Origin of the sequence: Bradyrhizobium sp. Cp5.3, from assembly GCF_000426265.1 — a bacterium.
In the GTDB taxonomy this organism is placed as follows: domain Bacteria; phylum Pseudomonadota; class Alphaproteobacteria; order Rhizobiales; family Xanthobacteraceae; genus Bradyrhizobium; species Bradyrhizobium neotropicale.
The window spans coordinates 625,991-666,645 of sequence record NZ_AUFA01000001.1 but is presented as its reverse complement, the minus strand read 5'-3'; the positions used below and the strand labels follow the sequence as shown (position 1 = coordinate 666,645).

At 65.0% G+C, this 40,655-nt stretch carries 38 protein-coding genes, 1 tRNA gene and 1 pseudogene (1 of these 40 cut by a window edge); 20 read left to right on the top strand and 20 right to left on the bottom strand.

Annotated features, from left to right (window positions below; translation table 11 throughout):
• Positions 1-305: pseudogene (locus K289_RS0103085) on the bottom strand (IS256 family transposase); the annotation flags it as partial.
• 195 nt (positions 306-500) lie between these two features.
• Between K289_RS0103085 and K289_RS0103075 the strand changes: the two are divergent.
• From K289_RS0103075 to K289_RS0103060, 4 genes are all read left to right on the top strand, one after another.
• A complete protein-coding gene (locus K289_RS0103075; RefSeq protein WP_027550129.1) occupies positions 501-1,724 on the top strand; it encodes a helix-turn-helix transcriptional regulator in 1,224 nt (407 codons plus the stop codon).
• 17 nt (positions 1,725-1,741) lie between these two features.
• Entirely contained in the window at positions 1,742-2,752 is a 1,011-nt protein-coding gene (locus K289_RS0103070; RefSeq protein WP_245283834.1) for a M23 family metallopeptidase, read from the top strand.
• Between the two features lie 103 nt (positions 2,753-2,855).
• Positions 2,856-3,671: a 4-hydroxy-tetrahydrodipicolinate reductase gene (dapB, locus tag K289_RS0103065; RefSeq protein WP_027550127.1), complete on the top strand. Its 816-nt coding sequence runs from the start codon at positions 2,856-2,858 to the stop codon at positions 3,669-3,671.
• A gap of 27 nt (positions 3,672-3,698) precedes the next feature.
• Complete coding sequence (locus K289_RS0103060; RefSeq protein ID WP_027550126.1) at positions 3,699-4,322, top strand: 2,3-bisphosphoglycerate-dependent phosphoglycerate mutase; 624 nt, start codon at positions 3,699-3,701, stop codon at positions 4,320-4,322.
• A 116-nt stretch (positions 4,323-4,438) separates the two neighbouring features.
• Here K289_RS0103060 and K289_RS0103055 read toward each other — a convergent pair whose 3' ends face one another.
• Positions 4,439-5,335 carry a bifunctional helix-turn-helix domain-containing protein/methylated-DNA--[protein]-cysteine S-methyltransferase gene (locus tag K289_RS0103055; protein WP_027550125.1) on the bottom strand — a complete coding sequence of 299 codons (897 nt, stop codon included), beginning with the start codon at positions 5,333-5,335 and terminating at the stop codon, positions 4,439-4,441.
• Between the two features lie 56 nt (positions 5,336-5,391).
• Positions 5,392-5,910 (bottom strand): DUF2244 domain-containing protein, encoded by a 519-nt coding sequence (locus K289_RS0103050; RefSeq protein WP_027550124.1) that lies wholly within the window; start codon positions 5,908-5,910, stop codon positions 5,392-5,394.
• Positions 5,911-5,932: 22 nt separating this feature from the next.
• Here K289_RS0103050 and nth point away from each other — a divergent pair, with 22 nt between their 5' ends.
• The 3 genes from nth to K289_RS0103035 all read left to right on the top strand — a co-directional run bounded on the left by nth (position 5,933) and on the right by K289_RS0103035 (position 9,539).
• Positions 5,933-6,697, top strand: a complete 765-nt coding sequence (gene nth, locus K289_RS0103045) for an endonuclease III (protein ID WP_027550123.1) — start codon at positions 5,933-5,935, stop codon at positions 6,695-6,697.
• A 93-nt stretch (positions 6,698-6,790) separates the two neighbouring features.
• Positions 6,791-7,924: an HlyD family secretion protein gene (locus tag K289_RS0103040; RefSeq protein ID WP_027550122.1), complete on the top strand. Its 1,134-nt coding sequence runs from the start codon at positions 6,791-6,793 to the stop codon at positions 7,922-7,924.
• Positions 7,911-9,539: an MFS transporter gene (locus tag K289_RS0103035; protein ID WP_027550121.1), complete on the top strand. Its 1,629-nt coding sequence runs from the start codon at positions 7,911-7,913 to the stop codon at positions 9,537-9,539. Before K289_RS0103040 ends, K289_RS0103035 begins: the two co-directional genes overlap by 14 nt.
• Positions 9,540-9,542: 3 nt before the next feature.
• On the opposite strand, the gene K289_RS0103030 is transcribed toward K289_RS0103035, so the two are convergent.
• From K289_RS0103030 to K289_RS0103020, 3 genes are all read right to left on the bottom strand, one after another.
• On the bottom strand, positions 9,543-10,283 hold the full coding sequence (locus tag K289_RS0103030; protein WP_027550120.1) for a sulfate transporter family protein: 741 nt from the start codon (positions 10,281-10,283) through the stop codon (positions 9,543-9,545).
• Between the two features lie 127 nt (positions 10,284-10,410).
• Positions 10,411-11,829 (bottom strand): MFS transporter, encoded by a 1,419-nt coding sequence (locus K289_RS0103025; protein WP_027550119.1) that lies wholly within the window; start codon positions 11,827-11,829, stop codon positions 10,411-10,413.
• A 152-nt stretch (positions 11,830-11,981) separates the two neighbouring features.
• On the bottom strand, positions 11,982-12,908 hold the full coding sequence (locus K289_RS0103020; RefSeq protein WP_027550118.1) for a LysR family transcriptional regulator: 927 nt from the start codon (positions 12,906-12,908) through the stop codon (positions 11,982-11,984).
• Positions 12,909-13,011: 103 nt separating this feature from the next.
• Here K289_RS0103020 and K289_RS0103015 point away from each other — a divergent pair, with 103 nt between their 5' ends.
• Together K289_RS0103015 and K289_RS0103010 are read left to right on the top strand one after the other, a co-directional pair.
• A complete protein-coding gene (locus tag K289_RS0103015) occupies positions 13,012-14,199 on the top strand; it encodes a CoA transferase (protein ID WP_027550117.1) in 1,188 nt (395 codons plus the stop codon).
• A complete protein-coding gene (locus tag K289_RS0103010) occupies positions 14,196-15,143 on the top strand; it encodes a hydroxymethylglutaryl-CoA lyase (RefSeq protein ID WP_027550116.1) in 948 nt (315 codons plus the stop codon). Before K289_RS0103015 ends, K289_RS0103010 begins: the two co-directional genes overlap by 4 nt.
• A 162-nt stretch (positions 15,144-15,305) precedes the next feature.
• Here the strand turns inward: K289_RS0103010 and nikR are convergent, their stop codons facing one another.
• Both nikR and K289_RS0103000 read right to left on the bottom strand, forming a co-directional pair.
• On the bottom strand, positions 15,306-15,752 hold the full coding sequence (nikR, locus tag K289_RS0103005; protein WP_027550115.1) for a nickel-responsive transcriptional regulator NikR: 447 nt from the start codon (positions 15,750-15,752) through the stop codon (positions 15,306-15,308).
• Between the two features lie 57 nt (positions 15,753-15,809).
• The gene (locus tag K289_RS0103000; protein ID WP_027550114.1) at positions 15,810-18,284 is read right to left on the bottom strand and encodes a heavy metal translocating P-type ATPase; all 2,475 of its coding nucleotides are present in this window, start codon (positions 18,282-18,284) and stop codon (positions 15,810-15,812) included.
• A 50-nt stretch (positions 18,285-18,334) separates the two neighbouring features.
• Between K289_RS0103000 and K289_RS0102995 the strand changes: the two genes are divergently transcribed.
• Entirely contained in the window at positions 18,335-18,610 is a 276-nt protein-coding gene (locus tag K289_RS0102995) for a metal-sensitive transcriptional regulator (RefSeq protein WP_024338640.1), read from the top strand.
• A 163-nt stretch (positions 18,611-18,773) separates the two neighbouring features.
• Here the strand turns inward: K289_RS0102995 and K289_RS0102990 are convergent, their stop codons facing one another.
• Entirely contained in the window at positions 18,774-19,766 is a 993-nt protein-coding gene (locus tag K289_RS0102990) for a YiiX/YebB-like N1pC/P60 family cysteine hydrolase (RefSeq protein ID WP_027550113.1), read from the bottom strand.
• A 192-nt stretch (positions 19,767-19,958) separates the two neighbouring features.
• Between K289_RS0102990 and K289_RS0102985 the strand changes: the two genes are divergently transcribed.
• Entirely contained in the window at positions 19,959-21,341 is a 1,383-nt protein-coding gene (locus K289_RS0102985; RefSeq protein ID WP_027550112.1) for an FAD-dependent oxidoreductase, read from the top strand.
• Between the two features lie 22 nt (positions 21,342-21,363).
• Here K289_RS0102985 and K289_RS0102980 read toward each other — a convergent pair whose 3' ends face one another.
• Genes K289_RS0102980 through pheS form a run of 3 tightly spaced genes read right to left on the bottom strand, consistent with a single transcriptional unit; the run spans position 21,364 to position 25,632 of the window.
• Positions 21,364-22,134 carry a sulfite exporter TauE/SafE family protein gene (locus tag K289_RS0102980; RefSeq protein WP_027550111.1) on the bottom strand — a complete coding sequence of 257 codons (771 nt, stop codon included), beginning with the start codon at positions 22,132-22,134 and terminating at the stop codon, positions 21,364-21,366.
• A gap of 10 nt (positions 22,135-22,144) precedes the next feature.
• Complete coding sequence (gene pheT, locus K289_RS0102975; RefSeq protein WP_027550110.1) at positions 22,145-24,553, bottom strand: phenylalanine--tRNA ligase subunit beta; 2,409 nt, start codon at positions 24,551-24,553, stop codon at positions 22,145-22,147.
• Complete coding sequence (gene pheS, locus K289_RS0102970; protein ID WP_027550109.1) at positions 24,550-25,632, bottom strand: phenylalanine--tRNA ligase subunit alpha; 1,083 nt, start codon at positions 25,630-25,632, stop codon at positions 24,550-24,552. Before pheS ends, pheT begins: the two co-directional genes overlap by 4 nt.
• Before the next feature lie 151 nt (positions 25,633-25,783).
• On the opposite strand from pheS, the gene K289_RS0102965 reads away from it, so the two are divergent.
• Complete coding sequence (locus K289_RS0102965; protein WP_027550108.1) at positions 25,784-26,197, top strand: hypothetical protein; 414 nt, start codon at positions 25,784-25,786, stop codon at positions 26,195-26,197.
• A gap of 14 nt (positions 26,198-26,211) precedes the next feature.
• Here the strand turns inward: K289_RS0102965 and rplT are convergent, their stop codons facing one another.
• Together rplT and rpmI are read right to left on the bottom strand one after the other, a co-directional pair.
• Entirely contained in the window at positions 26,212-26,571 is a 360-nt protein-coding gene (gene rplT, locus K289_RS0102960; RefSeq protein ID WP_027550107.1) for a 50S ribosomal protein L20, read from the bottom strand.
• A 79-nt stretch (positions 26,572-26,650) separates the two neighbouring features.
• Positions 26,651-26,851, bottom strand: coding sequence for a 50S ribosomal protein L35 (gene rpmI / locus K289_RS0102955; protein ID WP_008539890.1), 201 nt, complete (start codon positions 26,849-26,851; stop codon positions 26,651-26,653).
• A gap of 274 nt (positions 26,852-27,125) precedes the next feature.
• Between rpmI and K289_RS0102950 the strand changes: the two genes are divergently transcribed.
• Entirely contained in the window at positions 27,126-27,530 is a 405-nt protein-coding gene (locus K289_RS0102950) for a hypothetical protein (RefSeq protein ID WP_027550106.1), read from the top strand.
• Positions 27,531-27,810: 280 nt separating this feature from the next.
• Here K289_RS0102950 and infC read toward each other — a convergent pair whose 3' ends face one another.
• A complete protein-coding gene (infC, locus tag K289_RS0102945) occupies positions 27,811-28,350 on the bottom strand; it encodes a translation initiation factor IF-3 (RefSeq protein ID WP_084788534.1) in 540 nt (179 codons plus the stop codon).
• 251 nt (positions 28,351-28,601) lie between these two features.
• Here infC and K289_RS0102940 point away from each other — a divergent pair, with 251 nt between their 5' ends.
• Positions 28,602-29,393, top strand: coding sequence for a carboxylesterase (locus K289_RS0102940; protein ID WP_027550104.1), 792 nt, complete (start codon positions 28,602-28,604; stop codon positions 29,391-29,393).
• 153 nt (positions 29,394-29,546) lie between these two features.
• Positions 29,547-30,014, top strand: coding sequence for a nuclear transport factor 2 family protein (locus tag K289_RS0102935; RefSeq protein ID WP_027550103.1), 468 nt, complete (start codon positions 29,547-29,549; stop codon positions 30,012-30,014).
• Between the two features lie 132 nt (positions 30,015-30,146).
• Here K289_RS0102935 and K289_RS0102930 read toward each other — a convergent pair whose 3' ends face one another.
• From K289_RS0102930 to K289_RS0102920, 3 genes are all read right to left on the bottom strand, one after another.
• Positions 30,147-30,944, bottom strand: a complete 798-nt coding sequence (locus tag K289_RS0102930; RefSeq protein ID WP_027550102.1) for an acyl-CoA thioesterase domain-containing protein — start codon at positions 30,942-30,944, stop codon at positions 30,147-30,149.
• A 378-nt stretch (positions 30,945-31,322) separates the two neighbouring features.
• Positions 31,323-32,504: a tRNA epoxyqueuosine(34) reductase QueG gene (queG, locus tag K289_RS0102925; RefSeq protein ID WP_027550101.1), complete on the bottom strand. Its 1,182-nt coding sequence runs from the start codon at positions 32,502-32,504 to the stop codon at positions 31,323-31,325.
• Positions 32,453-33,145, bottom strand: coding sequence for a glutathione S-transferase family protein (locus K289_RS0102920; protein WP_027550100.1), 693 nt, complete (start codon positions 33,143-33,145; stop codon positions 32,453-32,455). Before K289_RS0102920 ends, queG begins: the two co-directional genes overlap by 52 nt.
• A gap of 168 nt (positions 33,146-33,313) precedes the next feature.
• On the opposite strand from K289_RS0102920, the gene K289_RS0102915 reads away from it, so the two are divergent.
• The 3 genes from K289_RS0102915 to K289_RS0102905 all read left to right on the top strand — a co-directional run bounded on the left by K289_RS0102915 (position 33,314) and on the right by K289_RS0102905 (position 36,294).
• Entirely contained in the window at positions 33,314-34,120 is an 807-nt protein-coding gene (locus tag K289_RS0102915) for an undecaprenyl-diphosphate phosphatase (RefSeq protein ID WP_027550099.1), read from the top strand.
• A 99-nt stretch (positions 34,121-34,219) separates the two neighbouring features.
• Positions 34,220-35,557 (top strand): FAD-binding oxidoreductase, encoded by a 1,338-nt coding sequence (locus K289_RS0102910; RefSeq protein WP_027550098.1) that lies wholly within the window; start codon positions 34,220-34,222, stop codon positions 35,555-35,557.
• Complete coding sequence (locus tag K289_RS0102905) at positions 35,554-36,294, top strand: SDR family oxidoreductase (RefSeq protein ID WP_027550097.1); 741 nt, start codon at positions 35,554-35,556, stop codon at positions 36,292-36,294. The genes K289_RS0102910 and K289_RS0102905 overlap by 4 nt, the downstream gene beginning before the upstream one ends.
• Before the next feature lie 183 nt (positions 36,295-36,477).
• Here the strand turns inward: K289_RS0102905 and K289_RS0102900 are convergent, their stop codons facing one another.
• Positions 36,478-37,443, bottom strand: a complete 966-nt coding sequence (locus tag K289_RS0102900; protein ID WP_027550096.1) for a complex I NDUFA9 subunit family protein — start codon at positions 37,441-37,443, stop codon at positions 36,478-36,480.
• A gap of 140 nt (positions 37,444-37,583) precedes the next feature.
• On the opposite strand from K289_RS0102900, the gene K289_RS0102895 reads away from it, so the two are divergent.
• Positions 37,584-37,670, top strand: a tRNA-Leu gene (locus tag K289_RS0102895).
• 119 nt (positions 37,671-37,789) lie between these two features.
• Here K289_RS0102895 and K289_RS0102890 read toward each other — a convergent pair.
• Positions 37,790-39,061: an MFS transporter gene (locus K289_RS0102890; protein WP_027550095.1), complete on the bottom strand. Its 1,272-nt coding sequence runs from the start codon at positions 39,059-39,061 to the stop codon at positions 37,790-37,792.
• Between the two features lie 342 nt (positions 39,062-39,403).
• Here K289_RS0102890 and K289_RS0102885 point away from each other — a divergent pair, with 342 nt between their 5' ends.
• A protein-coding gene (locus K289_RS0102885; protein ID WP_027550094.1) for a UbiA family prenyltransferase crosses the window boundary here: on the top strand, positions 39,404-40,655 show its 5' portion. It continues 74 nt past the right edge of the window; the window shows 1,252 of its 1,326 coding nt (coding positions 1-1,252); the start codon lies at positions 39,404-39,406; its stop codon lies off the right edge, out of view.

Below are 40,655 nucleotides of genomic sequence, written 5' to 3'. Positions count from 1 at the left end.
CGATCGCGTACACGCGGCTGGCGGACGGCGACCGGACCGATACCGGTCATCACCTCGCGTTCCGGCAGGTGACCGTGGCGCACGACGCGCTGGTGGCCGTCCGCAGTCTTCAAATCGGCATGCTTGCCGAGAAAGTCCGCGACCTCGGCCTCGACCGCCTGGGCCAACAGAGCACGCGCCCCATTGCGCAAGATTTCGGTGAGTTGATCGTCGACGTTTCCTGGCTGAATCAGCTTGATGATGTTATCTTTGGACACGGCATATCGCTCCTTCGGTGGAGAAGTGGAGGCGTCAAGCACCCCCACGATATGCCGCCTTCCCGATTCCCGCCGTCACCAAGTTTCAGCGATAGCTCGTATGCCCGTCGAGGTGTTTGTCGAGACGGGAGAACGAACCTTTGCGGAATACCTTCTGCAGCCGATGACGCTGCGCATCAATCGTGCATTCAAGGAGAATTGAGACGCTGGTAAGGGGTAGGCCGGCCTACGAGGGAGGCGACCGTGCATGAGTGCAGCAAAGCACTACCTTCCGGACAGGATGGCTTTGGTTTCGATTGCGTCGAGCGCGCCTCGACACAGGGTAATGACGGAGGTGCTGCATCAGCACCATGTTTGGAGCGGCACCCGCACCAGACCGCGATGGAGTATTTTGCGCACGCCATGGCGGAGCTGCTCCATTGCAGGAGCTGCTATGTCGCAATGATATCTTCCTCCGGGCTGGAAGAAGTCAAAATCGGTGACGCCACGGCCGATCCGTCATCCACGACGGTGGTTGCGCGAATTGCGCGCAAGGGCACGGCTGAGGACGTTACCTCTCTGCAGCCGATCAATCCCCGGACCGCGTTCGTGCGGAAGCTGATTGGCTCTCAACCTTCGACAGAGAGTCATTCAGTCATCGGCAGGTTTGCTTCCCGCGAACGGGCGACTGTCATATTCGTGGCGGGTTGGCGACCTACTGCGCTCGCCGCAGCCGAGATTCCGGGCTTGGCGCATGCCGTGCGCCCGATGTGGGAGGCAGCTCATTCGCTTGCCCGGCAATCGCCGGTCGAACGGGTCGATGCTCAGATCTGGCTCGAAGAGCTGACCTTTCCCGCCATCATTACAGACGAGAGCCTGCATGTTCACGCGGTCAATCGAGGCGGACGGGTGCTGCTTGCCAAGCGCGAGTTGCTGAGGCTGGACGGCGGCAGGCTCGCTGCCTCACGCGGTTCCATAACCGAGGGCTTGCGGGAGGCGATCCGCGATGTGCTGCTTCAGAGCAGGGGCCACGGATGGCTCAATACCACGGTCCCGCTTTCGATGGATCGTCAGCAATTCGCCTTCGCCAAGATCGGCGTCGTTCCAGCGCAGGACGAGTTGGGAAGGGCCTTGATCGTCGTGCCGCAATTCGACGAAGTGCACGGCGCGCACTGCATCGCATCCGCATTCGGGTTGAACTGGGCCGAGGAAAGGATTGTCGCCCGGATCCTTCAATTCCAGTGCCCGCGCGATATCGGGGCCGAGCTTCGACTTACCGAGGCAACGGTTCGAACGTACACCAAGAGGATCATGCTCAAACTAGGGATCAATCGACAGTCGGAGTTCTTTCTTCTGTACCATCTCACCCAATCGCCTTTTGGCGCAGGCAGGCGCGAGAAATCATTGAGCCGTGTGGCCTCCGAGCGTCCATCGGAGGAAGATGATCCAATGAGATTGTGGACGGCTGGCAAGCGTTCGCTCGATTGAGTTAAGGCGCTCCCGTGATGCTGGGTCGCATGTGCCGTGCAGCTTTTCTCTACCGGGCGTTCGCCGTCGTGACGGTTGCCGGGGCCGGCTTCCATGCCGACGCCCAGAACGTTCAATTGGCAATTCCAATCGCCTGCGAGCCTGGCCGGAGCTGCTACATCCAGAACTACACCGATCTCGATCCATCTCGATCCGCGCGAGATTACAAGTGCGGGACGCTGACCTACGACGACCACAACGGCACCGACTTTCGCTTGCCCTCACTTGCGGTGCAAAAGGCCGGCGTCGAGGTGCGCGCGGCGGCAAACGGCCGCATTCTTCGTACACGCAACGACGCGCCGGACGGTGCGTTTGCAAAATCGGGGCGCGAAGCGGTGCGCGACGCCGAATGTGGCAATGGCGTCGTCATCGAACATCCGGCGCAATGGGAAACCCAATATTGCCACCTGGCCGCCGGCAGCGTGTTGGTCAAGCCGGGAGACAGGGTCGAAATCGGGCAGCCGATCGGTCGTGTCGGTCTGTCCGGCCTGACGGAGTATCCTCACCTGCATTTCACCGTGAGGCACGGCGGCGCAGTCGTCGATCCCTTTGCCTATGGCGTTCGCCCCGACTCCTGTGAAGGCGGTGAATCCCTGTGGCTTCCGGCCGTACGCGCAAAGCTCGAGTATCAGGAGCGAGCCATCCTCAATGGCGGCTTCACGATCGGTCCGGTCACGATGGAACTGATCGAGGACGGAAGCGCCGAGAGGGAGAGACCATCAGCCAGCTCACTGGCAATCGTCGCGTTCGTGCGGGCGATCGGGCTGAAGGCAGGCGACGCGCAATGGCTGGTCGTCAAGGACCCGCTCGAACATGTCATTGCAGAAAATCGAGCCGCACCACTTCAAGGCAACAAGGCGCAGATCATGCTGTTTGCCGGAAAAAAGCGCCCCCCTGGCGGCTGGGACCATGGCACCTACAAGGCCACCTATGTTGTCGAGCGCGACGGCCAGGTCGTGCTCAAGAAGGAGCTGGAGCTTGTGCTCTAGTTCCGGATTCCGGCCGGCGAATCCGGCTGCGCCGGGGCGGTTAGAGGCTTGGATCGGTTGCCGGAACGGCTCGCTCCCGCTATAGGGCGTGGAGAGGTGAGCCATGTCCGATATGCGCTTGATTGTTGCAGGGGCCGGCGGCCGGATGGGCCGTGCGTTGACGCGAGCGATTGCCGAGAGCGAAGGCGCGGTGCTGGCGGGTGCGCTGGAAGCGCCGGGCTCGGAGCTGCTCGGCAAGGACGCCGGCGTGCTCGCAGGCCTGCCGGCTAACGGCATACAACTCTCCGCCGATCTCTGGGCGATGTCGAAGGATGCCGACGGCATCCTGGATTTCACCGTGCCGGCGGCGACCATCGCCAATGTCGCCATCGCCGCCCAGCGCGGCCTCGTGCATGTCATCGGCACGACGGGCCTTTCGGCCTCCGACAACGCCGTGATCAAGAGCGTCACCAACCGCGCCGTCGTCGTGCAGTCCGGCAATATGAGCCTCGGCGTCAACCTGCTCGCCGCCGTGGTCAAGCGCGTCGCCAAGGCGCTCGACCAGAACTTCGATATCGAGATCGTCGAGACGCATCACCGCATGAAGGTCGATGCGCCCTCGGGCACGGCCTTGATGTTGGGTCAGGCCGCTGCGGCGGGCCGCGGCGTCTCGCTCGACGAGCATTCGGAACGCGGCCGCGACGGCATCACCGGCGCACGGCGGCCCGGCAATATCGGCTTCGCGTCCTTGCGCGGCGGCACTGCGGCCGGAGATCACAGCGTGAGCTTTCTTGGGCCGTTCGAGCGCCTGACGCTGTCGCATCATGCCGAGGACCGCATGCTGTTCGCCCATGGTGCGCTGAAGGCAGCGCTGTGGGCGCATGGCAAGAGCCCCGGGCACTACTCCATGGCCGACGTGCTCGGTCTTGCCGACATCTGAACGGAAATAAGTAACGGAAAGCAGTCAATGAGCGAACGTCTCCTCGTGCTCGTGCGCCACGGCCAGAGCGAATGGAATCTGAAGAACCTGTTCACCGGCTGGAAGGATCCTGATCTCACCGAGCTCGGCGTGAGGGAAGCCAGGGAAGCCGGCCGCAAGCTGAAGGCGCAAGGGCTCGTCTTCGACGTCGCCTTCACCTCCGTCCTGACGCGCGCACAACATACGCTCGATCTCATCCTGGGCGAGCTCGGCCAGGAGGGCCTGCCGACAGCCAGGGATCTCGCGCTGAACGAGCGCGACTATGGCGATCTGTCGGGCCTCAACAAGGACGACGCGCGCAAGAAATGGGGCGAGGAGCAGGTCCACGTCTGGCGCCGCTCCTACGATGTGCCGCCGCCCGGCGGCGAGAGCCTGAAGGACACGCTGGCGCGCGCGCTGCCCTATTACGTGCAGGAGATCCTGCCCGGCGTGCTCAACGGCAAGCGCACGCTGGTCGCCGCCCACGGCAACTCGCTGCGCGCGCTGATCATGGTGCTGGAGAAGCTGTCGCCCGAAGGCATTCTGAAGCGCGAGCTCGCCACCGGCGTGCCGATCATCTACCGGCTCAACGCGGATTCGACGGTGGCCTCGAAGCTGGATCTGGCGGGGTAGGCCCTGCCGCTGAGCCGTAGGGTGGGCAAAGCGCAGCGTGCCCACCATACGCCAGCGATTGCGGAAGAGTGGTGAGCACGGCGCTATGCGCCTTTGCCCACCCTACAAGGTGGGGCCTACTGCACCCCCAACCGCCCAGCTTCCCAGCCCAGCATCGCCTGCTTGCGGGTGATACCCCAGTGATAGCCGGTGAGCGTGCCGCTTTTGCCGAGCGCGCGGTGGCAGGGCACGACGAAGGAGACCGGGTTCTTGCCGACGGCGGCGCCGACGGCGCGCGAGGCCTTCGGATTGTTGATGTTGCAGGCGATGTCGGAATAGGACACCGCGCGTCCCATCGGGATCTTGAGCAGCGTCTCCCACACCCGCACCTCGAAATCGGTGCCGATCAGCACGACGCGAAGCGGCTGGTCGGGCCGCCAGAGCCTTGGCTCGAAGATGCGCTGCGCGAGCGGCGCCGTGCCCTCGTGGTCCTCGACATAGGTGGCGTTCGGCCAACGCCGCGTCATGTCGGCAAGCGCGACCATCTCTTCACCGGGATCGGCGAAGGCGAGGCCCGACAATCCGCGTTCGGTCGCGATCACGATCGCGGTGCCGAAGGGCGAGGGATGGAAGCCGTAGCGCAGCGTCAATCCCGCGCCGCCATTCTTCCATTCGCCCGGCGACATCGCTTCATGGGTGACGAAGAGATCGTGCAGCCGGCCCGGCCCCGACAGGCCGGAGTCGAGCGCGGCGTCGAGGATGCTCGCGGAATCCCGCAAGAGGCCCTTGGCATGGTCTAGGGTGAGCGCCTGCATGAAGGCCTTTGGCGTGATCGAGGCCCAGCGGCGGAACAGATGGTGCAATTCATCCGGCGTGACGCCGGCGGCATCCGCCATCGCCTCGATGGTCGGTTGCGCGCGCCAGTTCTCCGAGATGAAGGCGATCGCCCGGCGCACGGAATCGTAGTCGCGCAATGCCGCGTTCTGGGAGCCCGGCCTGGCCAGGCGCTGGTCATGTATGGCGAGTGTCATCATAACGGGAAATGTAGGAGAGGGGGCGGTTCGAAACCACCCGATTTCCGACTCGCAAATCAGGTGACCGGGTTGTAGGTCGGGCCGCGCCTGGCGGCGTTCAGTGCCTGGATTAAGGCCTTGGCAAAGCTGGCTTTTTCCTCAGGACCCAGGAACCCGCCGATCGACAGGCAGCGGCCCCGCGAGATCAGGTAGAGGTGTTCGAGGCCGTACTCCTCGTCGACGTCCTGGTCGAGGCGGACCCAGAGCGGGTTGAACACCCATTCGGCGACCTGGCCACGATGGCTCACCCGCCGCACGCGCAACTCCGACGGCGTGATGACGATCTCCTCGCTCGCCCGCGCGGTGCGGAAATTGACCCTGAAGGCCCACCAGATCACCAGCACGTCGAGGCCGAAGAAGCCGAACACCGGCCATGCCCCCATCATCAGGAAGACGATTCCGGTGGCAAAGCTGACAACGCTCAAAAACAGCATCACGGCAAGAAAGCCGGTGCGGTTCAGCGAGCGGTGCGGCGTCAGCAGCGCGGAGAAGATCGGCACCTCGCTCTCGCGCTCAATTTCGTTGCCTGTGCTCATTGTCCCTCAGTATATCCCGATCATGGCGAAAATCACCCGCAAGGCAGCCGCGCGCAAACCGGCCGTGCCGAAGAAAAAGGCAAAAGAGGCCACGGCCAAGCCCACGGTCAAGCCGAAGCGGCCTGCGAAGACCTCGCTCAAAGCGATTAAGCGCTGGACGCCCGCGGAGATCCACGAGGTCTTCAGCCGTTTCCGCAAGGCCAATCCGGAGCCGAAGGGGGAGCTCGAGCATCTCAATCCCTTTACGCTGCTCGTCGCCGTCGTGCTGTCGGCGCAGGCAACCGACGCCGGGGTCAACAAGGCAACGCGGGAATTGTTCAAGGTCGCCGATACCCCGCAGAAGATGCTTGACCTCGGCGAGGAGCGCTTGCGCGACTACATCAGGACCATCGGTCTCTACCGCACCAAGGCCAGGAACGTGATCGCGCTGTCGGCGAAGCTGCTGTCGGAGTTCGGCGGCGAGGTGCCACGCACGCGCGCCGAGATCGAATCGTTGCCTGGCGCGGGGCGCAAGACCGCCAATGTCGTGCTCAACATGGCCTTTGGCGAGCACACCATGGCGGTCGACACCCATGTCTTCCGCGTCGGCAATCGCACCGGCCTCGCGCCCGGCAAGACGCCGCTCGAGGTTGAGCTCGGTCTCGAAAAGGTGATCCCGGCCGAGTTCATGCTGCATGCGCATCATTGGCTGATCCTGCACGGCCGCTATACTTGCCTCGCGCGCAAGCCGCGCTGCGAGGTGTGCCTGATCAACGATCTCTGTCGCTGGCCGGAGAAGACGGTCTGAGTCAGCAGACTGTCATTCCGGGTTCGCCTCTTCGAGGCGACCCCGACACGATGGTGGAATTGGCGTTCGTCCGAAGTGCTTTGGGGTGATGTCGTGAGTCAACAAGAGCAAGTCGCGCCGTCAGCACCCGCCGCAGCGCCACCCAAGCCAACGTTGCCGCCAGCGAGCTCACTCTGGAGTCGCCTCGCGATTCCACTGTTCGCCGTGATCGTCGCGCTCGGCTTCGTGGCGCTGGCGACGCAGCGCTTCGACGAATGGGTCGGCGACGCGGTGATCCAGACCACCAACGACGCCTATGTGCGCTCCGAACTGACGCGGCTCTCCAGCCGCGTTGCCGGTGAAGTACTGACCGTCGCCGTGACCGACTTCCAGCGGGTCAAGGCCGGCGACCTCCTGATCCAGATCGATCCCGCCGACTACGAAGCGCAGGTCGCGCAGGCGGAAGCGGCGGTCGCCGCGGCGCAGGCCGCGCTCGACAATTTAAGCAACCAGATCGAGCTGCAATATGCCACGATCGCGCAGGCCCAGGCCGCGCGGCTATCGACAGAGGCTCTGGAGGTCGAGGCGCGACAGGAGCAGGAGCGCCAGCAATCGCTGTCGCAGACCGAGGCCGGCACGCGGCAGCGGCTCGAGCAGGCGGTCGCCGCTTACGCCAAGGCGCAGGCCGACGTGCGCGCGAGTCGAGCCGTGATCGCGCAGCAGCAGCATCAACTCGAAGTCCTGCAAGGCACCAAGAAGCAGCGCGCCGCCGATCTCGAAGCCGCCAAGGCGACGCTCGCCAGCGTCAAGCTCAAGCTCGGCTATACCAGGATCACGGCACCGTTCGATGGCGTCGTCGGCGAGCGCCAGGTGCAGCCCGGCGACTACGTCAACATCGGCACCAATCTCATCAATGTCGTGCCGCTGCCGAAAGTCTATGTGATCGCGAACTACAAGGAGACGCAGCTCACTCATGTGCAGCCGGGCCAGCCGGTCGAGATCACCGTCGATGGCTTCCCGCGCGAAAAGCTGCGCGGCCGGGTCGAGCGCATCGCGCCGGCGACCGGCGCGCAGGTGGCGCTGCTGCCGCCGGACAATGCGACCGGCAATTTCACCAAGGTGGTGCAGCGCATCCCCGTGCGCATCCAGTTCGACGACAACCAGCCGCTGCTGGCACGCCTCGTGCCGGGCATGTCCGTCGTGACCCGCATCAACACCAACGGTGCAGACGCGAATGGCGGCAAATGACGATGCCGGTCGCGGGCCGGTCTCGCGCGGTGGCATCGCGCAGCAGCCGCTGTTCGCCGTGGCCGCCGTACTGCTCGGCTCCTTCCTCGCCAATTTCGACAGCCGCCTGACCACTGTCGGCCTGCCCGATCTGCGCGGCGCGTTCTCGCTCAGCTTCGACGAGGGCGCCTGGCTCTCCACCGCCGGCATCGGCTCGCAGATCTTCATCGCGCCCGCGGTGGCCTGGCTTGCCACGGCATTTGGCCTGCGGCGCGTGCTCGGCATCCCGAGCCTCGTTTATGCCGTGGTCTCGCTGATCGTTCCCTTCGTGCACGACTATCCGATGCTGATGGTGCTCAGCGTCGTGCATGGCCTGCTGTTGGGGACCTTCGTGCCGGCGACGCTGATGATCGTGTTCCGCAACCTGCCGATCCGCTGGTGGCTGCCGGCGATCGCGCTCTACTCGATCCGCGTCGGCTTCGCGTTCGACACGTCGAGCTCGCTCGTCGGCTTCTATGTCGACCATCTCGGCTGGCAATGGCTGTACTGGCAGGGCGTCGTGATCGCGCCGCTGATGGGCTTGATGGTCTATCTCGGCACGCCGAGCGAGCCGGTCAACCGCGACCTGCTGCGCGAAGCCGATTGGGGCGGCATGTTGCTGCTCGGCGCCTCGGTCGGGATGATCTATGCCGGGCTCGACCAGGGCAATCGCCTCGACTGGCTGGAATCCGGCACGGTGATGGCGCTGCTCGCTGGCGGCGGCGTGCTGTTCGTGGGCTTCCTCATCAACGAGGCGCTGGTGCGCCGGCCCTGGGCGCATGTGAACGTGCTGTTCTCGCGCAATATCGGGCTGTCGCTGGTCGTGATCCTGCTCTACACGCTGACCAGCCTTTCCAACTCATCGCTGGTGCCGAACTTCCTCGCCACCGTCGGCCTGCTCAGGCCGGAGCAGAGCGGCCTTCTGCTGCTCACGTACGGCGCGCTGCCAATGTTCGTGCTGGTGCCGATCTCGATCTGGCTGCTCCGGCATTTCGACACCCGCACGGTCGTGGTGCTGGGATTTGCCTGCTTTGCCGCCGCCAACCTTTGGGGCACCCAGCTCACGCATGACTGGGCGCGCGAGGACTTCATCGGCATCGTGCTGCTGCTGGCGATCGGCCAGTCGCTGACGCTGCTGCCGTTGATCGTCACGGCGCTGTCCAACTCCGACCCGAGCCGCGCCACTGCCTTTGCCGCCTACATCCAGATCATGCGACTCGGCGGCGCCGAGATCGGCGTGGCGCTGATGGGAACGTGGCTGCGCGTCCGCGAGCAGGTCCATTCCTTCTATCTCGGCCAGAACCTCACCGTCGGCGACGCCGACGTGGTGCGGAAGCTGAAGCAGCTCGCCGATCATTTCGCCGCCCATGGTGCGGGCTCGGCGCAGGCGCGCGCGGTGGGAACGCTCGCGAGCTTCGTCCAGCGCGAAGCCAATGTGCTCGCCTATATCGACGGCTTCTGGCTGTGCTTCTGGCTTGCGATCGCAGCGCTCGGCCTCATCGCGCTGATCACCCGCGCGCCGCCGGGCCCGTTCACGCCGGCGCCGTTCGGCTTCGCCAAGACGGTGTTGCGCAAATGCGGGGTGCCAGTGACCTGATGGTCACCGCATCGACCGCGCCGGCTCGATCAGCTCGGGCCGCGACCCGGACAGGCGCTTGTGCATGTGAACCATGAAGGCCATGCCGAAGATCGGCGTCGCCAGATTGACGATCGGGATCGACACGAAAGCCGCGATGATCAGGCCGGCGGTGAAGATGGTCGCCGCATTGTCCCGCCGCATCGCCTTGGCTTCCTCCGGGGAGCGAAAGCGCATCGCGGCGAGCTCGAAATATTCGCGGCCGAGCAGCCAGGCGGCGGCGAGGAAAAAGATCAGAAAGCCGGCGCCGGCCAGGAACACCAGCGGCAGCGCGGCCAGATAGACCAGGATCGTCAACAGCGCGGTCTTTATGCCCTCGTAGATCGCCTGGTTGAACGGCAGCGCAACGCCCGGCCGCTCGGCGGGGTAGTGTTCGCGCTCGACAATGTCGGCGACGTCGTCGACGAACAGGCTCGCCACCAGCGAGGTGATCGCGGGCATCAAGAAGATGCCGCCGAACACGACGCCGAGGCCCGCCGCGATCGAGACGATCCAGGCCAGAACCTCGAGCGATGAATGCCAGCTCGGCCCGAGCAAGCCTTCCAGCCACACCTCGCCATAGGTCGCAAACCAGCTCAGCAGCCGCTGCAGGCCGATCGCCAGCACGGTGATCAGCACCAGGGCAACACCGATCGAGCGCCACAGGATCGAGCGCATCGGCGGCGAGATCATTTGCGACAGCGCCTTGACGGCGGCATCCAGCATGGGGGGTCCTCTCACGAAATCACCCGCGAGAGGTAGACACGCGGAACCGCTTCGGCAAGGGACGTTGACCCGCTATTGCCTGCGGCCTAAAGCGCGATCGGGCCGGAACGGGACGAGCAGATGGCTGCTATGTCGCGTCGAGCGGCTTGCCGCGCACGTTCGGTCCGAACAGCGCCATTGCGATCACCACGATCAGCATCGCGGCGGTGATCAGGCCGAACACGCCGGTGACGCCGCCCTCCTTCAGCATGTAGGCGACGATGAAGCCGGAGAACGTCGCGCTCAGCCGGCTCATCGAATAGACGAGGCCGGAGGCACGCGCCCGGATCTGCGTCGGAAACACCTCGGTCTGATAGGCGTGGTAGGCGTAGGACATCGTCGTGTTGCAGGCCGTCAGCAATACGCCGCAGATGATCAGCAGCGCCGGCGCGCTGAGCTGCGCGAACGCCATGCCGAAGACGATGATGGCGATGCAGGCGCCGGCAATGATCCAGCGCCGCTCGAATTTGTCGGCAAAGCTCGCGGCCAAGAGCGGCGCGATCGGATAGGCAAAGGCGACGATGAAGGCATATTGCAGGCTCTTGGTGACGGTGATGCCCTTCTCGACCAGCAGGGTCGGCACCCAATTGGCGAAGCCGTAGAAGCCGAAGGCCTGGCACAGGTTGAACACCATGAAGAGCACGACGAGCGAGAGGTAAGGCGGCCGGAACAGATCGGCGAAGCCGACGGTCGCAACCGGCCGCGTCACAGAACGCGCCGACGTAACGCCGGGGCTCGGTGCGGCGGTGCTTCCGGCGGCGGCCTCCAGCGTCGCCAGGATGCGGAAGGCCTCCTCGGTCCGGCCATGCCGCGCCAGCCAGAGCGGGCTCTCCGGCAGGAACAGGCGCAGCACCCAGATGACCATGCTGGCCGCAGCCCCGATCAGCACCACCCAGCGCCAGCCATCGAGGCCCAGCGGCGCGAGCGGCACCAGCCACCATGCGAGGAAGGCGACGATGGGCACCGCGATGAACATGATCGCCTGGTTCACCGCGAAGGCGCGCCCGCGCATCCAGCTCGGCACGAGCTCGGTGATGTAGGCGTCGATGGTGATGACCTCGACGCCGATGCCGACGCCGGCGAGGAAACGCCAGAGCAAGAGGCCTTCCGAGGAGGTCTGGCAGGCCATGATCACCGAGGCCGCGGTGTAGCCGAGCAGTGCGTAGGTGAAGATCGCACGCCGTCCGAAACGGTCGGCGAGAAAGCCGAGGAAGAAGGTGCCGACAAACAGGCCGGCAAAGGTCGATGCGACGAAGGCGCCGATGCCGGAGAAGCCGAAGAACGCCTGTGTCGTCGTGGTCAACAGTCCGCTGCGGCTCAGGCCCGGGGCGATATAGCCGGTCAGGAACAGATCGTAGATCTCGAAGCAGCCGCCGAGCGAGAGCAGGATGATGAGCTTCCAGACGTGCGCGGAGGCCGGCATGGCCTCCAGGCGCCGCGAGACTTCGTCCGGCGCCGCGGCCGCGATATCGAGCTCAAAGCCGGTGTCGATGCCCACCACGCTCATGATGTCCTCCCGTGCGCGCGGAGATGGCCTCCGCTGGTCCCGGCGGCTTTCTTGCCGAAGCTGTGCCGGATCGCATCATGTTGGCGGGTCGAAGCCAGAAATCCAGACGAACATATCGATGGTAGCGTTCGATATTCTCGAACTCGGCGGCCTCAGCCCAGCAGCTTCGCCTGCCAGTGGCCGCCGCGTACCTGCTCTGCGATCAGCTTGAGGATCAGCCGACGCATCTCTTCCATGACGTAGGTCATCGGGCGGTTGCGCAGGCGGCAGAGATAGAGCGTTCGGGTCAGCTTCGGCTCGATCACCTCGCGTGCGACCAGGCGGCCTGCCGCGAGCTCTTCCTGCGCGAACAACTTCGTCGCGATGCTGCATCCGAGGCCCGCAACCAGCGCGCCGGTCATGCCGCTGATCGAGTTGGCGTGCAGGATGGCAACGGCTTCCAGCCGCTTGAGCAGCACCGGGTCATCCAGCAACGCGCGAGCGGAGAGACCGTGGCGCAGCAGGATCAGCGGCAGCCGGCTCAGTTGCTCGAACCGGATCGGTGCCTTGGTCTTGCCGACAAGCTTCGCGGTACCGACCAGGAACATCTGCTCCTCCAGCACCGGCTCGGCGATCAGGTCCTTTTCCGACGGCGGATTGTAGACCAGCGCGAGATCGACGTCGGAGGCCATCAGATGCATCAGCGTCGCGCCGGACAGGCTCTCGGTGAGCGACAGCTTCAGTTTCGGATACTCGGTGAGCACGGTGCGCATCAAGGGTACGCCGATCGCCTTGACGCCGGAATTGGCCATGCCGATCGAGATATCGCCCGCAATGACGCGCGCGCCCTGGCGTACCTCGGTCTCGGCTTCCGCCATCGCGCGCAGGATGATGCGCGCGTGCTCGTAGAGCCGCTCGCCGGCAGCCGTCGGTTCCATGCCGCGCGACTTGCGCTCGAACAGGGGCGCGGCAAACTCGGCTTCGAGATTTGAGATGTGATGGCTCAGCGCAGACTGCGCGACATTGACTTGGTCGGCGGCGCGCGACAGGTTCCGCTGCTCGTAGACGGCGATGAAATAGCGGAGCTGGCGCGAATCCATGATGGGCAGCGTTCGAAAACCGTGAAGACACCATTCGACAGATTATATTTTTAAGAAGGCTTGTGAAGGCCTAGGCTCTCGAGCCGGCGAACAGGAGAGGCGCATGGAGAGGGAAGAACCGGCGGCCGGGCTGCCGCTGGCAGGCGTGCGCGTCATCGAGATGACCCACATGGTGATGGGCCCGACCTGCGGCATGATCCTCGCGCAGTTGGGCGCCGAGGTGATCAAGGTCGAGCCGCCCTCAGGCGACAAGACCCGCAGCTTGGGGGGCATGGGCACGGCCTTCTTTCCGCTCTTCAATCGCGGCAAGCGCAGCGTCGTGCTGGATTTCGAGAAGGCGGAGGATCGCGAGACCATGCACCGCCTGCTCGCGACCGCCGACGTGTTCCTGGAAAACTTCCGCGACGGCCAGCTCGAAAAGCAGGGGCTCGGCGCCGACGAACTGCGCCGTCGCCATCCGCATCTGATCGTCGCGGGCCACAAGGGCTTTCTGTCCGGCCCCTATGAGCATCGCCCGGCGCTCGACGAGGTCGTGCAGATGATGTCGGGTCTCGCCGCCATGACCGGCACGCGCGAAAAGCCGCAGCGTGTCGGCTCGTCCGCCAACGACATCATGGGCGGCATGTTCGGCGTGATCGCGATTCTCGCGGCGCTCTATCAGAAGCGCGCGGGCAAGCGCGACGGGGCCGACATCCGCATCGGACTGTTCGAGAACTGCCTGTTCCTGGTCGCCCAGCACATGGTCGAATATGAAATGACCGGCAACAAGCCGCGCTCGATGCCGGAGCGCGAGCACGCCTGGCCGATCTACGACATCTTCGATGCCGGCGGCGGCGAGCGCATTTTCATTGGCGTCGTCACCGAAGGCCATTGGCAGAGCTTTTGCCGGGAGTTCGGCCTCGCCGAGTTCCTGGACGACGCGAGCTTGCGGACCACGACCGACCGCATTCTGGCGCGGTCGCGCATCATTCCGCGCGTGGCCGAGGTGATCAGGCAGTGGAACGTGGCGGAGCTCTCGCAGAAGCTCGACGCGCTCAACATCTGCTTCTCGCCGATCAACCGGCCCGAGGATCTCTTTGCCGATCCCCACGTGCTGCGGCCGGGCGGGCTCGTCAACAACGTCACTGCCGATGGCAAGCCGTTCCGTGTGCCGGCGCTGCCGATTGAATGGAACGGCAGCAATATCGGCGAAGGCCTGAAGGTCGCGCCGCTCGGCGCCGACACCGCGGCCGTCCGTGCCGAGATCGACAATGAAGACCCCACGTCCAAAGCCGCAGGGAGGCGTGCATGAGCCGGATTCAGGAGATCTACCCGTCGGATCGCGTCAGCCTGCGCGAGGTGGGCCTGCGCGACGGGCTCCAGCTCGTGAAGAAATTTCCGTCGACCGATGCCAAGAAGCGCTGGGTGCGCGACGAATACGCCGCCGGCGTCCGGCATTTCGAGGTCGGCTCGTTCCTGCCGGCAAAAACCTTTCCGCAGTTCGTCGATGTGCGCGACGTGATCGCGACCGTCGCAAAATTGCCCGGCGCGCATGGCATCGCACTTGCGCTCAATGAGCGCGGCGTGAACGAGGCGCTCGAGTCCGGTGTCGGCGAGATCGCCTCGGTGGTCTCGGCCACCGAGGAGCACAGCCAGGCCAATGCTCACCGCTCGCGCGAATCCGCAATCGCCAACGTCAAGCGGCTCTGCGAGATGCGCGACGCCAGCAGCCACAAGCCGCTGGTGAATGCCGCGATCTCGATGGCGCTGGGATGCTCGATCACCGGTCCGGTCGATCCCGCGGAAGTGTTGCGGCTGGTCGACAAATGCCTCGAAGCAGGGGTCGATTTCGTCGCGATCGCCGACACCGTCGGCTATGCCGGACCGAAGCACGTAGCCGAATTGACGCGCGCTGCGGTGAAGCTAGCCGGTTCAAAGCCGATCTGCATCCATCTCCACGACACCCGCGGCATGGGCATCGCGAACGCCGCGGCCGCGCTGGACGAAGGCGTGCGCATCCTCGACGGCTCGCTCGGAGGTCTCGGCGGCTGTCCCTTCGCGCCCGGTGCGACCGGCAACGTCGTGTTCGAGGATCTCGCGTTCCTGTGCGAGAGCAAGGGGTTTGCGACGGGGATCGACCTGGAGAAGCTGGTCGCGGTGCGCAAGATCCTGCGCGAGGAAATGCCGAACGAGCCACTGTACGGCGGTGTCGCGCGGGCGGGCCTGCCGAGCGGGAGCGCAGCGAAGGCGGCTTAATTTCTTTCTTCGCCTCTCCCCGCTTGCGGGGAGAGGCCGGAATCGCGCGGAACGCGCGAATTCCGGGTGAGGGGGACTCTCCGCGAGTCCAACTGCTACCGTCCTTGCGGAGACTCCCCCTCACCCCAACCCTCTCCCCGCAAGCGGGGAGAGGGAGAAAAATCACTCATGCCGATGTCCGTGCTTCCGCACCTTCGCCGCCTTCCCCTCCCCGGTCGGGATCATCACCACGCGCCCATAGCGTACGCCGCGTTCGGCGATGATGTGGTCGGCGAAATGCCGGACCTCGCCGGCGTCGCCGCGCAGCGCCGTCATCTCCATGCAGTTGTTGTCGTCGAGATGGACATGCAGCGTCGCCAGCGCGAGATCGTGATGGCCATGGAATTCCTGCACCAGGCGCTTTGAGAGATCGCGGGCGGCGTGATCGTACACATAGACGAGGCCGGCAACGCACGGGCCGGTCTGCGCGGTGTCTTCGTTGGTCTGTTGCAGCCCGGCGCGCGCGAGATCGCGGATGATCTCGGAGCGGTTCTGGTAGCCGCGCGCTTCCGCCGCCGCGTCGATCTCCGCCAAGAGATCATCCTCGATCGTGATTGTAATGCGCTGCATCAGACTGCTCCCTCGCGTGGCGCCGCTCGATGCCGTTCTACACGGATTCCGCTCCTCTCACAGCCGCGTCGCGCGCAGCCGCAAGGCGTTGCCGACCACGCTCACCGAGGACAGCGCCATCGCCGCCGCCGCGATGATCGGCGACAGCAGGAGGCCGAAGGCCGGATAGAGGATGCCGGCCGCGATCGGAATGCCGGCGGCATTGTAGATGAAAGCGAAGAACAGGTTCTGCCGGATATTGCTCATGGTCGCCTGCGACAGTTTTCGCGCACGCACGATGCCGGTGAGGTCGCCCTTGAGCAGGGTGACGCCGGCGCTCTCCATCGCGACGTCGGTGCCGGTGCCCATGGCGATGCCGACTTCGGCCGAGGCGAGGGCCGGGGCATCGTTGACGCCGTCGCCGGCCATCGCGACGCTGCGGCCGCTCTTCTTGAGCTTTGTGACCACCGCGCTCTTCTGATCCGGCAGAACCTCAGCTTCGACGTCGGCAATGCCGAGCCTGCGTGCGACAGCCTCCGCCGTCGTCCGGTTGTCGCCGGTCAGCATGATCACCTTGATGCCCTCACTGGCGAGCGCCTTCAGCGCCGCTGGGGTCGAGGCCTTGACGGGGTCGGCAATGGCAAACAGCCCCGCCAGTGCACCGTCGACGGCCATGTTGATCACGGTCGCGCCATCCTGGCGCAGACGCTCGGCCTCGGCATCGAGCTGCCCGGTGTCGATCCCGATCGAGGCAAAGTATCTGGCATTCCCGAGCACGATGGTCTTGCCGTCGACCTTGCCGGTCGCGCCCTTGCCGGTCGGCGAATCGAACCCTTCGACCTCGCCGAGCGCGAGCTGCCTCTCCTTCGCGGCGCGGACGATGGCATCGGCCAGCGGGTGCTCGCTGGCGCGCTCGACGCTGGCTGCCATGCGCAGGATATGATCCTCGGCAAAACCGCCCGCCGCGACGATCGCGACCACCTTGGGCTTGCCTTCGGTCAGCGTGCCGGTCTTGTCGACCACCAGCGTGTCGATCTTCTCCATCCGCTCCAGCGCTTCGGCGTTCTTGATGAGAACGCCTCCTTGCGCGCCGCGACCGACGCCGACCATGATCGACATCGGGGTGGCGAGCCCCAGCGCGCAGGGGCAGGCGATGATCAGCACGCTGACGGCGGCGACAAGGCCGAAAGCAAGTCGCGGCTCCGGACCGAACCAGGCCCATGCCGCGAATGCGATGATGGCGACGACGATCACCGTCGGCACAAACCAGCCCGCGACCTGATCTGCCAGCCGCTGGATCGGCGCGCGCGAGCGCTGCGCGTCGGCGACCATCTGCACGATCTGCGACAGCAGCGTCTCGCGCCCGACCTTGTCCGCGCGCATGATGAAGCCGCCGGACTGGTTGAGCGTGCCGGCGATGACCTTGGCGCCGGCCTCCTTCGTGACGGGCATGGATTCGCCGGTGACGAGGGACTCGTCGAGCGACGAGCGCCCCTCCAGGATGACGCCGTCGACCGGCACCTTCTCGCCGGGACGAACGCGCAAGCGGTCGCCGGCATGCAGCGTATCGATCTCGACTTCGTGCTCGCTGCCGTCGGCATCAACGCGACGCGCCGTCTTCGGCGCAAGCTGCAACAGCGCCTTGATCGCGCCCGAGGTCGCATCGCGCGCGCGCAGCTCCAGCACCTGGCCGAGCAGCACCAGCACGGTGATGACCGCGGCCGCCTCGAAATAGACGGCGACGGCACCCTCATGGCCGCGGAAGGTCTCGGGGAAGATGTTTGGCGCGATGGTGCCGATCAGGCTGTAGACATACGCCACACCCGTGCCCATCGCGATCAGCGTGAACATGTTGAGGTTGCGCGTGACCAGCGACTGCCAGCCGCGCACGAAGAACGGCCATCCGGCCCATAGCACTACGGGCGTGGCAAAGACGAACTGGATCCAGTTCGACAGCGTCGGATCGATCCAGTTGTGCGGCCCGGCAAGGTGGCCGCCCATCTCCAGCACCACCGCTGGCAGCGCCAGCACACCGCCGATCCAGAACCGCCGCGTCATGTCGGCAAGCTCCGGATTGGGGCCGGTATCGAGGCTCGCGACCTCCGGCTCGAGGGCCATGCCGCAGATCGGGCAGCTTCCGGGGCCGACCTGGCGGATCTCCGGATGCATCGGGCAGGTGTAGATCGTGCCCGCAGGCATCTCGGGCTCGGGCGCCTTCTCCTTGGCGAGGTATTTGGCAGGATCGGCCGCGAACTTGGTCCGGCAGCCGGCCGAGCAGAAATGGAAGGTGTCGCCGTGGTGCTCGAAGCGATGTTTCGAGGTCGCAGGATCGACCGTCATGCCGCAGACGGGATCGCGCACCTTCACGCCGGCTCCATGGTCGTGGTGATGATGGTGAGCATGACCGGCGTGATCGTCATGTCCCTGATCGTCATGTCCGCTGCAGCATGAGGACGCCGCAGGTTTGGCGGCCGGCGGAGCGGCCTTCGCGGAACAACCGCATCCGGATTGAGTTTCCGCGTCCTGATGATGCTTGTGTTCGGCGTCGTTCATTTCCGTGCTCCGGCCTTGCAACCTATACCCGGTAAGGGTATATAGACCTCATGCGCAAGGACATCAAGGCATCTGTCGGAAAACGTCTCGGCCGGATCGAGGGCCAGGTTCGCGGCCTGTCGAAGATGGTCGAGGAGGACCGCTACTGCATCGACATCGTCACGCAGATATCCGCGGTGCGCGCGGCGCTGCGCCGGGTCGAGGAAGAGATATTGAAGGATCACGTCGCCCATTGCGTCGAGCACGCGATCGCGAGCGGCGACAAGGCCGATCAGCGCGAGAAGATCGCGGAGCTGATGGCAGTGATCGGACGGGCGGAGCGGTAGCTTCGCATTCCTACGTCATTGCGAGCGCAGCGAAGCAATCCAGAGTCCCGCCGCGGAAAGATTCTGGATTGCTTCGCTGCGTTCGCAATGACGACTGTTTGGCGGCACGACATCTCCCACGTCGTCCCGGCCTTCGCCCGGACGACGGTGGGAGTGTTGGGCTCTATGCCGCTCGCGCCCGCCTACGCCGCCGCGGGCGGTACATCGCAATCTTCTTCAGCAGCGAAACATGCTCCGACGCCGTGACGCGATCGATCATCTTCGCAGCGTGGGCAGGCGCTTCGCCCGCCGTCACTTCTTCAGCCGCAATTTCAGCCGGCGCTTCTTCGTCAATCGCCTCAGGAACGAGCGGCGGCGCACTGATCGTTTCTGGAAACACACTGAATGTGCCCGCCACCTCCTCGAGCGGCTTTTGCTTGTCGGCCCAGTGCAGGGATGTGTAGTCGAAACCGTGCACGATGGTGGGTTTGACGACTTCGAAATAGGGCGAGATGTCGAAGTCGCGGGGCATGTAAAGCGAGGAGTCGCGGATATGCAGGATCTCGCGGCGGGCGGCGCGGCTGCCGGCCTTGGTGATCTTCGGCAGGATCGGATAGCGCACCGCGTCGAAGGCCTGCGCGATCAGCGCCGAGCAGATGATCTTGGTCGGATCGCCCGAGCCGATCGCGATCATGCGCCGCCGCCAGCGCTGCGGCACCGGCAACGGAAACAGGAAGCGCATCAAGTCGACGATGTTCTTGGTGTCGTAGCCGAATCCGATGCGGTTGACCGCGTAGCGGCAGACCGTGGTGCGATCCTCATGGGACAGCCCGACCGGGCGGCAGACGCGGGTGTGATAGGGGAAATATTTCGACAGCGGCGCGGAGGTGACGCCTTCGCCGATATTGGCCTCGATCAGCACATGCGGCTCACCGTTGGGCTCCTCGGCGCCCTCAACCGGGCCGACGTAAAGCGCGGCATGCGACCAGGTCGATTGCGTGAGATATTTGATGATGCCGGAGATGCGGTTGTTGCCCTCGACCAGCAGCACGTCGCCGGGCTCGATGACGCCGCGCAGGTGCTCCGGATCGCTCGGCGTGAACGGCTCGTAGCCCGGCACCTCCTTGGAGAGGTACGCGGCTATCAGCTTGCCGACTGAATCTAGGACCGTCCCCATCGTGAACTCCCCCCACGGCCTTTTCCGGCCGTCTTTTTCCCTTCTCTATCATGGTCGAAACGTGTTGCAATTCGGTTCATCGTTCCAAGCGGTCAACTACGATTGATTCACCATGATGGTTGCCGCGCAACATCAGATACGGCAAGGTTCGCTAGCTGTTCCCGTCCTCCGCAAGCCCCCGGAAACCATGACATGACAATCACGCGCCGCAGCTTCCTATCGGCGTCGGCAGCCTTTGCCGCCACGCCGGTTCTGCGCGCCACCGCCGCGCCTTTGCCGCGCGACGCTGACATCGTCGTGATCGGTGCGGGGGTTGCCGGCATCGCCGCGGCGCGCCGTATCATGGCGACGGGTCGCAAGGTTGTCGTCGTCGAGGCGGCATCGCGGATTGGCGGCCGCTGTATCACGGATAGTGCGACCTTCGACGTGCCGTTCGATCGCGGTGCGCGCTGGATGCACAATCCAGAGACCAACCCGATGATTCGCCTCGCGCGCAGCGTCGGTCTCGACGTGTCGCCGGCGCCGGCCGGCCAGAAGATGCGCATCGGCCGCCGCAACGCGCGTGCCGGCGAAACCGAGGAGTTCTTGGCGGCGCTGGTGCGCGCCAACCGCGCCATCGACGAGGCCTCTCGCGGCAGGCTGGACACCTCCTGCGCAGCCGCGCTGCCAAAGGATCTCGGCGACTGGGCGGGTGCTGCCGAGTTCCTGCTGGGAGCGAATTTCGCCGGCAAGGATCTCAAGGAGCTCTCGGTCATCGACAAGGCACGCGCGCAGGATCGCAACGCCGCGATCGCCTGCCGCCAGGGCCTGGGCACGCTGATCAGCAAGCTCGGCGAGCAGGTGCCGGTGGCGCTGTCGACGCCGGCAAGCCGGATGGCGTGGAGCAACCGCGACGTCAGCGTCGAGACCCCGGCCGGCAAGATCGTGGCGCGCGCCGCCATCATCACGGTCTCGACCAATGTCCTGAACGCCGGCGCGATCAAGTTTGCGCCCGACATTCCCAAGCGGACGCTCGATGCCGCGTCAAAACTCGGCCTCGGCAGTTACGATCACATCATGCTGGAGCTTCCGGGCATTCCGCTCGGGCTGGCACGCGACGACATCCTCATCGAGCAGAGCAATTCGACGCGCACGGCGCTCATGTTTGCCAACATGGGCGGCTCCTCGCTGTGCTCGATCGACGTCGGCGGCTCCTTCGGTCGCGATCTCTCCGAGCAGGGGGAGCAGGCGATGGCGGCCTTTGCGAGGGAATGGATCACAAAGCTGTTCGGCGGCGAAGCGGCCGCGGCCATCAAGAAGACCAGCGCGACGCGCTGGAACGCCTCGCCCTTCGTGATGGGCGCGATGTCGGCGGCCTCGCCCGGCGGCCAGATCTCGCGAAAGGTATTGGCTGAACCGATCGGCTGCATGTTCCTCGCGGGCGAAGCGACCCACGAGACCCTCTGGGGCACTGTCGACGGCGCCTGGGACAGCGGCGAGCGCGCCGCCGATGCCGCCCTGCGTCGGATCGGCGCGATCAGGGACGAGCCCGCGGACGTGCCGACGCAGTCGACCAAGCGGCGGCAAAAACGTTAGCCGTCGGACGACTGAGGATGTTTCAGCGCAGCACGTTATCCAGCACCGGCAGTCCAACAACCACCGCCATCGCAATCAGCACGTAGCAGATGCTGCGAAACACCCGTTCGCTGGCGCGGCCGAACAGCGAGGCGCCGAAGGCGACGCCGAGGGCGTAGACCGGGCCGACGATGAGCGAGAGCGCCAGCGATTCGCGGCTGATCAGCCCGGTCGTCGCGTAGCTCACCATCGAGAAGAAGTCCGACGCGCCGAAGAACAGCACGATATTGGCGCGCGCCACGATCGGGGCGATGGGGCGGCCGAGCCAGTAGCCGACGATCGGCGGGCCGCCGGTCTGCGCCAGCCCGCTACAGAACCCAGAGAGGCCGCCGATGCCGACCGACAGCCAGGCGTGGTCCTTGCCGCGATAGCGCCAGCCGGAGAGCAGGAGAAGCAGCAGCGCTGCGACGAAACAGGAGATGATCCAGCGCGTGGTGACGGGCTCGAGCACGCTGAGGAAATAGGTGCCGACGGGCACGCCGATCAGCGCGCCGAGCACGATTACCGCCGTCGCCCTGCGGTCGGCTTTCTTCCACGCGTCGGGCAGCAGCGGCGCCGCCGCGACGAAATCGATGACGAGCAGCAGCGCTGCCACCAGCCGCGGCGGCGCGACGCTGCTGGCCAGCGGCATGAAGATCAGCGCCGAGCCGAAGCCGGAGAAGCCGCGCGCGGTGCCCGAAACGAATGCGATGGCGCAAAGCGCCATCGCGATGGTGAGGCTGACGTCGCCAGGGAGGAAGTCTCCAAGACTCATCCCTAAAGACTCATCCCCGAAGCGTGCCGCCGGTCTTCTTCGTCACTTCCGCCACGATCTTCGCGGCGACTGCCTCGATCTCCTGGTCGGTCAGGGTCTTCTCGCGGGGCTGGATCGTCACCGCGATCGCGATCGACTTCTTGCCGTCCTCGATGCCCTTGCCTTCATAGACGTCGAACACGTTGACGCCGGTGATCAGCTTCTTGTCGACGCCCTGCGCGGTGCGCACGATGTCGCCGGCCTTGATGCCGCGATCGACGATGAAGGCGAAATCGCGCGAGACCGGCTGGAATGCCGACAGCTCGATCGCGGGCTTGGCGCGGGTCGGCTTCTTCTTCGCCTCGGGGATCCGGTCGAGGATGACCTCGAACGCCATCACCGGGCCGTCGGCGCCGAGCGCTTCGAGCGCGCGCGGGTGCATCTCGCCGAAATAGCCGAGCACGTTCTGCGGACCCATCTGGATCGTGCCGGAGCGTCCGGGGTGCAGCCACGCCGCACCGCCGGGCACGATCTGCAGCGCCTGCATCGGCGCGCCGGCCGCCGCCAGCACCGCCAGCGCATCGGCCTTGGCGTCGAACACGTCAGCCTGCGCCGAGCCCGACCAATCCCGGCCAAGGCCTTCCGATGAGGCAAAGCCGCGGCGAACGCCGCTCGCCGCCATGAACTGGTCCTGCGGACGATCGCCCTTGAAGACCTGGCCGACCTCGAACAGCGCGACATCGCCAAAGCCGCGATCGGCATTGGCCTGTGCTGCCGCGATCAGGCCCGCCAACAGGCTCGGCCGCATGTCGGAGAGGTCGGCCGCGATCGGGTTGGCGACCTCGAGCTCGCGCTGGCCGCCGCCGAACAGCTCGGCCGCCGGCTTGGTGATGAACGACCAGGTCACGGCTTCGACCATGCCGCGGCCAGCGAGCGCGCGCCTGGCGCGTCGCGTGCGGAGCTGCAGCGGGGTCAGCACGGGTTTGCGCGCGTCCTCGCCGCGATCGAACGGCGTTTCCGGCACCTTGTCGACGCCGAAGATGCGGACGATCTCCTCGACGATGTCGGCCTTGCCGTGCACGTCAGAGCGCCAGGACGGAACCGCGACCTTCACCAGCGGGCCCGCGCCGGCCATCATGAAGCCGAGATGGTTGAGGATGCGCTTCATCTCGACCTGCGGCACCTCGATGCCGGACAGCCGCTTCACCTCGGTGGTCGGGAATTCGATCACGCGGTCGTCGCCAAAAGCCTTGCCGACCACGACCGTCTCCGACGGCGCGCCGCCGCACATCTCCATCACGAGCTTCGTGGCGAGCTCCAGTCCCGGCACCATGAAGGCCGGATCGACGCCGCGCTCGAACCGGTAGCGCGCGTCCGAATTGATGCCGAGCTTGCGGCCGGTCTGGGCGATGTTGATCTCGTTCCACAGCGCCGATTCGATCAGCACGTCGGTGGTGTTCTCGTCGCAGCCTGACGCTTCGCCGCCCATGATGCCCGCAAGCGATTCGACACCGTGGTCGTCCGCAATGACGCAGATGGCGGGATCGAGATTGTAGGTGCGGCCGTCGAGCGCGCGCAGCGTCTCGCCCTCGCGGGCGCGGCGCACGACGAGATTGCCCCTGACCTTTTTGGCGTCGAACACATGCAGCGGTCGCGCGCGGTCGAAGGTCATGAAGTTGGTGATGTCGACCAGCGCGTTGATCGGACGAAGCCCGATCGCGGTCAGCCGCTTCTGCAGCCATTCCGGCGATTGCACGTTCTTCACGCCGCGCACGAGGCGGAGCGCGAAGCCCGGGCACAGCGTGGCGTCCTCGACCGTGACCTTCACGGGACAGGGGAATTCGCCCTTCACGGCCTTGATGGTCGGGTCCTTGAACTTGCCCATGTCGGCGGCGGCGAGGTCGCGCGCGATGCCGTGCACGCCGGAGCAGTCCTGGCGGTTAGGCGTCAGGTTGATCTCGATCACGGGATCGCCGAGACCGGCCCATTCGGCATAGCCTGCGCCGATCGGAGCATCGGCCGGCAATTCCATGATGCCGTCATGGTCGTTCGAGATCTGCAGCTCGGCCGCCGAGCACAGCATGCCGCGGCTCTCGACGCCGCGGATGGTGCCGACGCCGAGCGTGATGTCCTTGCCGGGAATGTAGGTGCCGGGCGGCGAGAACACGCTGACGAGCCCGGTGCGCGCATTCGGTGCGCCGCACACGACCTGCACGGGCGCAGCGCCGCCTCCGGTATCGACCATGCAGACGCGCAGGCGGTCAGCGTTCGGATGCTGCTCGGCGGAGATCACCTTTGCGATGGTGAAGGGTTTCAGCGCCTTCGCCTTGTCCTCGATGTTCTCGACCTCGAGCCCGATCATGGTGAGCTTGTCGGCCAGCCTGTCCAGCGGCTCGTCGGTCTCGAGATGATCCTTCAGCCAGGAGAGGGTGAATTTCACGAGCTCAGCCCTCCCGCGAGCGTTGGCACTTCGAGCGGCTTGAAGCCGTAATGGGACAGCCAGCGGACATCGCTGTCGAAGAGCTGGCGCAGGTCGCTCATGCCGTATTTCAGCATGGCGATGCGGTCGATGCCCATGCCCCAGGCAAAGCCCTGGTACTCGTCGGGATCGATGCCGCAGGCGCGCAGCACGTTCGGATGAACCATGCCGCAGCCCAAAATCTCGAGCCAATCCTCGCCCTCGCCGAAGCGGATCTCGCCCTTGTCGCGGCGGCACTGGATGTCGACTTCCAGCGACGGCTCCGTGAACGGGAAGAACGAGGGACGGAAGCGCATGTTGATGTGGTCGACCTCGAAGAACGCCTTGCAGAACTCGTGCAGGATCCATTTGAGGTGGCCGAGATGCGAGCTCTTGTCGATGACGAGGCCTTCGACCTGGTGGAATTGCGGCGTGTGGGTCGCGTCCGAATCGATGCGATAGGTGCGGCCCGGGCAGATCACGCGGATCGGCGGCTTCTGGCTCAGCATGGTACGCACCTGCACCGGCGAGGTGTGGGTCCGCAGCAGCATGCGCGAGCCGTCCTCCTTCGGATGGAAGAAGAAGGTGTCGTGCATCTCGCGCGCGGGATGGCCTTCCGGGAAGTTCAGCTTGGTGAAGTTGTAGTCGTCGGTCTCGATGTCCGGACCTTCGGCGACCGAGAATCCCATGTCGGCGAAGATCGTCGTCAGCTCGTCCCAGACCTGGCTGAGCGGATGGATGCGGCCGGCCTCGGCCGGTGCATCGCGCAAGGGGAGGGTGACGTCGATGGTCTCGGAAGCGAGCCGCGCATCGAGCGCCACCGACTTCAGGACATCACGCCGCGCGGCCAGCGCCTGCGTGACCTTGTCCTTGGCCTGGTTGATCGCGGCGCCCTGCGTTTTGCGCTCGTCGGGCGACATCTTGCCGAGCGTGGCGAGCAGCGCGGAGATCGAGCCCTTCTTGCCGAGGGCAGCGACGCGCACCGCCTCGAGGGCGGCTTCGTCGCCGGAGGCTGCGATCTGGTCGAGGATGGATGTTTCGAGCGTTGCGAGGTCAGACACAGTCAAATCCCTGCTGCCAAAATTCGGCTGGGTTGTCGCCGCCCGAAGGCCGTAACGTCAAGCAAAAAGCCGGTCATTTCGGGCTTACGACCGGCTGGGTTGAACCTCGCGCATCGGCTAGGCACCAAGGGGGATACAAGGAGATGACGCGATGTTCTTGAGATCCTGTCTGGCCGCCCTGGCCGTCGCTCTGTCGGTCGCCGGGATGCCGGCGCGCGCCATGGTTTGCATGGAGAAGTCCATGACGCCGGACGAGGTCGTCGACACCATCAACACGCAAAGCGGCTGCGAGAGCGCGATGAAGGTGTTTCAGGATTGCCAGTTGACCGCGAGCGGCGACGTCGATCTTGGCGCCGCTGTCGAGAAGAAATGCGAGGCGGATTTCATGCCCGGCCTCAACGGCGCGCAGAAACACGCCTACCAGCGCGAGATGCGTGTCTGCGACGGAAAGTACCGGAACAAGTCCGGCACCATGTATCTCTCGTTCGCAGCGTTCTGCCGGGCGGAGGTCGCCCAGCGTTACTCGCAACGGGCGCTGAAGGCTGCGGGCCCCAAGACCCGCTAACGCTAGCGCAGGCTTCAGGCCGCCAGCGCAGCCTTGGCCTTCTCGGCGATCGCCTGGAACGCAGCCGGCTCGCGGATCGCGAGATCCGACAGCACCTTGCGGTCGACGGTGATGCCCGACTTGGCGAGGCCGTCGATAAATCGGCTGTAGGTCAGGCCGAAGGGACGGACGGCGGCGTTGAGGCGCTGGATCCAAAGCGCGCGGAAGGTGCGCTTGCGACGCTTGCGGTCACGGAAGGCATATTGCTGGGCCTTCTCCACGGCCGGCTTGGCGGCGCGGATCGTGTTCTTGCGGCGGCCGTAGAAACCCTTGGCGGCCTTGTAGACTTTCTTGTGCTTGGCGTGGGCGGTCACACCGCGTTTGACGCGAGACATGACAAAAATCCTTCAGAGATGACTTCGGTTTTGGATCGCCGCGCGAAACGCGGCTCGGCTGATGTGATCGTGGACGCGATCAGGCGTTCGGCAAGAAGTACTTCTTGACGTTGTCGCCGTCGGTCTTGAACAGCACGCGGGTGCCGCGGAGCTGACGGATCTGCTTCTTCGTCCGCTTGATCATGCCGTGACGCTTGCCGCGCTGGGCGTGCATCACTTTGCCGGTGGCAGTCACCTTGAAGCGCTTTTTAGCGCCCGATTTGGTCTTCAGCTTGGGCATTTGGCTCTCCTATGGCCACAATAGAAATCCGCCCGCGAAGGCGGCTGGCCGTCAAAAATGCTCGTTAGAGCGTTGATTGTGCTCAGGTTTTTGCACTTTGGCAGGAAACCCGCACGGACATCGCCACGGCAGCCCTTAAATCAGCCGGGCGATGAAGGCTGGGCTTATGACAGAGCGGAAGCCAAATGGCAACGATGAACCGGCGGAACCTGCCCGCCGACTATCTTGGGTTGCCACCCTCATTTCCACGCCTTCTCGCCGAAGCAGGACCAAAATGGCCCATTTCCCGCAATCGCTTTCATTTTTGTCAGCCCTGACCCGCCCGCGCCATCTGGCGCTGTTTGCCGCGCTCGCCGCGGCCGTACCGCTGTCGGCCGCCGACGCCCGTGTGGGCGGCTATGACGGGGTCTGGAACGTCACTTTTGCCACCACCCGCGGCAATTGCAGCTCGGGCTACAGCGTTCCCTTCACGGTGACCGGCAACCGGGTGTCGTCCGCCGGTGGCGGCCGGGTGTCCGGCAAGGTCAATCGCGCCGGCGCCGTCGCGGTTCAGGTGTCGGTCGGCGCGTCCCACGCCAGTGGCGGCGGCCGCCTCGCCGGCATGAACGGCGCCGGCTCGTGGAACGGCATCATCTCCGGCGACCATTGCAGCGGCACCTGGCAGGCGACGCGGACTTAGGCGCCCAGTGCTCGATGCGCTCCCTCCCCCGCCTGCGGGGGAGGGCTGGGTGTCTCCGCAAGCGGGAACCTCCAAGAGGAGAAAACCCTCACCCGCGCCTTCGGCATAGCCGAGGCTTTGCCTCGGCGTCTCCTAAGAGGACGGCCGCCGAAGGCGGCCTTGGCTCTCCCGCAAGCGGGAGAGGTGCAGCGGAGCTTCCGGCTTGCGCATTCGACAAAACAAAAACGGCCCGCCGGATGTCCGGACGGGCCGTTGAACTCTCGGCTTCAAGAAGCTGCCGTCAGCGTGGCGCCAGCACCATGACGACCTGGCGACCCTCGAACCTGGCGTCCTGCTCGACCTTGGCGAGCTCGGCGACGTCGCTCTTGATCTTGTCGAGCAGCTTGGTGCCGATCTCCTGGTGCGCCATTTCGCGGCCACGGTAGCGCAGCGTGATCTTGACCTTGTCGCCCTCTTCGAAGAACCGCTGCATCGCGCGCATCTTCACGTCGTAGTCGTGATCGTCGATCATCGGGCGGAGCTTGATCTCCTTGATCTCGACGGTCTTCTGCCGCTTGCGGGCTTCGGCGGCTTTCTTCTGGGCGGAATACTTGTACTTCCCGTAGTCCATGATCTTGCAGACGGGAGGGCTGGTATTCGGCGAAATCTCGACCAGATCCATGCCAGCTTCCTGGGCCATCCGGATGGCCACGACGGTCTCGACCGTGCCTTTGTTGTCACCGGTCTGATCGATCAGCTGGATCTGCGCATTGCGAATATCATCATTGATGCGCGGCCCGTCTTTGGCGGCAGGGGCCGGGGCTCTATTGGGACGACGAATGGGTGGTTCTCCAAAGTTGTGAAGGAAGCGGCTATTTTGAAGGAAGATGCGTTTGCCGGCAAGCAAGTCGCTCGTGCCAGAAGCGAAAAACCCTCAAATGCGAGGCATTTTGGTCACGCCCATCGGCACGCTGCTCGACATAGACACCTTGCTTCTGTTCCGCAAGCGTCCCAAAGGTCAATGTCGGCATGGGGCCCGCGTTGCGGGACGCGCCCGAACAGCTCAAACCGCACAACCAGAGTAAACGTTCCATGACCGCTGCGATTTCCGATGCGCCGAGCTTCATCGAAGTGGGGGAGGGCCCGTCCGCACGCAAGATCGCGGTGCGCAGGCGCGCCGGGCAAGGTCCCGGGCTGCTCTGGCTCGGCGGTTTCAAGTCGGACATGCAGGGCACCAAGGCCGTGGCGCTGGACGATTGGGCCAAAGACCGCGGCCGCGCCTCGGTGCGGTTCGATTATTCCGGCCACGGCGAATCCAGCGGCGATTTCGCCGATGGAACCATCGGGCGCTGGCTCGAGGAAAGCGTGGCGGTGTTCGAGCAGTTCTGCGAGGGCCCGCAAGTTCTGATCGGCTCGTCGATGGGCGGCTGGATGGCGCTGCTGCTCGCGCGCGAGATCAGGAAGCGGCAAGGGAAAACCAAGGCATCGCTCGCGGGTCTGGTGCTGATCGCGCCGGCGCCCGATTTCACCGAGGAACTGATGTGGAAGAATTTTTCACCCCAGGTGAAGAAAGAGATCGAGACCAAGGGTCTCTGGCTCAGGCCGTCGGAATATGGCGATGGCTCGCCCTATCCGATCACGCGGAACCTGATCGAGGAGGGGCGCAACCACCTCGTGCTCGGCAGCGCCATCGATCTCGGTTGCCCGGTTCGCATCCTGCAAGGCGCGAAGGATCCGGATGTGCCGTGGCAGCATGCGTTTGCGTTGACGCATCGCCTGCCGGCCGACGACGTCGTGCTGACCATGATCCAGGACGGCGATCACCGCCTGTCCCGTCCGCAGGACATCGCGCGCATCCTTGCCGCGGTAGCGGAGTTCGGATGAAGTCCTGCCCAGAATTCGATGTCATCGTCCGCGAAAGCGGACGATCCAGTATTCCAGAGGCGGTGACGAATACGGAGAAGCCGCGGCGTACTGGATGCCCCGGTCAAGTGTTCAAGCCGGGGCATGACAGGAAAGGGTGAGGAGACACCGCCGATGACCATCACCGCCATGCTGCGCGCCTTCTGCGACGCGGTCGAGCAGCGCAACGGCAACGCCTTTGCCGAACTGTTCACCGAGGACGGCGTCTATCACGACGTGTTCTATGGCACTTTCGCGGGCCGCGAGAAAATCGCCGGGATGATCGACGACTGGTTCTACCGCACGGCCAGCGATTTTCGCTGGGACATGCACGATCCGGTGTCGGACGGCACCACGCTCTATGCCCGCTACACCTTCAGCTATCGCTCGACCTTGCCGGAAGCCGGCGGCGCGCGGGCGATGTTCGAGGGTGTTGCGATCATGACGCTGCGCGACGGCAGGATCGCCAGCTATCACGAGGTCGCCAATACGGCGCCCGCGTTCGTGGATCTGAAGTTCGCGCCGGAGCGCATCGCCAGGATCCTCGCCAGGCAGGGCGCGGAGCTGAAGGCGCGGCCGGAGATGCAGCGGCATTTGGTGTAGCTCTCTTCACTCCGTCATTCCGGGGCGCGCCGATAGGCGCGAGCCCGGAATCCATTCACCCGCAAACTTTGAAGCCCGATGGATTCCGGGTTCGCGCTGCGCGCGCCCCGGAATGACGACGAAAGGTGAAACCTACGGCGGCGGAGGCTTCGCCATCGGCTTGCGCTGTGCCAGCGCGGCGACGGTCGCCGTGCCGATCGGGCCCTGTTCGTCATAGAGCCAGCATTCGCCGATCGCGACGCCGTCGGTGGCGTGATGGTTCACCACCTCGAAGCCGATCCATCGCGTCACCGGCAGGCGGTGCAGATAGATGGTCACGTCGCTGTTGATGTAGCCGAGCCCCTTGTCGCCGGCATTGGCAAAGGGGCTGGCGAAGTCGGCGCCGGTCGCGACATGAACGAACGGCGTCATCGCGACGCCCGCCACCAGCTCGCGCACCTCGCTCATCCAGAGCCGGCGCGGACCGAGCGAACCCATATGGCCGACGATCGGCCGCGTCGTCCATTTGCCGTTCATGCCGAGCCGCGGATCGGTCGGCGGCGGAATGTCGGCGGGCTTAGGCGCGTCCCAGTTCGGCGGCGACCAGACATTGCCGTCCGGATTTTGCGTCCGCCGCAAGAGCTGGCAGGAGGCGCGCGCCATGCTGACGCCGCCGGAGAAGAATTCCGCCTCGACCACACGGATGCGCAGGCCATCGCGCACGAGGCGCGTCGTCACTTGAATCGGCTTGTCGATGGTTGGCAGGCGAAACATGTCGACGGTGAGTCGCGCCGGCACGAAGTCCGGGCCCGAATGACGCTCCTCGATGGCGAAGCTGAGCAGGCCGACGATGACGCGTCCGTGCAGCGATTTCGGATCCCAGGGGCCGTTGGCGACTTCCGTCGGATGGAATGTGTCGCCGTCACGGGTGAAGAAAGGCATGTTTGTCATGATGCGCGACCTTGAAGCATCGCGCGGGGAAATCAAGGTGTCCGACCCTCATGGTGAGGAGCGCGGAACGCGCGTCTCGAACCATGCAGGCCCCGCTGCGGCAACTCGGCCTCCATCCTTCGAGACGCGCGCAAGCGCGCTCCTCAGGATGAGGGGCAGGAGCGGTGTACTCCTCATTCTTCGCTGTCATCACCCGCCTTGTGCGCAATTGCGCACTGGAGCGGGTGATCCAGTATTCCAGAGGCGGTGAGTGATGCGGAGAAGTCGCGGCGTAGTGGATGCCCCGCCTGCCGCCTACGCTAAAGCTTCGGCGGCCCTACACTGCAAGCCCCGGCGAAGCCTTGGCGTAGCCGGGTCGCGGGACATGACAGTGGAGTGTTAGGAGGCGGCTTGCCATTCCTCGCGCACGCTTGCGTCATTCTCGTTGGCAATCGCATTCGTCTCGATCGTCGCAAACTCCTCTCGCGACAGCAACTGCCGCAGCGCCCACACCGCAGCTCCGCGCACCAGCGGGCTTGCATCATCGAGCAAGCGCAGCGCCTCCTCCGCCAGCGCCGCATCACCGGAGTTGCCGATCGCGATCAGCACGTTGCGCAGGAAGCGGTCGCGGCCGATGCGCTTCACCGGCGACTTCGTGAACAGCGCGCGAAACGCCGCGTCGTCGAGACGCGCAAGTTCGGCAAGACTTGGCGCACGCAGCTCGTCGCGCGCCGCGAGCTTGGCTTCGCGACCCTCTTGCGCAAACTTGTTCCAGGGGCAGGCGGCGAGACAATCGTCGCAGCCATAGATGCGGTTGCCGATGGCTTTGCGAAACTCGCGCGGAATCGGTCCCTTGTTCTCGATGGTGAGGTACGAGATGCAGCGCCGCGCATCGAGCTTGTAGGGCGCGGGAAACGCCGCGGTCGGGCAGATGTCGAGACACGCGTGGCAGGAGCCGCAATGATCGATCTCAGCCTCGTCCTGTGGCAGCTCGAGCGTCGTATAGATCGCGCCAAGGAACAGCCACGAGCCGAATTCGCGCGAGACGAGATTGGTGTGCTTGCCCTGCCAGCCGAGATGCGCCGCCTGCGCCAGGGGTTTTTCCATCACCGCCGCGGTGTCGACAAATACCTTCACCTCGGACGGCGCGGTTGCAACCAGCCACCGCGCCAGCGCCTTTAGCCGCTTCTTGATGATGTCGTGATAGTCGTCGCCCTGTGCATAGACCGAGATCGCCGCGCGCGTGCGCTCCTCAAGGATCGCCAGCGGATCCTGGTCGGGGCCGTAATTGACGCCGAGCATGATCACGCTGCGCACATCCTGCCACAGCCCGCGCGGATCGACCCGGCGCTCCGGTTGCGCGGCGAGCCAGTCCATGTCGCCATGGCCGCCCGAGGCGATGAATTCGAGAAAGTATTTTCCGGCGTTCTCGATCGCGCCCGGCGCGGTGATGCCGATGCAGTCGAAGCCGAGCGCTCGCGCCTCGCGCGCAAGCGCCGTCTTCAGTTCAGACAGATCAGAGGCAGAGTTCAGAAATCCAGATCCACATAGGTCCGCGACGCCGGCACGCCGGCCAGCCATTCGCTCAGCAGCGGACGGAACGACGGGCGGGATTTCACCCGCGCGTACCACGCCTTTGCTGCGTCGTCCTCGCTCCATGGCACGTCGCCCAGATAGTCGATCGCCGAAAGATGCGCCGCGGCGGCGAGATCCGCGTAGGTCAGCCGGTCGCCGGCGAGGAAATTGCGCGTCTGCGCCAGCCAGCCGATATAGGCCAGATGATAGCGCACATTGGCCTTGGCGGCGCGCATCACGTCGGCCGAGGGTGGGCCGCCGCCATTCTCCTCGCTCATGAAGCGCTTGTAGATGCGCTCGGTCACCAGCGGGTGCGAGACCTCCTCGAAGAATTTCTCGTTGAACCAGGCCATCAGTCGGCGCACCTCGACGCGCTCGGAGATCGTGTCCGGCATCAGCCGCTTGGCGCCCATCCCCTGGCCATAGGCCTCGTCGAGATATTCGGCGATGATGGCCGCGCCCGGAATCGGCGGCTCCTTCTCATCCACCAGCACAGGCGTTGTGCCCGCTGCGTTGAGCAGCAGAAATGCCTCGCGCCGTTCCCAGCTGCGTTCCTCGGTCAGCCGAAGTTCAAGCCCGTATTCGCCCACGATCAGGCGAATGAAGCGCGAATGCGGACAGAACGGATGATGAAACAGCGTAAACATGCAGCCTGTGACTATTTGATGGTGCTTAAGAATCCATCAATGTTTGTTCGCCGCCACACTAGTCCTTCAAAACCGCGAGACAACCCGTGATTTGGCATTTAGCGATTGCGGCAGCGGGACGAATAGGCGAGAAGAGCCCCGCTTTTCCAGCCGAAATGGACCGTAAATATGTCAGACGCAATACGGGCAGTGATCCTCGGCATCATCGAGGGCGTGACTGAGTTCCTCCCTGTTTCCTCGACGGGTCACCTCCTGCTCGCGGAGCGCTTCTTCGGCCTTGGCGAAGGCGCCTTCTGGGATTCGTTTACGGTTCTGATCCAGCTCGGTGCGATCCTCGCGATCGTCGGGCTGTACTTCAGGAAGCTGTGGGATGTCGCGATCGGCATGTTCACCGGCGATGCCTATGCACGCCGTTTCGTGATCGGCGTGCTGGTCGCGTTCCTGCCCGCGGTCATCGTCGGCCTTCTCGCCGGCAAATACATCAAGAGCGTGCTGTTCAATCCGTGGGTGGTCTGCTTCACGCTGATCGTCGGCGGGGCCATTCTGCTGTGGGTCGACCGGCTCGATCTCAAGCCGCGCGAGCATGATGCCACCAAATTTCCGCTGCTGACGTATCTCTATATCGGCATCGCGCAGTGCGTGGCGATGATCCCCGGCGTGTCGCGCTCCGGCGCCAGCATTGTCGCCGCCATGCTGCTCGGCGCGGACAAGCGCGCCGCGGCCGAGTTTTCGTTCTTCCTCGCGATCCCCACCATGATCGGCGCGTTCGCCTACGACTTCTACAAGAACCGGTCCGAGATGACGATGGACCATATGGGCATTGTCGCGATCGGCTTTGTGGTGTCGTTCATCACCGCGATCATCGTGGTGAAGACGTTCCTCGAATACGTCACCCGCCACGGCTTCGTGGTTTTCGCCTGGTGGCGCGTGATCGTCGGGACGGTCGGCCTGATCGCGCTGGCGCTGGGGCGGTAATCCGCAAAAGTCGCATCCAGACCTCAACGTAAAATAAGCATTTGATTGGTAGGCAGTTTCCAAGGCCGGGCGGCGCGCGCCCGGCAAAGGAGCTGAATGATGACCCTCGTCAGTGGCTGGGGGCGCTTCCCGGTCGTCGATACCGATGTCCTGCGGCCGCGGTCGTTTGAGGCGGTCGGTGAGGCCGTCGCCGGCGCAGCCGGCACTGTGGCCAGGGGTAACGGCCGCGCCTATGGCGACGCTGGAATCGGGGCTAGCCAGCCCATCACGATGACGGGTTTCGACCGGGTCAGGTCGTTCGATCGGGCGACCGGGCGCATTCGCCTGGAAGCCGGCGTGCTGCTGTCGGACCTGATCGATACCTTTGGCCCGCACGGCTTCCTTCCTTTCGTCGTCCCGGGCACGCGGTTCGTATCAATCGGCGGCGCCATCGCCGCCGACGTCCACGGCAAGAACCATCATTGCGAGGGCGGCTTCGGCCGCTATGTCGACAGCATTCTGCTGCGCACGGGAGAGGGCGAAACCATCGAGGCTTCGCGCGAGCAGAACTCCGACGCCTTCTTCGCGACCATCGGCGGCATGGGCCTGACCGGGGTCATCCTGGAAGCGACCATGCGGCTCCGGCCGGTCGAGACCGGCTGGATCCGCGAGCGGGTGGTCTCGACATCCGATCTGGACGCGGCGATGCGCGAGCTCGATGCCGGCGATTCCGCGACCTATTCGGTGGCGTGGATCGACTGCGTGGCGCGTGGCCGAGAGCTCGGCCGCTCGCTGATCTATCTCGGCGAGCACGCTGGCAGAGGCGAGCTTCCCGACGGTGCCTATGCATTTCCGGTTGGCAAGGATTCCGGGCTCGCCGTGCCCGTTGACCTGCCGTCCTTCACGCTGAACCGTTACAGCGTCCGCGCCTTCAACGAGCTCTATTATCGCATGGGCGTAAGGCGCGCCGGCGCGAGCCACATTGTCTCGCTCTTCCCCTACTTCTTTCCGCTCGACAGCATCACTGACTGGAACCGAATTTATGGCCGCCGCGGCTTCCTGCAGCATCAATGCGTGATTCCGGAGCACGGCGCGCGCGACGTGCTCGGCGACATTCTCGATCGTGTCACCAGGCGCGGCGACGCCTCGTTCCTCGCGGTGCTGAAGAAGCTCGGCCAGGGCGACGGCATCCTGTCCTTTCCGATGCCTGGCTACACGCTGGCGCTGGATTTCCCGATGAAGGGCGACATCTTGAACTTCCTCGACGAGATCGACCGCCTGGTCGTCGCCGCCGGCGGCCGGCTTTATCTCGCAAAAGACGCGCGCCAGTCGCGCGCAACTTTTGAGGCCGGCTATCCGGCCTTGCAACGCTTCAAGGCGATCCGCAAATCGCTCGATCCCGCCGGAAAAATCCGATCAAAGCTCTCGCAGCGTCTGTTTGATGAGGTGCAGCCGTGACATCGCGCAAGTCCGTTCTGGTGCTGGGTGGCTCCTCCGACATCGGGCGCGCCACCGCGCGCGCCTTCGCCAAGGCCGGATACGACGTGCAGCTCGCCGGGCGCGACGTCGCCGTGCTCGAGCCTGACGCCGCCGACCTGCGCGCGCGCTACAATGCCGGGGTCACCCTCTGGAAGTTCGATGTGCTGGACACCGCGTCGTTCGAAACCTTCGCCGGCGGCCTTCCGGCGCTGCCGGATGTCGTCGTCTCGATCGTCGGCTTGCTGGGCACGCAGGAGAATGCGCAGAGCGATCTCGATCACGCCACGACGATCATGCGCTCGAACTACGAAGGGCCTGCGTTGATCCTCGGCCTGTTCGCGGAAAAGTTCCTGGCGCGTGGCAACGGCACGATCGTTGGCGTGTCATCCGTTGCCGGCGACCGCGGCCGCGCCTCGAACTATGTCTACGGCTCCGCCAAGGCGGGATTTTCGGCGTTCCTGTCGGGCCTGCGCGCCCGCGCCAGCCGTGGCGGCGTGCACGTCGTCACCGTCAAGCCCGGCTTCGTCCGCACCAGGATGACCGAGGGCATGAAGCTGATCGGGCCGCTGACCGTCGAGGCACCGGTGGTCGGCGACGCCATCCTCAACGCCGTGCAGCGCCGGACCGACGTCGTCTATGTCAGCAACAAATGGCGCCTCGTGATGCTCATCATCAAGGCGCTGCCGGAAGCGATCTTCAAGAAGCTGAAGTTCTGATGTCGGAAGGAATTGCACTGCGGCTGCGGCGGTAGCGCGCTCCCTCGCCCCGTCCTTACGGGGAGAGGGTTGGGGTGAGGGGCCTCTCTCCACGCTTGAGACTGCTGAGAGACCTGTACCCCCTCACCCGGATTGCTTCGCAATCCGACCTCTCCCGCAAGCGGGGCGAGGTGAAGGTCGCCTCTACACGATCATGCGCTGGAACTGCCCGGCAGCGCGGAAGCGCCAGAGATATTGCGGGGCGATCGCCTCGAGCGAATCGGGCGCAATCCCGAGGCCTTCCAGCGTCAGGCCGGCGGCCTTGGCCGCATCCGACACGATGTTGTCGCGCTCGAGCAGCGTGACCTGGTCCGGCGTCAGCTTGAACGCGCCGGGCGCGAATTGCAGGAAGTTGGCCTGGAAGCGGGCGAGCCCAAACGACAGCGGGAACAGCATCCGCTTGCGGTCGGTGATGGCCAAAATGGTCTCGATGATTTCGCGCATCGTCAGCACTTCCGGCCCGCCGAGCTCGTAAGTGGCGCCCTTCTTAGCCTTGCCATCGACCGCATCCGCAATCGCGGTCGCGACGTCGCCGACATAGACCGGCTGCATCCGGGTCTCGCCGCCGATCAGCGGCAGCACCGGCGACATCCGTGCCAGCGCCGCAAAGCGGTTGGTGAACTGGTCTTCCGGGCCGAAGATCACCGAGGGGCGGAAGATCGTGGCCGACGGCACCGCTGATAGCACCGCCTTCTCGCCGGCGGCCTTGGCCCGGGCGTAGCGCGAGGGCGATTCTTCGTCGGCGCCGATCGCCGAGACATGCACCATCTCTGCGCCGGCAGCGGCCGCCGCCTTGGCGACCGTCTCGGCGCCCTTGGCCTGGACGGCATCGAAGGTCTGCCCGCCGCCCTCGGTGAGGATGCCGACGAGGTTGATCGCGACATGCGAATCACGCAGCGCAGCCTCGACCGAGGCGGGGTAGCGCAAATTCGCCTGCACGGTGTGGACCTGCCCGACCCGGCCGAGCGGCTGGAGGAAGCCGGCCAGTTCCGGCCGCCGGACCGCGACCCGGACCCGGTAGTCGCGCTTGCACAGCGCGCGGACGACGCTGCGGCCCAAAAACCCCGATCCGCCGAAAACCGTGACGAGCGTGTCCAGATTCGTAGCCATGGCGGTCCATTCCTGCGGGAAGAGTGCGTCTTGAGGAGGCTTGTATCGGGCCGGTTTGCGATGCGCAATCCGCATCCCTACTCATGATTTGACAAGCGCGTCACCGATCCGTAGTAACCGCCCCCGTGCCCCACAGGCATGCCCAGGTGGCGGAATTGGTAGACGCGCTGGCTTCAGGTGCCAGTGGCTTAACGGCCGTGAAGGTTCGAGTCCTTTCCTGGGCACCATTTTGCGGAATTTCGGCGCAAAATGGGGCTGCTTCCGATCAGTGGAGGTAGCCGGGCGACGATCCAAGCATCGCCGTCGCGACGACCCCCCTATCGCGCCAAATCGGCCACGTTCGCCCTCAGACCACCCGCCTGCCGGCCCGGTTCGCGACCGATTTCTGCACGAAGTACATCGCAAACAGCGAGACGATCGACGTCGCGACGACGATGTATCCGAGCCGGTCGAAATGGAGCAGCGAACCATCCGGCTCTTGCGCGATGATCCCTGCGGCGAGCACCGAGCCGAGCCCGCCGGAGAGCTGCTGCAATGAGGCGCTGACCGCGCTGAACGAGCCGCGCTGGCTGGGATCGGGGATCGCCGACATCAGGGCCTGCGACGGGATCATGCGTGAGAAGATGCCGACGAACATCAGGACGTTGACGAGGATCGCGGTCGCGAGCGAGACGTGGCCGAGATGGGTGTAGATCAGCACCATGATCACCGACACCACGCTGCCGAAGACGAAGGTCGGATATTTGCCGAACGCGTCGCTCGCCCTGCCAACGAGCGGCCCGGTGACGATGCTGAACAGGCCGGAGACGAGATAGATGGTCGGCAAATGCTGGATGTCGATGCCGATATTGTTCACGGTGAAGGCGCTGGAGAACGGCATGAGCATGTAGCCGCCTGTTGCCAGCAGCGTCGTGACCGCGAAGGCCAGCGTGTAGCGCGGCTGTCCGACGGTCGCGATCAAATGGTGGAAGGGGTTCTTGTCCTGCTTCAGCCGCAGATGCGCGTCGACCGGCTCCATGGCGAAGGCGATGATGACGATCGCTGCGATCGACAGTGCGACGATCGCAACGAAGCAGACATGCCAGTTCCAGTGATTGGCGAGAAACAGCCCGGCCGGAATGCCGAGCACCTGGCTCGCGGCGAACGCGGTCTGGACGAAGCCCATCACGCGGCCGCGCAGGTGTAGCGGGAACAGGTCGGTGACGATCGCCAGCACGATGGAGCCGATCACGCCGCCGAACAATCCGGTCACGATCCTGCCGAGCAGCAGCACATGGTAGCTCTGCGCGGCGGCGCAGAGCAGGGTTCCGAGCGTGAAGCCGACATAGAAGAACAGCAGCAGGCGCTTGCGATCGAAGCGATCGGCGAAGCCCGCGGCCAGGATCCCCGAGGCTCCCGCACTGAACGCGTAGGCCGAAACCGCGACGCCGAATTGCGCGGCCGTGATGTTGAGCGAGGGCATCAGGATGGCGCCGAGCGGCGACATGATGATGAAATCGAGAATGATCGTGAACTGCGTGAACGCGAGCAGCGCGATGAGGAGCGACTGGTAGCGCGAAAAGCCGCGTTGGCGTTCCTGTTGATCGTCGATCGGCGCTGCGAGCGTCTGTTCGGTCATGGCACTTGATCATGATGAAAGAGGAAGGGGGGCGAGAAGCTCGCCACAGATAGGGTGGACCGGGCGGATTTCCACGATGCCGCATGCACAAGTTGCGCTGGTATATGGAGCTCGCGCTGGATTGTGGGATCCATGCAACAGCCCGGCGGCCAAAGATCCGTTAAACGGTCCGAATTCGCAGGTTTTTTTGTGCCGATTGTCGTCGGCATCCCCCGGCTGCGGCTTAACCCTCTCCGACCAAATTAAGCCGCCCTTAGCGAATGATCCCCTAGGGTCTGACCGTCCATTTCCCTGCTCCCCGGCTTTGGGCCGGTCATGTCGCGGTCAGTAGAGCGTTTTCGAATGGAGCAGCCTGTCTGGCAGTACGAATCCGGCACGGCGGAGCCGTCGGCGGCCCCGGCGCCTGCGCGCACCCTTGTCGTCGATCTCGAAGGCGCCCTGCTACGCTCGGAGCTGGCCTATGAGGCGTTCTTTGCCGATGTCGGTGGGGCGTTCGCCCGCCTGCGCGCGAAGGGAGCGCTGAGCCCGGCAGCGGTTGGGGACGTGCTTTCGCAGACAGAGATCGACTACGCCCATCTGCCCTATGACGCCGATGTGCTGAACCGGGCCTTGGCGGCCCGGGCGCGGGGTGAAAAAATCTATCTCGCCGCTGGCCGCTTCGCTCGTCATGCGGCGGGGATCGCCGCGCATCTCGGCTTCGATGGCGTCGTTGCGCCGGCTGATCTCGCTGCCGGTGCCGTGCCGTTCGATCGCGCCGCGATCGAGCGCATCAATGACCGCGGCACCAGCCGTCGTGCCAGCTTCCAGACCTGGGCGAAGGCGCTGCGTGTCTACCAATACGCCAAGAACACGCTGGTGTTCGTGCCGGCCATCACCGCACATCAGATGCACTTCGCAACGCTCGGCTATGCGCTGCTGGCGTTTCTGGCGTTCTCGGCCTGCGCGTCCGGCGCCTATCTGATGAACGACCTGCTCGATCTCGCAGCCGACCGGCAGCATCCGACCAAGCGCCATCGCGCGCTCGCTGCGGGCGAGTTGCCGATCTCCTCCGCGCTGCTCGCGATCCCCGCGCTCTGGGGCTTCGCGGTCGCGGCCAGCCTCTGCATCTCCCCCCTCTTCCTTGGTGTGCTCGGCGCCTATCTCGCCACCACGATCGCCTATTCGCTGGTGCTCAAGCGCAAGATGCTGGTCGACGTCGTGACGCTCGCCGGCCTCTACACGCTGCGCATCATCGCTGGCGCGGTTGGCGTCGGCGTCGTGCTGTCGGAATGGCTGTTGATCTTCTCGTTATTCGTGTTCACCTCGCTGGCGCTGATCAAGCGTTTCAGCGAGCTCAGCATGCGCCAGGGCGCAGGGCTCGCCGATCCCTCCAATCGCGACTACAGGATTACCGATCTGCACGTCATCGCCGCCATGGCGGCTGCGAGCGCCATGAACGCGGTGACGGTGTTTTCGCTTTACGTGTCGTCATCGGCGGTGACGCCGCTGTACAGCCGTCCCTGGATGCTGTGGCTGCTCAACCCGCTGCTGCTGTACTGGTTCGGCCGCGCCTTGATGATGGCGCACCGCCGCGAGATGCCGGATGATCCCATCA

Bases quoted from the DNA above. Each gene is read 5' to 3' on its own strand.
- K289_RS0102900 (WP_027550096.1), bottom strand. From the start codon at position 37,443: ATGGCTACGAATCTGGACACGCTCGTCACGGTTTTCGGCGGATCGGGG.
- K289_RS0103070 (WP_245283834.1), top strand. From the start codon at position 1,742: ATGCTGGGTCGCATGTGCCGTGCAGCTTTTCTCTACCGGGCGTTCGCC.
- K289_RS0103010 (WP_027550116.1), top strand. From the start codon at position 14,196: ATGAGCCGGATTCAGGAGATCTACCCGTCGGATCGCGTCAGCCTGCGC.
- dapB (WP_027550127.1), top strand. From the start codon at position 2,856: ATGTCCGATATGCGCTTGATTGTTGCAGGGGCCGGCGGCCGGATGGGC.
- K289_RS0102950 (WP_027550106.1), top strand. From the start codon at position 27,126: ATGGCCCATTTCCCGCAATCGCTTTCATTTTTGTCAGCCCTGACCCGC.
- K289_RS0102935 (WP_027550103.1), top strand. From the start codon at position 29,547: ATGACCATCACCGCCATGCTGCGCGCCTTCTGCGACGCGGTCGAGCAG.
- K289_RS0102980 (WP_027550111.1), bottom strand. From the start codon at position 22,134: ATGAGTCTTGGAGACTTCCTCCCTGGCGACGTCAGCCTCACCATCGCG.
- K289_RS0102995 (WP_024338640.1), top strand. From the start codon at position 18,335: ATGCGCAAGGACATCAAGGCATCTGTCGGAAAACGTCTCGGCCGGATC.
- K289_RS0102965 (WP_027550108.1), top strand. From the start codon at position 25,784: ATGTTCTTGAGATCCTGTCTGGCCGCCCTGGCCGTCGCTCTGTCGGTC.
- K289_RS0103015 (WP_027550117.1), top strand. From the start codon at position 13,012: ATGGAGAGGGAAGAACCGGCGGCCGGGCTGCCGCTGGCAGGCGTGCGC.
- K289_RS0102985 (WP_027550112.1), top strand. From the start codon at position 19,959: ATGACAATCACGCGCCGCAGCTTCCTATCGGCGTCGGCAGCCTTTGCC.
- K289_RS0102910 (WP_027550098.1), top strand. From the start codon at position 34,220: ATGACCCTCGTCAGTGGCTGGGGGCGCTTCCCGGTCGTCGATACCGAT.
- K289_RS0103060 (WP_027550126.1), top strand. From the start codon at position 3,699: ATGAGCGAACGTCTCCTCGTGCTCGTGCGCCACGGCCAGAGCGAATGG.
- nth (WP_027550123.1), top strand. From the start codon at position 5,933: ATGGCGAAAATCACCCGCAAGGCAGCCGCGCGCAAACCGGCCGTGCCG.
- rpmI (WP_008539890.1), bottom strand. From the start codon at position 26,851: ATGCCCAAGCTGAAGACCAAATCGGGCGCTAAAAAGCGCTTCAAGGTG.
- K289_RS0102930 (WP_027550102.1), bottom strand. From the start codon at position 30,944: ATGACAAACATGCCTTTCTTCACCCGTGACGGCGACACATTCCATCCG.
- queG (WP_027550101.1), bottom strand. From the start codon at position 32,504: ATGGCTGGCCGGCGTGCCGGCGTCGCGGACCTATGTGGATCTGGATTT.
- K289_RS0102920 (WP_027550100.1), bottom strand. From the start codon at position 33,145: ATGTTTACGCTGTTTCATCATCCGTTCTGTCCGCATTCGCGCTTCATT.
- K289_RS0103020 (WP_027550118.1), bottom strand. From the start codon at position 12,908: ATGGATTCGCGCCAGCTCCGCTATTTCATCGCCGTCTACGAGCAGCGG.
- K289_RS0103050 (WP_027550124.1), bottom strand. From the start codon at position 5,910: ATGAGCACAGGCAACGAAATTGAGCGCGAGAGCGAGGTGCCGATCTTC.
- K289_RS0103030 (WP_027550120.1), bottom strand. From the start codon at position 10,283: ATGCTGGATGCCGCCGTCAAGGCGCTGTCGCAAATGATCTCGCCGCCG.
- K289_RS0102890 (WP_027550095.1), bottom strand. From the start codon at position 39,061: ATGACCGAACAGACGCTCGCAGCGCCGATCGACGATCAACAGGAACGC.
- K289_RS0102940 (WP_027550104.1), top strand. From the start codon at position 28,602: ATGACCGCTGCGATTTCCGATGCGCCGAGCTTCATCGAAGTGGGGGAG.
- K289_RS0103035 (WP_027550121.1), top strand. From the start codon at position 7,911: ATGGCGGCAAATGACGATGCCGGTCGCGGGCCGGTCTCGCGCGGTGGC.
- K289_RS0102915 (WP_027550099.1), top strand. From the start codon at position 33,314: ATGTCAGACGCAATACGGGCAGTGATCCTCGGCATCATCGAGGGCGTG.
- K289_RS0102990 (WP_027550113.1), bottom strand. From the start codon at position 19,766: ATGGGGACGGTCCTAGATTCAGTCGGCAAGCTGATAGCCGCGTACCTC.
- K289_RS0103025 (WP_027550119.1), bottom strand. From the start codon at position 11,829: ATGAGCGTGGTGGGCATCGACACCGGCTTTGAGCTCGATATCGCGGCC.
- rplT (WP_027550107.1), bottom strand. From the start codon at position 26,571: ATGTCTCGCGTCAAACGCGGTGTGACCGCCCACGCCAAGCACAAGAAA.
- K289_RS0103055 (WP_027550125.1), bottom strand. From the start codon at position 5,335: ATGATGACACTCGCCATACATGACCAGCGCCTGGCCAGGCCGGGCTCC.
- K289_RS0103000 (WP_027550114.1), bottom strand. From the start codon at position 18,284: ATGAACGACGCCGAACACAAGCATCATCAGGACGCGGAAACTCAATCC.
- nikR (WP_027550115.1), bottom strand. From the start codon at position 15,752: ATGCAGCGCATTACAATCACGATCGAGGATGATCTCTTGGCGGAGATC.